Annotated in this window: 43 protein-coding genes, 2 pseudogenes and 1 riboswitch; of the genes and pseudogenes, 27 read left to right on the top strand and 18 right to left on the bottom strand. The window is 62.6% G+C overall.

Annotated features, from left to right (window positions below; genetic code table 11):
* The 6 genes and pseudogenes from MPC4_RS11930 to MPC4_RS11955 all read left to right on the top strand — a co-directional run.
* Positions 1 to 470 (top strand): annotated as a pseudogene (locus MPC4_RS11930) (NAD(P)/FAD-dependent oxidoreductase); the annotation flags it as partial.
* 147 nt (positions 471 to 617) lie between these two features.
* Entirely contained in the window at positions 618 to 809 is a 192-nt protein-coding gene (locus MPC4_RS11935; protein ID WP_174512707.1) for a YgaP family membrane protein, read from the top strand.
* A gap of 56 nt (positions 810 to 865) precedes the next feature.
* Complete coding sequence (locus MPC4_RS11940) at positions 866 to 1,252, top strand: DUF302 domain-containing protein (protein WP_134493153.1); 387 nt, start codon at positions 866 to 868, stop codon at positions 1,250 to 1,252.
* Positions 1,253 to 1,497: 245 nt separating this feature from the next.
* Positions 1,498 to 2,160 (top strand): DsbA family protein, encoded by a 663-nt coding sequence (locus MPC4_RS11945; RefSeq protein ID WP_244628980.1) that lies wholly within the window; start codon positions 1,498 to 1,500, stop codon positions 2,158 to 2,160.
* 104 nt (positions 2,161 to 2,264) lie between these two features.
* A complete protein-coding gene (gene tetH, locus MPC4_RS11950; RefSeq protein WP_174512708.1) occupies positions 2,265 to 3,059 on the top strand; it encodes a thiosulfate dehydrogenase in 795 nt (264 codons plus the stop codon).
* A 174-nt stretch (positions 3,060 to 3,233) separates the two neighbouring features.
* Positions 3,234 to 3,896, top strand: coding sequence for a class I SAM-dependent methyltransferase (locus MPC4_RS11955; RefSeq protein ID WP_174512709.1), 663 nt, complete (start codon positions 3,234 to 3,236; stop codon positions 3,894 to 3,896).
* A gap of 26 nt (positions 3,897 to 3,922) precedes the next feature.
* On the opposite strand, the gene modD is transcribed toward MPC4_RS11955, so the two are convergent.
* Positions 3,923 to 4,780, bottom strand: coding sequence for a ModD protein (gene modD, locus MPC4_RS11960; RefSeq protein ID WP_174512710.1), 858 nt, complete (start codon positions 4,778 to 4,780; stop codon positions 3,923 to 3,925).
* Positions 4,781 to 5,055: 275 nt separating this feature from the next.
* Positions 5,056 to 5,116: riboswitch (Fluoride riboswitch) on the top strand.
* A gap of 388 nt (positions 5,117 to 5,504) precedes the next feature.
* Here modD and crcB point away from each other — a divergent pair.
* From crcB to eno, 3 genes are all read left to right on the top strand, one after another.
* Positions 5,505 to 5,909 (top strand): fluoride efflux transporter CrcB, encoded by a 405-nt coding sequence (gene crcB / locus MPC4_RS11965; protein ID WP_134493145.1) that lies wholly within the window; start codon positions 5,505 to 5,507, stop codon positions 5,907 to 5,909.
* 26 nt (positions 5,910 to 5,935) lie between these two features.
* Entirely contained in the window at positions 5,936 to 6,775 is an 840-nt protein-coding gene (locus tag MPC4_RS11970) for a universal stress protein (RefSeq protein ID WP_174512711.1), read from the top strand.
* 118 nt (positions 6,776 to 6,893) lie between these two features.
* Positions 6,894 to 8,189: a phosphopyruvate hydratase gene (eno, locus tag MPC4_RS11975; protein WP_174512712.1), complete on the top strand. Its 1,296-nt coding sequence runs from the start codon at positions 6,894 to 6,896 to the stop codon at positions 8,187 to 8,189.
* A 41-nt stretch (positions 8,190 to 8,230) separates the two neighbouring features.
* Here the strand turns inward: eno and MPC4_RS11980 are convergent, their stop codons facing one another.
* The 4 genes from MPC4_RS11980 to MPC4_RS11995 form a co-directional block, all read right to left on the bottom strand.
* Positions 8,231 to 9,853, bottom strand: coding sequence for an ABC-F family ATP-binding cassette domain-containing protein (locus tag MPC4_RS11980; RefSeq protein ID WP_174512713.1), 1,623 nt, complete (start codon positions 9,851 to 9,853; stop codon positions 8,231 to 8,233).
* Positions 9,854 to 10,104: 251 nt separating this feature from the next.
* Complete coding sequence (locus MPC4_RS11985; RefSeq protein WP_174512714.1) at positions 10,105 to 10,626, bottom strand: (2Fe-2S)-binding protein; 522 nt, start codon at positions 10,624 to 10,626, stop codon at positions 10,105 to 10,107.
* On the bottom strand, positions 10,623 to 13,364 hold the full coding sequence (locus MPC4_RS11990; protein WP_244628981.1) for a xanthine dehydrogenase family protein molybdopterin-binding subunit: 2,742 nt from the start codon (positions 13,362 to 13,364) through the stop codon (positions 10,623 to 10,625). The genes MPC4_RS11985 and MPC4_RS11990 overlap by 4 nt, the downstream gene beginning before the upstream one ends.
* Before the next feature lie 101 nt (positions 13,365 to 13,465).
* Positions 13,466 to 16,636: a multicopper oxidase domain-containing protein gene (locus MPC4_RS11995; protein ID WP_174512715.1), complete on the bottom strand. Its 3,171-nt coding sequence runs from the start codon at positions 16,634 to 16,636 to the stop codon at positions 13,466 to 13,468.
* A 158-nt stretch (positions 16,637 to 16,794) separates the two neighbouring features.
* On the opposite strand from MPC4_RS11995, the pseudogene MPC4_RS12000 reads away from it, so the two are divergent.
* A pseudogene (locus MPC4_RS12000) lies at positions 16,795 to 17,213 on the top strand (hypothetical protein).
* 296 nt (positions 17,214 to 17,509) lie between these two features.
* On the opposite strand, the gene MPC4_RS12005 reads toward MPC4_RS12000, so the two are convergent.
* Positions 17,510 to 17,782 (bottom strand): hypothetical protein, encoded by a 273-nt coding sequence (locus tag MPC4_RS12005; protein ID WP_174512716.1) that lies wholly within the window; start codon positions 17,780 to 17,782, stop codon positions 17,510 to 17,512.
* Positions 17,783 to 18,665: 883 nt separating this feature from the next.
* Positions 18,666 to 19,265: a HupE/UreJ family protein gene (locus MPC4_RS12010; RefSeq protein ID WP_174512743.1), complete on the bottom strand. Its 600-nt coding sequence runs from the start codon at positions 19,263 to 19,265 to the stop codon at positions 18,666 to 18,668.
* Between the two features lie 504 nt (positions 19,266 to 19,769).
* Here MPC4_RS12010 and MPC4_RS12015 point away from each other — a divergent pair.
* A complete protein-coding gene (locus tag MPC4_RS12015) occupies positions 19,770 to 19,964 on the top strand; it encodes a hypothetical protein (protein WP_174512717.1) in 195 nt (64 codons plus the stop codon).
* A 97-nt stretch (positions 19,965 to 20,061) separates the two neighbouring features.
* Here MPC4_RS12015 and cysG read toward each other — a convergent pair whose 3' ends face one another.
* The 7 genes from cysG to MPC4_RS12050 form a co-directional block, all read right to left on the bottom strand.
* Positions 20,062 to 21,552 (bottom strand): siroheme synthase CysG, encoded by a 1,491-nt coding sequence (gene cysG, locus MPC4_RS12020; protein ID WP_174512718.1) that lies wholly within the window; start codon positions 21,550 to 21,552, stop codon positions 20,062 to 20,064.
* Positions 21,524 to 24,196, bottom strand: coding sequence for a nitrate reductase (locus MPC4_RS12025; protein ID WP_174512720.1), 2,673 nt, complete (start codon positions 24,194 to 24,196; stop codon positions 21,524 to 21,526). Before MPC4_RS12025 ends, cysG begins: the two co-directional genes overlap by 29 nt.
* A gap of 1 nt (position 24,197) precedes the next feature.
* On the bottom strand, positions 24,198 to 24,527 hold the full coding sequence (gene nirD, locus MPC4_RS12030; protein ID WP_174512721.1) for a nitrite reductase small subunit NirD: 330 nt from the start codon (positions 24,525 to 24,527) through the stop codon (positions 24,198 to 24,200).
* Between the two features lie 5 nt (positions 24,528 to 24,532).
* Positions 24,533 to 26,983, bottom strand: coding sequence for a nitrite reductase large subunit NirB (gene nirB, locus MPC4_RS12035; RefSeq protein WP_174512722.1), 2,451 nt, complete (start codon positions 26,981 to 26,983; stop codon positions 24,533 to 24,535).
* Positions 26,984 to 27,369: 386 nt separating this feature from the next.
* Entirely contained in the window at positions 27,370 to 28,602 is a 1,233-nt protein-coding gene (locus MPC4_RS12040) for a CmpA/NrtA family ABC transporter substrate-binding protein (RefSeq protein WP_174512723.1), read from the bottom strand.
* Positions 28,599 to 29,201 carry an ANTAR domain-containing response regulator gene (locus MPC4_RS12045; RefSeq protein ID WP_134493119.1) on the bottom strand — a complete coding sequence of 201 codons (603 nt, stop codon included), beginning with the start codon at positions 29,199 to 29,201 and terminating at the stop codon, positions 28,599 to 28,601. The genes MPC4_RS12040 and MPC4_RS12045 overlap by 4 nt, the downstream gene beginning before the upstream one ends.
* Positions 29,202 to 29,425: 224 nt before the next feature.
* The gene (locus MPC4_RS12050) at positions 29,426 to 29,764 is read right to left on the bottom strand and encodes a hypothetical protein (RefSeq protein ID WP_174512724.1); all 339 of its coding nucleotides are present in this window, start codon (positions 29,762 to 29,764) and stop codon (positions 29,426 to 29,428) included.
* A gap of 114 nt (positions 29,765 to 29,878) precedes the next feature.
* Here MPC4_RS12050 and MPC4_RS12055 point away from each other — a divergent pair, with 114 nt between their 5' ends.
* Positions 29,879 to 30,826, top strand: coding sequence for a LysR family transcriptional regulator (locus MPC4_RS12055; RefSeq protein ID WP_174512744.1), 948 nt, complete (start codon positions 29,879 to 29,881; stop codon positions 30,824 to 30,826).
* Between the two features lie 150 nt (positions 30,827 to 30,976).
* On the top strand, positions 30,977 to 31,153 hold the full coding sequence (locus MPC4_RS12060) for a hypothetical protein (protein WP_174512725.1): 177 nt from the start codon (positions 30,977 to 30,979) through the stop codon (positions 31,151 to 31,153).
* Positions 31,154 to 31,299: 146 nt separating this feature from the next.
* On the opposite strand, the gene MPC4_RS12065 is transcribed toward MPC4_RS12060, so the two are convergent.
* Positions 31,300 to 31,545, bottom strand: coding sequence for a zinc ribbon domain-containing protein YjdM (locus tag MPC4_RS12065; protein WP_174512745.1), 246 nt, complete (start codon positions 31,543 to 31,545; stop codon positions 31,300 to 31,302).
* A 355-nt stretch (positions 31,546 to 31,900) separates the two neighbouring features.
* Between MPC4_RS12065 and MPC4_RS12070 the strand changes: the two genes are divergently transcribed.
* The 6 genes from MPC4_RS12070 (at position 31,901) to MPC4_RS12095 (ending at position 39,254) form a co-directional block, all read left to right on the top strand.
* The gene (locus MPC4_RS12070; protein ID WP_174512726.1) at positions 31,901 to 32,848 is read left to right on the top strand and encodes a transporter; all 948 of its coding nucleotides are present in this window, start codon (positions 31,901 to 31,903) and stop codon (positions 32,846 to 32,848) included.
* A gap of 193 nt (positions 32,849 to 33,041) precedes the next feature.
* Positions 33,042 to 33,374, top strand: a complete 333-nt coding sequence (locus tag MPC4_RS12075; RefSeq protein ID WP_134493111.1) for a cupredoxin domain-containing protein — start codon at positions 33,042 to 33,044, stop codon at positions 33,372 to 33,374.
* A 10-nt stretch (positions 33,375 to 33,384) separates the two neighbouring features.
* Entirely contained in the window at positions 33,385 to 34,218 is an 834-nt protein-coding gene (locus MPC4_RS12080) for an FTR1 family iron permease (protein ID WP_174512727.1), read from the top strand.
* A gap of 455 nt (positions 34,219 to 34,673) precedes the next feature.
* A complete protein-coding gene (locus MPC4_RS12085) occupies positions 34,674 to 34,970 on the top strand; it encodes a cupin domain-containing protein (RefSeq protein ID WP_174512728.1) in 297 nt (98 codons plus the stop codon).
* Between the two features lie 431 nt (positions 34,971 to 35,401).
* Entirely contained in the window at positions 35,402 to 38,092 is a 2,691-nt protein-coding gene (locus MPC4_RS12090; RefSeq protein ID WP_174512729.1) for a lipase family protein, read from the top strand.
* Positions 38,093 to 38,192: 100 nt separating this feature from the next.
* On the top strand, positions 38,193 to 39,254 hold the full coding sequence (locus MPC4_RS12095) for a patatin-like phospholipase family protein (RefSeq protein WP_174512730.1): 1,062 nt from the start codon (positions 38,193 to 38,195) through the stop codon (positions 39,252 to 39,254).
* A gap of 11 nt (positions 39,255 to 39,265) precedes the next feature.
* On the opposite strand, the gene MPC4_RS12100 is transcribed toward MPC4_RS12095, so the two are convergent.
* Complete coding sequence (locus MPC4_RS12100; RefSeq protein ID WP_174512731.1) at positions 39,266 to 40,963, bottom strand: SulP family inorganic anion transporter; 1,698 nt, start codon at positions 40,961 to 40,963, stop codon at positions 39,266 to 39,268.
* 335 nt (positions 40,964 to 41,298) lie between these two features.
* Here MPC4_RS12100 and MPC4_RS12105 point away from each other — a divergent pair, with 335 nt between their 5' ends.
* From MPC4_RS12105 to MPC4_RS12140, 8 genes are all read left to right on the top strand, one after another.
* Entirely contained in the window at positions 41,299 to 42,471 is a 1,173-nt protein-coding gene (locus MPC4_RS12105; RefSeq protein ID WP_174512732.1) for an isovaleryl-CoA dehydrogenase, read from the top strand.
* A 53-nt stretch (positions 42,472 to 42,524) separates the two neighbouring features.
* Complete coding sequence (locus MPC4_RS12110; RefSeq protein WP_174512733.1) at positions 42,525 to 44,132, top strand: carboxyl transferase domain-containing protein; 1,608 nt, start codon at positions 42,525 to 42,527, stop codon at positions 44,130 to 44,132.
* A gap of 6 nt (positions 44,133 to 44,138) precedes the next feature.
* On the top strand, positions 44,139 to 44,945 hold the full coding sequence (locus MPC4_RS12115; RefSeq protein WP_174512734.1) for an enoyl-CoA hydratase-related protein: 807 nt from the start codon (positions 44,139 to 44,141) through the stop codon (positions 44,943 to 44,945).
* On the top strand, positions 44,935 to 46,947 hold the full coding sequence (locus MPC4_RS12120; protein ID WP_174512735.1) for an acetyl/propionyl/methylcrotonyl-CoA carboxylase subunit alpha: 2,013 nt from the start codon (positions 44,935 to 44,937) through the stop codon (positions 46,945 to 46,947). Before MPC4_RS12115 ends, MPC4_RS12120 begins: the two co-directional genes overlap by 11 nt.
* The gene (locus MPC4_RS12125) at positions 46,944 to 47,879 is read left to right on the top strand and encodes a hydroxymethylglutaryl-CoA lyase (protein WP_174512736.1); all 936 of its coding nucleotides are present in this window, start codon (positions 46,944 to 46,946) and stop codon (positions 47,877 to 47,879) included. Before MPC4_RS12120 ends, MPC4_RS12125 begins: the two co-directional genes overlap by 4 nt.
* Positions 47,880 to 47,952: 73 nt before the next feature.
* Positions 47,953 to 49,035 (top strand): pyruvate dehydrogenase (acetyl-transferring) E1 component subunit alpha, encoded by a 1,083-nt coding sequence (gene pdhA / locus MPC4_RS12130; RefSeq protein WP_174512737.1) that lies wholly within the window; start codon positions 47,953 to 47,955, stop codon positions 49,033 to 49,035.
* On the top strand, positions 49,028 to 50,008 hold the full coding sequence (locus tag MPC4_RS12135) for an alpha-ketoacid dehydrogenase subunit beta (protein WP_174512738.1): 981 nt from the start codon (positions 49,028 to 49,030) through the stop codon (positions 50,006 to 50,008). Before pdhA ends, MPC4_RS12135 begins: the two co-directional genes overlap by 8 nt.
* Positions 50,005 to 51,111, top strand: a complete 1,107-nt coding sequence (locus MPC4_RS12140; RefSeq protein WP_174512739.1) for a dihydrolipoamide acetyltransferase family protein — start codon at positions 50,005 to 50,007, stop codon at positions 51,109 to 51,111. The genes MPC4_RS12135 and MPC4_RS12140 overlap by 4 nt, the downstream gene beginning before the upstream one ends.
* A gap of 126 nt (positions 51,112 to 51,237) precedes the next feature.
* Here MPC4_RS12140 and MPC4_RS12145 read toward each other — a convergent pair whose 3' ends face one another.
* Together MPC4_RS12145 and repC are read right to left on the bottom strand one after the other, a co-directional pair.
* The gene (locus tag MPC4_RS12145) at positions 51,238 to 51,531 is read right to left on the bottom strand and encodes a GYD domain-containing protein (RefSeq protein ID WP_134493083.1); all 294 of its coding nucleotides are present in this window, start codon (positions 51,529 to 51,531) and stop codon (positions 51,238 to 51,240) included.
* Between the two features lie 275 nt (positions 51,532 to 51,806).
* Positions 51,807 to 51,927, bottom strand: a 121-nt coding sequence (gene repC / locus MPC4_RS12150; protein WP_174512740.1) for a replication initiation protein RepC, incomplete at its 5' end; no start/stop codon positions are given.

Genomic DNA, 51,927 nt, shown 5'->3' on the forward strand with positions numbered 1-51,927 from the left:
CCAACCCGCGCGGCTTTATCCTCATTGACAAACATCAACGCAACCCGAAATACCCTAACATTTTCGCCGCTGGCGTCTGCGCCGCCATCCCGCCAGTCGAGCAGACCCCGGTCGCGACAGGAACGCCGAAGACGGGCTACATGATCGAATCTATGGTGACCGCCACAGCGCGCAATATCGCGGATCTCATCGCCAACCGGGAGCCAACGCATGAAGCGACCTGGAATGCCGTCTGTCTCGCCGACTTCGGCGACAGCGGCGTCGCATTCGTGGCCCTGCCGCAGATCCCGCCACGAAACGTTAACTGGTCGAGCCAAGGCTACTGGGTGCATCTGGCGAAGGTCGGCTTCGAAAAGTACTTCCTGCGCAAGATCCGCACCGGCTCGAGCGAGCCGGGATACGAGCGCTTCGTCATGAAAACGCTGGGAATCGAGCGTTTGAAGCCGGTGGCGTGCCGCCGCGCCTCCTGATGGCGCATTAGGCGCTAATGAGAAGAATGCCGGCTGGCGGCCCAAGAAGGTCGCGCTACGCGTGATATGCGAATAAGATCCAAGACCATCGCAACGCCGATTGCGCAATATAGAAGCAGGCTTTGCTTCTCATTTTAGGAGATCCTGATGAATGCGAACGTTGGAACAATTGATCGCACGCTCCGTGTTCTTGTCGGCGCGGTCTTGATCGGTCTTGCCGCCACCGGCACGGTTGGCCTCTGGGGCTACGTCGGCGTCATACCGGTCCTGACCGGCCTGTTCAGCTTCTGCCCGGCCTATGCGCTGCTTGGGCTCAACACCTGCGGCCTGAAGAAATAGGACAGCGCGGCCTGCAACGCTTGCCGGACCGCCGGCTGAACGGAGCGAAGAATATCATGAAATACTACATCAGCCGCAATATCACGGGCACATTTGAGGACGCAATCGGCCGAGTGACCGAGGGACTGAAAGCCGAGGGCTTCGGCATTCTCAGCGATATTGACGTCAGCCAGACGATGAAGGCAAAAATAGGCGTCGACTTCAGACCTTACCGGATTCTTGGCGCGTGCAACCCATCGCTCGCCCATCGAGCGCTCTCGATGGAAGACAAGATCGGGGTCATGCTGCCGTGCAACGTCATCGTACAGCAACACGAAAACGGCGCCGTCGAAGTCGCGGCGATTGATCCTGCGGTATCGATGGAAAGCATAGGCAACCCCGCCCTGACCGAACTTGCAACGCTCGTGCGCGAAAAGCTCGAGCGCGTTGTTTCGGGGCTTTGAGACGTCGCTTGCGCGTTCGCGTCTTCGCTGCGCGTCGCACTGCCCGGCCCGCGCATTGGGCCAAGGCGCGGGCCAGCCGAATTCACTATGATGAGGCGCAACTGCAAAGGCGCATCGACGCCCTGAAGGTCAGTTCTCGACGAAACCCTCCACTGTCTCGTCGGCTTCACAAGAACTTCAATTGCTTTTTGCCCAGAACAGATCGTTTTGGCGGCAGCCGACTTTAACGCCTCGGGATCTGTGGCATGATGCAACAAGCTGGACGCCTGATCGTCGCCATGCTCCTGGCCGGATTCACGAACCTGCCGCTCTCTCTCGCCGGGCCGGCCTTCGCGCAAGCAAAGCCTGGCTTGCAGGACATGCTGTTCGATGACCCCGATGCGCCGGTCGCGGGCAATCCGCGCGGCGACATCACGATTGTGGCTTTTCTGGATTACAACTGCCCGTTTTGCCGGCGATCCACGGCCGACCTCGACAGATATGTCGCCAGCGATCCCAACATCCGCGTCGTCTACAAGGATTGGCCAATCCTTGCGCCTTCATCGGTTGTCGCCGCGCGGATCGCGCTTGCGGCGAAATGGCAGGAGAAATATGTCGAAGTTCATAACGCGCTCATGCGCATGAAGGGTCGCCCCGCGACCCAGAACGAAATCAATCAGGCCGTTCATGCGGCGGGCGCGGATATCGACCGGCTGAACAAGGACCTCGAGACGCATGCTGATGAGATCGCGGCTCTGCTGAAGCGCAATCTCGCAGAGGCCGACGCCCTGCAATTGGAGGGCACGCCCGTGTTTTTGATCGGACCTTTCAAAGAGCCACAGGCGCTTGACTTCGAAGGGTTCAAACAGGTCGTCTCTGACGCCCGCGATTATTTGAAATCAAAGCCCGCGGCAGGCGCCGGAAAATAGCCTGGCTTATCCAAGGCGCCGCCCCGCGGCGGGCCGGAGGATGTCGCCAATCATGCAATTTCATTGTCAAATTCATAACTCTCGCCCGCGAAGGAAACGGCGTCATGAATAACACGAGCAATCGCCGGGAGGCGCTCATACTAATGGGCGCCGCTTCCGGGCTCGGACTGGCGGCGATGGGCTCAGCTCCGGTCGAGGCTGAAGCCGCTGCCGGAAATACGCCGGCCGCGCCCGAAGGAACGATGCTGCGCGAATTTGGCGAGCGGCTCGCAAGGGCGCCGCGACGGCGTGATTTCAAGACCGTTCCGATGATCCTCACCGAAGAAGACCAATGGGATCATGACGCCTTGAAGGAGGTCATCAGCTACGGTGGAGCGCACCGGCAGGTTTGGGACAACACCGACCTGGGAGGACCGTGGCTCAACGTGATGCGCAATTCGCTCAACGCCCAGGTCTGGTCGTTCAAGCACGCAGATTTCCTTGTCGTCTCGGCGACGCACGGCAGCGCTCACCTCGCCCTGTTCGATCAGGAGATGTGGGACAAGTACAAGCTCGCCGATCTGACGAGCGGCAAGTTCAAGACCAACACACTTGTCAAGGACAGATCCGCGGCTTTGGCTGACGGCAACGCCTATGAGAATGCGAACGGTGTCTTCTCGGCGGCTAACAATTCTATACCGGCGCTGCAACGGCGCGGCGTCGTTTTCCTCGCCTGCCACAACTCCATCTGGGAGATCGCGGGAAGACTCGTCGAGGCGACGATCAATCCCGACGCGCTGTCTCAGGAAGTCCTCGCCGCGGAGCTCACGAACCACCTCATCTCCGGCGTGGTGGTGACGCCAGGGGCGGCGGCCACGCTTCCAGAGTTGCAAGCGGCTGGATTTCATTACGCCAAATAGGCAGGCCGTCAGGCAAATCATGTCCGCGGCCGGGTTCATAGATCCAGCCCCGGCACAGCCTGGCGCCTGCTCATTTGCCGATTTCCTTGGTGCTGGCTTCTTCCTCCGATGATACAACCGCGGCTAATGGTCGTGTTATCGAGCATCTGCCGCTCTTAACGAATGCGATTGGCCATGAATTTCTACGAACGCTGGGTTCTCCCGCCGCTTCTCGATCTGACGATGCGCCAGCGCCAGCTCGAGAAGTATCGCCGGGAGTTGGTCTCGCAAGCGCGCGGCCGCGTGCTTGAAATTGGCGTCGGCTCCGGACTGAATCTGCCGCTCTATGGTGGCGGGGCCGAATCGATCATAGGCCTTGATCGCTCGGAACCGCTGCTGGCGATGGCGCACCGCCGAACGGCCGAAGCTGGCGCGCCGGCGGATCTTGTTCTGGCGTCGGCGACAAGCATCCCGCTGCCGAACGCCAGCGTTGACACGCTTGTGATGACCTGGACGCTTTGCTCGATTCCGGATCCACTTGCCGCGCTGCGCGAGATGCATCGGGTGTTGAAACCGGGCGGCGCCTTGCTCTTTGTCGAGCATGGCCTGTCGCCTGAACCGGCGGTTGGACGCTGGCAGCGACGATTGACGCCGGTCTGGGGACACGTCTCCGGGGGCTGTCACCTCGACCGGAAAGTCGATGATCTCATTCGCGCGGCCGGCTTCGACATTTCGGAACTGCGAACAGAATACGCCGCCGGTCCGCGCCTGATGACATACATGTATGTGGGCCGGGCATCGCCCGTGGCGTCGGTTCCGTACCCTGGCTCACGAGGGGACGGCGCGAAGGCTGTGTGAGGGTCATCGAAATGCCGGGAGCGGAGTTAATCCGTCCCGCCGGGCGTCCGGGCTATCCGCACTTGCACATCGCGCGGGCGCGCCATGTAGGGCGATGACGTGACGAGGACGTCGGCTCCCGCCGCGGCATAGGCGGCGGCGTTCCCGACGTTAACCCCCCCGGCCGCCGCGATCACGGGCCGACGTTGCGCCGTCGCAGGTCTTGCAACGAGCGCCGCGATCTCCGCCGGCGCGAACTTTTCAGCCTGGATTACGTCAAAGCCCGCGTCCGCCGCGGCGATCGCAGCTGCGATCGTCGGCGCCTCGATCACCAGCTTCTTCTCCGGCGCCGCGCGTCGCAGCCGCGCGAGCGACGCGGCGAGCGGTTCCTCGAGGAAAGCGAGATGCTCCGGAAACACGAGCACTGTCTCCGAGAGACTGAGGCGATGCATCGCCGCGCCGCCGGCCCTGACCGCCGCGGCGGCGAAGCGCTTCGCGCCGGGCGTGTTCTTGCGCGTGCAGGCGATCGCTATATGCGGCGACGCCGTTTTTGCCGCATCAACCATCTCGCGCGCGGCCGTCGCGACCCCGGACCAGATCTCGATCAAAGTCTGGGCTACCTTCCAGCTTCGCAAAATCCCGGCGGCCGGACCGCGCGCCACGAGGATAGGCGCGCCAGCTTGCAGCGCGTCGCCCGAAGACGCGAAAAGCTCAGCCCTGCACCCGGTGAGTTCGATGATCGCCGCCGCGTCCTCGGCAAGCGCGAGCGTCATTGCGTCGCGAGCCGCAAACCTCATCTCGCCCAAAGCCGCCCCGATGCCCAACGCGTCGGTCGTAAGATCCCCGTGGGGCGCATCGTCGGCAAGCAGGCTTTCGAGTTCAGTTCGGGTCGCTGCGGTCAGCATCAGGGCGTTCCTGCTCTTGTGGTCAGAGGACGAGAAGGGAGAGACCGCGAGGGCTCCCGCGGTCCCTTCAGGCCATAGCGTTTGGCGCAAAATAGCGTTCGGTTGGGCCTCGAATGAGCGCCAAAAGCGCCGTTCTCAAGCTCCGCTTTGATGGAGGCGGCATCGCTCGCTTGTCAACCATTGGCCGATCTCCGCACCGTCTCTTTGAAAGGCGCCAGCAACTCACGAGCGAAATTTCCAGCCTTGCCAACGCTTGTTTCTTGAATACAATTGCCGAATTCGATGGGGATGGGGTTCCCCGAAATCGCCGAAGAGGCTGATGACTCCTGCCGCGCCGTAACAGCGGAGAGGAGTTCTTTGTGCATTTTTCCAGCATCACAGTCGGGGCGACCTGCTTTCGTGGCTGTTTGCGCCCGGAAGGGCGCCTATTCCAGTCGTGGGCGCCGCGGACGCGTTTTTGGAGCCTGAATGGTTCCGCAAGCGCCGGCATGAATCGTGATCGCCGTTTGGACGCTCGCAGCGCCATGGCTGGCTCTTGCATTGATCGCGAGCCTGTTCTCGATTCCGGTTCCTAATTCTCAACGGCACGCCGAGCAGAGGGCGCTCAACTGACTTCAGCAAGCGCAAGCCGCTGGCGACGCCAGGCGGCGCTGCGACCGGGAAAAGGGAAGGCAAGGCGGGAAGCCGCATCGGGTTCGATTCTGCTTTTGGAGACATCTATCACATGATCTTTTCGTATTTATGGGTCGCCCTTGGGAGCGCGCTCGGAGGAATGGCCCGCTTCTGGTTCGCCTCCTTCGTCGCAAGCCTCACGGGGCCGACGTTCCCCTGGGGCACTTTGCTGATCAACATTGGCGGGTCATTTTTCATTGGATTGTTCGCCAATCTCACCGGCGCGGATGGACGCTTTTCTGTATCGCCGGAGATCCGGACTTTCGTCATGGTCGGCATTTGCGGAGGGTTCACGACCTTTTCGTCCTTCAGTCTCCAGACCTTGGAGCTGGCTCAATCGGGTGAACTCATCCGCGCCAGCGCCTATGTCATTTTTTCTGTTTTTCTCTGTCTGCTCTTTGTCTGGCTCGGCTATCTTCTCGCGACGGGCGTCAATCTGCGGTCAACCCATTTTTGAGGTCGGATAGGGCCGGAAGGAGAAAAATGACGCATGGCATTCTCGCAATTCTGACGCATGAGCGCTCAGCCGCGGCCACTCTGGCGATGGCCGACATGGCGGCGAACATCGAGCAGGCGGACCGGATCGACGTGCTTCACGTCAGGGTCGACCCGCTGGCGACCATTATTGTTGGGGAAGAAATCCTCTCCGATGCGCGTCGCGAGGAAATTGAAAACGTCAACAAGCACGAAGCATCCGCGGTTAAAGCGATCTTCGATGCATGGTTGGCTGATCGCAAAGACTCCGATTACGCGGCTGCGACATGGCTCAACGTCCTTGGAGATCTGCGCGGCGAGGTCGCCGATCTCGGCAGGAACGCAAACCTGATCGTTCTCGGGAAGCCAGATCCAGCGCGGCGCCCTCATCATACCGCCGATGGCCGGGAGGCGCTGCACGCGGCGATCTTCGATACGGGTCGCCCTTTCCTGCTGACGCCGGAGAACGGCCTGGCGCCAAACAACCCGCGCATCGCCATCGCCTGGAAAGAGGGGCAGCCGGCAGCGCGGGCGGTGCTGGCGGCTTTGCCCTGGCTGGCGCGCGCAAAAGCAATCTCGATCGTCGTGGTCGCAGAGGATGACGGCTCCGGCGAGGCGCAGGGCGCCAAGGCGCTTCTGCTGGAGCATGGCCTCGACGCCGTCGTCCTAAGTGTGAAGCAGGATCATCAAAACATCGGCGATTGTATTTTATCCGCGGCAACCGAGCTCGGAGCCGATCTTCTCGTGATGGGCGCTTATCGTCGAAATAGATTGCTGGAGTGGGTTTTGGGCGGCGCCACTTCGCGAATATTGGAGGCGACCGCCATTCCGGTTTTGATGTGTCACTGACTGGAAACAGCAATGTCGGCCAACGGATCATTCTCTGGCCCAACGAATAAATGCACGATCGATTTCCGCCGTCCCGCGCGTTCGGCGCCGATGCCGACTGCCACCAAGGAGGTCCGCTATGAGTAGGATTTCTTCGATCACCGCCCATGAGATTCTCGACTCGCGGGGGAATCCGACCCTGCGCGTGCATGTGGGGCTCGATAACGACATCAGAGTGTCCGCTTCTGTGCCATCGGGGGCGTCAACCGGCGCGAATGAAGCGGTCGAATTACGCGACGCCGACAAATCCCGCTATGGCGGCAAAGGCGTCCTTAAGGCCGTGGCCAACGTCAACACACTGATCGCCCCGGAGCTTGTTGGCCGTGACCCGGTCCGGCAGGCTGACATCGACGCCCTTCTCCTTGCGCTCGACGGCACGCCCAACAAGGCGAGGCTCGGCGCCAACGCCATCTTAGGCGTTTCGATGGCCGTGGCGCGGGCCGCGGCCGAAACCTCGCGGCTGCCCCTTTATGCCTATCTCGGCGGTCCCGGCGCGACACGGCTGCCTGTGCCGATGATGAACATTCTCAACGGCGGCAAGCACGCCGATAACAGCGTGGATTTTCAGGAATTCATGGTGATGCCGGTTGGCGCCCCGAGCTTTGCCGAGGCGTTGCGCTATGGCGCTGAAACCTTCCACATGCTGGCCAAGATTCTGACCAAGAAGGGCTACGCCACGTCGGTCGGCGACGAGGGCGGCTTCGCGCCCAACCTCAAGAGCAACGAAGAAGCCTGCGAACTCATCGTCGAGGCTATCGAAGCCGCGGGCTTTGCGCCCGGCAAGGATATCGCCATCGCCCTCGACCCGGCGGCCAGCTCTTTTTATGCCGATGGCGCCTACCATCTCGCCAAATCAGGTCAGGGCCTGAAATCGAGCGACGACATGATCGCGCTGTACCAACGCTGGATCGACGCCTATCCCATCGTCTCTATCGAGGATGGGTTCGATGAGAATGATTGGGGAGGCTTCGCCAAACAAACGGCAACGCAAGGCGGCCGCATCCAGATCGTCGGCGACGACATCTTTGTGACCAATCCCGTCTTCATTCAAAGAGGCATTACTGAGAAGACAGCGAACGCGGTGCTGATCAAGCTGAACCAGATCGGCACGGTCAGCGAGACGATCCAGGCCATCGGCCTATGCCGCGAAGCCGGATGGCGCTACGTCATCTCGCACCGGTCCGGCGAGACCGAAGACGCCTTCATGGCGGATTTCGCCGTCGCCATGGGGGGCGGCCAAATCAAGACCGGCTCCGCTTGCCGCAGCGAGCGCATCGCCAAGTACAACCGGCTGCTGGAGATCGAAGGGGAGCTGGGAGCAGGCGCCGTCTTTAAGTCCCCCTTCGAGCTGCCGGATCGCCGTCAGCTCAGCTGACAGTCTCGCCCGGCGGGTGATCGTCCGGGTGGGCGCCCGCGTCAGCTTCGTAGTCCGGGAGCCTCCTGGCCTGTCCGCGCAACATACTCCGTGTAGCCGCCCCCATATTGGTGAATGCCCTCCGGCGTCAGTTCGAGCACCCGATTGGACAGCGCCGCCAGGAAGTGCCGGTCGTGTGAGACGAACAGCATGGTGCCTTCGTACTCCGACAGCGCCGTGATCAGCATCTCCTTTGTAACGATGTCCAGATGGTTGGTGGGCTCGTCCAGCACCAGGAAGTTCGGCGGATCGTAGAGCATTTTGGCCATGACCAGCCGGGCCTTTTCGCCGCCCGACAGAACCCGGCACTTCTTCTCCACGTCGTCGCCGGAAAATCCGAAGCAGCCGGCCAGCGCCCGCAGCGAGCCTTGCCCCGCCTGCGGGAACGAGTCCTCCAGCGACTGGAACACCGTGCGCTCGCCGTCGAGCAGATCCATGGCGTGCTGGGCGAAATAGCCCATCTTGACGCTTCCACCCAAGGCCACCGTGCCATTGTCCGGCTGTGCGGAGCCGGCCACCAGTTTCAGCAGCGTGGACTTGCCGGCGCCGTTGACGCCCATCACGCACCAGCGCTCCTTGCGGCTCACCACGAAGTCAAGACCCTCATAGATGCTCCGATTGCCGTAACGCTTGTGCACGTTTTTCAAGCTCACCACGTCATCGCCGGAGCGCGGCGCCGGCGGGAACTCGAAGGCGACCGACTGGCGGCGCTTGGGCGGCTCCACCCGTTCGATCTTGTCCAGCTTCTTCACCCGGCTTTGCACCTGCGCGGCGTGGGAAGCACGCGCCTTGAAGCGCTCGATGAACTTGATCTCCTTGGCGAGCATCGCCTGCTGGCGCTCGAACTGGGCCTGCTGCTGCTTCTCGTTCAGCGCGCGTTGCTGTTCATAGAATTCGTAGTCGCCCGAATAGGTCGTCAGCGCGCCGCCATCGATCTCCACCACCTTGGTGACGATGCGATTCATGAATTCGCGATCATGCGAGGTCATCAGCAGCGCGCCGTCATAACCCTTGAGAAAGTCCTCCAGCCAGATCAGGCTTTCGAGGTCCAGATGGTTGCTCGGCTCGTCCAGGAGCATCGCGTCCGGACGCATCAGAATGATGCGGGCCAGCGCCACGCGCATCTTCCACCCGCCGGAGAGCGCGCCCACGTCGCCGTCCATCATCTCCTCGCTGAAGCTGAGGCCCGCCAGGACTTCTCGCGCGCGCCCCTCGAGCGCGTAGCCTCCAAGGTCCTCGAAGCGCGCCTGCACCTCGCCGTAACGCTCAATGATGGCCTCCATGTCATCCGCGCGGTCCGGATCCGCCATGTCGGCTTCCAGTTCCTTCAACTCGGTCGCGACAGCGCTCACGGGGCCGGCGCCGTCCATCACCTCCAGGACGGCGCTGCGGCCGAACATCTCGCCGACGTCCTGGCTGAAATAGCCGATGGTGATCCCTCGATCGGCGACCACCTGACCCTCGTCAGGCTGCTCCTGCCCCGTGATCATCCGGAAGAGCGTCGTTTTGCCGGCGCCATTAGGGCCGACCAGCCCGACCTTCTCGCCTCGCTGGAGCGCCGCCGACGCCTCGACGAAGACGATCTGCCTGCCGTTCTGTTTACCGATGTTATCGAGACGTATCATGTGTGTCTGCCATCCAGAGAAGATCCCGCGCCATTACCCCATGGGGCGCGGACGCGAAAGAGTGGACTGGCCGCGGCCATCATAAGCGGCCGAGCGCTGGTTGATATTGGTGATGGCCGAGAAACGCGCCGGCGAGGCCAGCCTATTCGGACCGGCGCCCGACCCGGCTCACCCAGCCGCGCCAGCCGCCGCGACGTTGACCGGCGTCAATGCCAGGATCAGGACCGGGCGCGGCCATTCGGGGCTCATCTTCAGCCCCCCTTCAGAAAACGCCGGGGGTTGGCGAGAATCACGTCCCGCATGGCCTCGTGATATTTGACGTATCCTGTACACCGGCAAAGGTGGCCGTCGAGCGCTTCGGCAATGGTTGTTTCGAGATCGGCGCGGGCCACCGGCGTTCTCGCCAATCGCTCCAGCAGAACCTGACCCTCGTTGAGAAAACCCGGGGTGCAATAGCCGCACTGGAACGCGAAATGCTCGATGAAGGCTTTCTGCAGCACGGTCAGCTGGCCGTTCTCGGCGTGTCCCTCGATGGTGCGGATCTTCTTGCCGTCGAAGCTTGCCGCCGATGCGACACAGGTCGGGTTGGTCTCACTGGTCCCGTCCGGCAGATCGACGATGACGACGCAGCTCAGACACTGTGCGGCGCCACATCCGAACTTGGTGCCCGTCATCCCCAGGAATTCGCGCAGGAAATCGTTCATCGTCAGATCGTCGCGCACGTCCATGGGGCCGTGAGCGCGACCGTTGATCGTCAGGGCAAGTTTCGTCATGCGAGCGCTCGCTTCAGCATATCCTGAGTGACCGGCAGCGATTGGAAGCGATGCCCCGTCGCGTCGAAGATGGCGTTCAGCAGCGCCGGAACGACAGGAATCATCACCACCTCGGCCATGCCTTTCGGCGGTTCGTTTGATGCGAGCGGGGGCAGAATCTCGATCTCCAGGTCATGCAGCGGCAAATCGGATCCGCGCGCCACGAGATATTGGCCGAGATTCCATTGCCCGTTGCCGGGCCCGTCCTCGAACGGGGGCAGAGTCTCGAGCAGCGCGTAACCCACGCCCATCGCGAACCCGCCGTGAGATTGCCCAAGCACCACCTCGGGAACGAGCGCCTTGCCGCATTCCAGGACGCTGTAGGCCTTCGCGATGCGGAGCGCGCCGGTCGCCCGCTCGATCTCGATTCGAACCAGCGTGCCGCAAAGCGACGAAAAGGCTGTGCCGATCCGATTGTAGTCGGTGGGCGGAAAGGCCACCTGCTTGCGATCAAGGCGCGTGAACTTGCCGCCTCCGTAACGCACCGCCAGCGCGTCGATGTCGGCCGACCAATCCTCGCCGGCAATGTCGAATGTTCCCTGCGACCAGGCCCAGCGCGAAAAGGCGTGCGCCATGGCGCCTGTCACGCCCTTCTGGGCATGCGCCCTTGCGGCAATCGCCGACAAGGGCAGCGGGGAAAGGCCGGCCATGATCAAAGTCTCCCCCTGCCAGTAGGCCTCATCCGACTGCTTGGCTCTCGGATCGGTCCATTCGATGCCCCAAAGCGAGAGCGCAGCGGGCCACAGTCCGAAGCGGAATATGATCCGCGCCGCCTCCGCTACCGCCTGAGTTCCGACGTGGGCGCCGATCGAGGCGCTGGTAGCCGAACTGATCGCCGGCACCCAGCGCGGGTTCTTCGCCGCTTCGTCCTGGGCCGCCTGGGTGATCGTGTAGGCGTCGCCGGACGTCGTGAGTTCGAGCTCGTCAAACGCATCGACCTGCGCCACCGTCACCTCGTCGGCGATGCCGCCGATATGGAGCGCGGCTCGATGGGCGAGGGCGGTTCCGATGCCGTTACCCATCTCCACGGCGTCGCCGTGGATCGAAATGCGGCCTTCTGGATCCATCTGGATCGATCCGAGCGAACAATCCGCGCCCGTTCCGTAGTCCTTGGCGGAGCAAGCAACACCGGCGCCGACGAGGAACCCTGGTTTTGCACGCGCCTTCTCTTCAGCGCGCTTTTGCCAGATCGGATGATTGTCGAGCTTGTCGAGGATTTCCTGGGTGCGCACCGAGACCGAATAGGGATTGCCGGTCATTGTCCGGCCGCCGGGTCGCAATGCGTTGCGCCGGCGGAACTCGATCGGATCGATCGGCAGCGCGGTCGCCACCTCGTCGACCAGCACCTCAAGCGCGGTCATCGTCTGCAGCGTTCCATAGCCGCGCATGGATCCGGCGGTGACGCCACGCGAATGAACGGCGACCGTTGTCACGTCGACCTTGGGAATATCGTAGATGCCGATCGCGCCCGTAGCGCCGACCACGGCAACGCTGATCGAGTAGTTCATCAGGCCGCCGCCGTCGAGGACGTGGTCGGCCGCGAACGCCGTGATCATACCGCTCGCCCGATCGACGCCGATCTGCGACCGCATCTTGAATGCGTGGCGCTTGATGCCGCCCTGGAACTGTTGAAGGCGATCATGCGCCAGGCGAACCGCATGGCCCGGATAGAACATCGCGGCCAGCGCCACGTAGAGCGGAAACGGCGTGTGGTCGCGGCCGCCAAAGCCCCCGCCAACATAGGCGAATTGGGCATCGATGTTCTTCGGCTTGAAATCGGCCTTCGCTTCACCGAGGAGGAACGCGACCGCCTCAGTCGCTTCCAGGGGCGATTGCACGCCCAGCACGATTTCGAGGTTCTCGGCATGCGGGTCATACCACGCAAGCCCGCATTCGGGCTCGAGAAACATCGGATCCACCGACTGCGTCTCGAATTCACGGTCGAGCGTCAGGACGGCCGGGTTCTTGGCGGCAAGCTCCGCGCGTATCGCCTCGCCATGGGTCGCGCCCTTGACGTACTCGCCGCCCTTGGCGACCGGAAGCGGCTTCCAGATCGGCCGTCCGGAACTCTCAAGGATGCCGGGGCTTATCCAGCCTTCCTGAAGCGGCGAATAGATATCGGGAGCGTCAGGCGTCGCGCCGGCCACGCGAGTGAAACGGAACGCGCCGTAGTTCGGGACGGCGACCGGGCCGGTTTCAGCGCCGAATTTTAGGAAATCGCCGTCGCGCAAAACGAGCCGCGCTCTGTCGAAGGCGTCGAACGTCTCGAAAATCAGCAAAGCCACCGGCTGGCCGAGATAGGACGGAGTCTTGCCGGCCGGGCAGAAGAGATCGCCGGCGTAGAATTCCGGTACGCGCACCCCAATGCGCGCGAGATCCTCGGCCGTCACCACCACCGAAGGCTGAGCGGCCTTGCCCAGCCGCGTCAGGTCGAAGCCCGCATAAACATGGGTTGCGTCCGCTGCGCGCACCAGCAGAGCATAGGACGTATTGGCCGGCCAACCGGGAAGATCGGAGGCTCGGAAGTCGGACGCATAGAGCTTGGCGCCCGTCACCTTGGCGACGCCGTCGACGCGACCGACCGCCGGCTTCAGGACGCCTCTTCCGGGCAGCGTTTCGCGCGCCAGAAAAGTGGACGTCTCAGCCAGGGCAACGCGCGAAACGCCGAGCGTGATGCCGCTTACGGCGGCCAACTTCATGAATTCTCGTCGCGAAGCCTCTATGACCTTACCCTTTTCTTAAAATCCGGGGCGGCGTGGCGCCGCGCAGGTTGCGTAGAGTTCCTCAAAACCGGTTCCTCCTAGTCGCCCCCGACGACGACCGATCGCGCGCCTTCCAGGGATACGATCTCCCCCAGGAGCACCGGCTGCAGAACCGTAGCCTTTGGGTCCGCCCTGACGAAATCGAACTTGAGGACGCGCGCGCCTTGCGGGGATGTTCCGCTTACCAGCAGGTTCGCGCCCATGGTCGTGCTCGTCGTGGCGACCTGTGCGCCAGAGGCTCCGGCAAACGGCTCGAAGCTCGCGATCTCGCGGAACTTGGCGCCATGATCGTGGTGCGCGGGATTTTCCACATACATAGCGGGACCTCCATCCAGCGCCGAACCGCTCGAATACACCTTGACGGCGCCCTTGTCCGCGAGCTGGCTGACGATGATGCGCTTGGCGCCGCCGAGCGATCCGGCGAGCCAGCCCGTTCCGATGGAAACGCCGCCACGGTAGTCTGCGCCGAACGGCGCGAACGAGGTCGTGTTTACCGGCTTGTCGATCGCGGCCTCCAGCGCGTCGCCGTGCGCAACCGGCCTCGTCAGCGGAAAGACGAACACCTTGACCATTCCGACGCTTCCCGGACCGGAAGCAGTGACAAGGCTGTTCCGGCCGGTCGAAAAATCGATGAAACCGGCTGCGAGGCTGACGCCGGACGTGTCGTCGCCATTGGGCTTGAACGACGAAAAGAGCGGCGGCGCAACGCCCGGCGATGCCGGCAGACTTGTGCCGTACACCCGCACTTCGCTTGGCGAACCGGGGCCCGAACCGACCACTATGTTGTCGGAAGTCGCCCCGTCGATCTGGGTGGCGGTCACGGAGACGCCGCCGCGCATTTCGGAGGGGAAGGCCTGAAACCGCGCCAGTTCGGTCTCGAAAGGCCTCGCGGCCTTGTTCTTGCCGGAATAGACGACCACCTCCGGCGCATGATCCTTGCCTGCGCCGACGATGAGGTCGAGGACGCCGTCGCCATCGACGTCGCCCAGGGCGATGCTGACATTGCCTTCGTAGCCGGGGAAGGGAACCACCGTGGCGATGTGGCGGTCGTCCTTGCCGTCGAACAGGCGAACCTCCGTCGGCTTGCCGTCGCCGCCCGGCGCCGCCACCGCGTAGCTGGACACCGCCGGGATGACGTTGATGAGCGCCATCAATCCGTTGTCCTCGTGGTTGAGGCGATGGCAATGCATAACGAACAGGCCGATATAATCGTCGAACCGTGTGCGGATCGACAGGATCCCCGGCTGGATCACGCTCTCGTCGATCTGCATGGTCGGGGCCGGTGCGTTGCTGTTGTCGGCGCCAAAATGGTCCGGGCCCGTGTGCACGCCTGTCGTTGGATCGAAATAGTCAACCACCTGGAAGTCGTTGACGTGGACGTGGATGGGGTGTTCATCATTATTACGGTTGATGAATTTCCATTCCTCGACGGAGCCTAGGCGCGGCTGGATCAGCGGCATGTTGGGGAAGGCGGCGCTATCGAAGGCGTAGACGAACGCCTTCGGGTCGGCTGCGGTCGCCTTGTCGTTCAGGAACCCGCCGGAAATCAGAATTTGCCGCTTTACGTCGGGCTTGGCGTCGGCAAGCTCGACGAAGGACGTGTAGGCGCCCAGCTTTTGCCCCTCGACGAAGGCCGTCGTCACCCCCTTCCCCTGTGAGGGGACCGCCCGCGCCAGCACCTGGGTGGGAAAGGCGAAGAAACCGTCGACATAGCTCACGGCGGAAGGCAGGACGCTGAGGCTGCCGAGCACCGCGGGAGGATTTTCCGTTCCATTACTGGTGTAGAGCACGCCGGGCGCGGTAATCGTCTTGGCGCCTCCGCCACGGGGCGGCATCTCGAGGACCAGATCGCCTTCGGCCGGCATCGTCACGGCGATCGCGTACCGGCTGGCGGGCGAGATGACCAGACGAGTCCCGTTTTCCGTGACCGGGTAATGCACGGCGGGATAGGGATTGCCGTCCTGCCCCACGATTGCGATCGGCGGGTGCCGACCCGTCGCGGTTTCTGTCAGTTGGACGCTCATATAGGCAAAGTCGCTTACATTCGCGAGCACCCAGATCTCGGTCTGGCCCGGCTTGCTCCTGATGGTCGGTTCAAACTGGCCGTTGACCGTGAACTGTACGTCCCGCTTGCTGTCCGGCAGCGACGGATCGGCCGGAACGTCCTTGTCGGTCTGGCCGTTAGCCGCCGTGAAGGTTTGAAGATTGCTGGGAATCGTCTGAAAAAGCCCCCGGTCGTTGCTGATCGACAGCGGGCCCGCATACCAGACGGTGAAGTAGGTGGCGCCAACCTTGGATTGGGTGAAGTTGACGGGGGCAAGCAGCGGTCGATAGACGCCCTTCGCCAGTTCATCGCCTTTGGGCGGCGCCATCGTGCTGACATATTGCGGCCAGTCGGGGTTGTCGAGTTGCGCCAGGCCTCCAGCGCGATCGAAAACGAAATTGTACTGAAGCAGCATGTTACGGATCGGGATCTGCTTTTCCGTTACCACCGGAAGGTTGCCGTCCGTGCGCCCGATCGACAGAAGCCCTGCCAGACCGGTATAGGTCTGCGGCCCCGTCAAGGTGTGAAGGTGGCTGTGATACCAGTACGCCCCCTGCGGCATGTTCTTTGGAATGTTGTAGGTATAAGTGTTCGACATTCCCGCCGCGATGTGCAGCATGACGTTGTCGGAATTGCCTTTCGGGCTGACGTGAATGCCATGAATATGCAGATTCACCGGCGACGACTTCATTTGTATCGGGTAAAGCGGAACGACGCCGTTCACCGCTGTATATTGCGGACTGAAGTAGTCCGCGATGGTCAGGTCGGTCAGTGCGTTGTCCAGATGTACGATCAGGGTCTCGCCCGGAAAAACCTGCAAGGTCGGCGCTGGATAGAGGCCGCCGCCGGACATTTTTCCATCCGACGGCGCACCGCGGATGACTTCATAGTCGAAGAGCAGGAAGTTCTCGACGGGCTTGCTCACCGTATCCAGCGAGGCCGCCCCCTGACGCGCGGTCAGCCTAACCTCAAGGACGCCGTCCTTGCTCGCCAACGTTACCGGCTCGCGAAACTCGGAAGAAACGCCCTGCCCCGGACCATTGCCAGCAGCATTCGCTCGAACCGCCAAACCAGTCGCGAACAGCACCGACAATGCGGCGACTGAGCCGACGAGCGCGGCCCAAAACTGGCGACAAAATTCGCGATAGCGGGGACGATGACCCATAACTTCTCCGTGGAACTTACGCAGCGCGGCGACTTACAGCACGCTTTTCCTAAGTTTCGCGGAAAAAGCATTCCGCGAAGCTTAGAATCGTTCTCCAATAAGCGCCAGCCTATATTTGCCTTTGCGATACTGGCGCGACCAAAGGCAGGCGCCGTTGGATGGCTGGGGAGGTTGGCGCTATTTGGCCGCCGTCATCGACCCGTTCGCCCGCGGCGGCGTCGGCTGGGCTGTCGGCGCCCGCCAGCGCCAATCTTCTGGAAAGGCTTCGCGAAGCAGACGGCGGCCCGGGGGCAACGATCGGCGCCGTCAGCGACACGATCCAGGCCGTCGGCCTATGCCGCGAAGCCGGAGTGCGCTACGTCATCTCGCACCGGTCCGGCGAGACCGAAGACGCCTTCATGGCGGATTTCGCCGTCGCCCTGGGGGCCGCCAAATCAAGAGCGGCTCCGCTTGCCGCAGCGAGCGCATCGCCAAATACAACCGGCTGTTGCAGATCGAAGGGGAAATGGGAGCAGGAGGCGTGTTCAGATCGCCGCGCCGGTTGATCACTGGGCGCGCCCGAGAAAGCGCTCTTTAATCCGCTGCGTAAGCCCGCGCTGGCGCCCCTACTGTTCGCACTGTCGAACGACCAACAGGGCTAAATGGGCTTTCGCGCGCACACGACCACAGGTCGAGTGCGATCAGCATATGAATGCGTTAGAGCGCTTTCCGATCGAAAGAGTCATTCGATCGGAAATCGCTCCAGATACAAAAACGGAGCATATCCTTGTCGATCAGATCGAAGCGACCTGATCGACAAGAATATGCCCTCGGCCGACGGCTGCATCTCCCGGAACAGTGCTCCGGGAGACGCTGGCCTCTGCAGGTAGCTTATTAGCTGCAGACGTTGAATGTATGATAGCCAAGGAGGCGACCATGCCCGTCACTCACAGGCCGGCTCATCAACATGCACCGTCCGTGGCGATTCGGGTTGGGAATTCCCTCGTTTTCCTGCACCAGAGAGGTCGCCCAGTCGGAGTCGCTATTATCGGCGCTAACCGTCATTGCGTAGGTTGATTCTGGCGCGGCATAAGCCCGCGTCGCATTGATAACCGTCGCGGACGGCGCAAGCGCCAGTGCGGCGGCGGCAAGACTTAGCATCTTCATTTTTGTATCTCCTCGTAGAGCTCGAAGTTTCCAAATTCGATGAGAGATACATAGTCCGCACCGAGCCTTGCGATAATAGCTTATAATATATTTTAATATATTGCTGGCGATAACAATGCGGGCGCATGTGTCCGCAGATTGACTCTGTTAAGCACATCAGGACGGCGCACGCAAAACACGCTTTTTCAACTGTCTCATAGTGTGTATGTTCTTAGTCATATAACACAATGGTGTTCGCGACACATTGCCGCGCGAACCGTCGGCGGCAATATCGACGGTCGCAACTATGGCGTCTGTATTAGCGCGGCCGATATGCCCTGACCCTGATTGCGCGTCATCGTGAGCGTGACAAATCGGGAACGATGTCTCGCATTCTTCAACCGCCTACAGGACAGGCAGCGCCCACTCTTGCCTGTAGCCCCGAAGCGCCGGCTGGACCGGCTACGCGAAGATCTGTGCTCTGCTCTGATCGCGTGGGGAGGCAGACGACGCTCTTGCCGCCAGTTGTGGCGCACAGAGGATAGATCGCACCGGGAAGGCTGTGGCGCCCTTCGCGTGGAGGCGACGATCGAGGGCGCCCTATGGCGACTCAAGACGCCCCGCCGTCCCCGGATTTCGCCGCCCGCGGCGGCTCCTCGGAGACGGAATTTGCGACAGCTACAGGATATGCCGATGAGGCTGATCGGCCTGTCCGATCAGAACGCGCTCAACACTTCGATTTCGAGCAGTTCCGGTCGCGCCAACTTTTGTTCCCTCAGCAGATGATAGCCCATCGGTTGCTGAGCCGATCCTGCTGGCACGGGCGCGAGCGCGCGAGCGCCCCTTTCAAGCAACATCTGCGTAGACGGTCCGGGCGGCGTGACGCCCGGGCCTGAAAATCCGTTCAGAGGGCGCCGAGCGCCAGGGCGAAGCCGCTGATGCAGACCGCCGCCCCCGCGCCGCGCAACCATACCGGCCCCTTCGTGTCGCCGAGGCGCCCGGTGGCGAAGCCAAGCCCGACGCCGGCAAGATGCAAAAGAGCGGTTGCGAGCACGAAGCCCAGGCCATAAGCGAGCCCCGCGGCGTTCTCAGGCATTTCCGCGCCATGCGCATGGCCGTGGAAGATGGCGAAAAGCCCGACGAGGCCGACGGCCGCCGCGAGCGGCGCCTTGACGCCGAGCGCCACCATTGCGCCAAGCACGATGACGGAAAGCGCGATGCCAAACTCCACGAAGGGCAGACCAACTCCGGCCATTCCGATCGCTCCGCCGAGCGCCATGACGATGACAAAGCTGGCCGGGACCAGCCATAGCGCGCGGCCGCCGAGCTGCCAGGCAAAGACGCCAACCGTCGCCATCGCGAGCACGTGATCGATGCCTGTCACGGGATGCAGGAAGCCCTGCACGAAGCCGTGAGTATCGCCGACGCCCGTGTGGGCGAAAGCCAGAGAGGGCGCGAGCGCGAGCGCGGCGGCAACCCATGTGGTGCGGAACAGGGAACGTATCATCAAGAGACTCTCCTTATGGCTCAACTATTCATTCAGCAGATCCGGGGCGGTTGATCGCCGACGAGCATGTCGACGATGCGTTCCCCTCCGAAACAGGTTTCCATGGCGCGCCTGCGCGGCTTCGCATGGCTTCGATCGCATGTGACGCGGGAGAAGTTCTGGGTGCGCCCGGCATCTTCAATGGCCTCCCTCAGGCTCTCGCAAACCGCCATTTCATGCATCTTATGCGCCACTTCCGAATGTGAGGGTCGCCAGCGCGACGGGCGGTCCTCAAGAGCGTTTGCCGCCGCGGCGGCCCGGCTGCCGCGACCTCCGCCTCGCGCCGGCGGCGAATTTCCGTTCGCTTTAGGAAGGCCATTGCCGAAACCAGTTGTCGGGACAGACCGGGGGCGCCACATTTGCGGAGGTCCGCTCGCCTTCGAGGCTGGATCGGGCGCTTGGCTCTCCGCGTCGAAACCAGAATGACCGCGGGGACGCCATTTGAACATTAAGGAGAATAGAGTGGCAGAGATCGAACAGGTGGAATTAGATAGGCATCGCGCTCAACTCACCTCTGACGTGAAAGATCTGGTCGAGAAATATCGCGCGATATTCGACTGGGATGTGCCGGACGTAGATCAAAATGCCGCTGATAAACTGATCCTCGGCGCAATGCGGAAGGCGTTGGATGATGTCGAAAAGAATTTGCTAGGCTAAACGTCGCTTTTGGCCTGCCGGCGCCGCAGTTTCTCGAGGCCGCCGCAACACATAAACGAACTCAAATTTGCGACGGGCGCGGCGCGCCTTGCTGCATTCATGAGAGCAAGGCTGTTTTCAGAGCTGAGCCAAGCAAAAAGCCGTTCGCGTCCGCCGTATCTTTTCCTCCGCTTCCAAATGCCGCTCCGACGCCGATAATGACGGGATCAGCTTCTGCGACCGCTTCCATTGTCGAAGAAAGAGTTTCTAGCGTACAAATCCATATGCGCTGTCCGGGCCGGCTGACGGCCGACGCCACGGCAACCGGCGTCGTGGCGGCGAGGCCTCGCGCCATGAGTCTGTCGGCAATCGGTCCGGCGGTGCGGCCTCCCATGTAGAAGATCGTCGTCGTCGAACGGTCCGCCACCGCATTCCAGTCGAGGTCCTCTGGCAATCCCCCCTTGCGCGAATGGCCGGTGACGAAGCGGACGGATTTCGCGTAGTCGCGATGGGTCAGGGATACGCCAAGAGCGGCCGCCATGGCGAATGCTGAAGTGATGCCGGGCACTATGTCGACCGGAACGCCTTCCGCTTCGAGCCGCGCGATCTCCTCGCCGGCGCGGCCGAAAATCAACGGGTCGCCCGATTTCAGGCGCACCACCCGCTTGCCGGCTTTCGCCAGCTTCACCATCAGCTCGTTGATGTCATCCTGACGGCAACTTGGGCGTCCGCCTCGTTTTCCCACGAGGATGCGCTTCGCTTCGCGACGGGCAAGCTCCAGCACCTCGTCGGAAATGAGATCGTCGAAAAGGATCACATCAGCGGATTGTAGCGCGCGAACGGCTTTGAGCGTCAGGAGCTCCGCATCGCCCGGCCCGGCGCCGACCAGCGTGACTTGTCCCATCCGCCGGGCTTTGACGGCCGCGAATCGTTCAGATTGTCCCATGAGCGCGGTCTCATCCTCTTTCGTCGGCGCGGGCCCGAACGCTCTTTCGGCGAAGCCTTCCCAAAATGCCCTGCGCGCCATTCCCGGTTGCAGCCGCTCGTTGAGCGCAGCGCGCATCTTATGTGCGAGCGCCGCCCACGCGGACAGGGATTGCGGAAGAAGCGTCTCGATTCGCCGGCGTATCGCTTGCGCGAGGATCGGCGCCGCGCCATCGGTTGAAACGCCAACGACGACGGGAGAGCGGTTCACGATCGAGCCGAACTGAAAATCACATAAAGCCGGTTGGTCGATGACATTGACCGGCACGCCCGCTGTTTGAGCCGCCGCACGGAACGCCTGCGCATCCGTTTCGGCGCCTGCGACGGCGAGAGCCGCTCCGGCGAAACTATCAACGCCCCAGTTTCGGTCGCGATGGATGATCCGGTCCCCACTCCCTTCGCCTGCGAGGAGACGCGCGAACGCCTCTCCGAGCGTTTCGGTTGGGGCGTATAGATGGACGATAGCGCCAGCCGCGATCAACAGCTCCGCCTTCCAAGCGACGGCGTCCGAGCCGCCAGCGACAACAGCCCGCCTGCCCTGCAGCCTAAAAAAGACCGGCAGGACGGACAATGGCGCCATGCGCGCGGCTCTGCGGTCACTCGGCCGCCTGGAGACGATATGCATTGATGATCCCCTTGATTTCGGCCCTGCAGGACCCGCAATTCGTGCCTGCCTGCAGGGTCTGCCCTATCGCTTCAACCGTGACGCAGCCTGCCTTGGCGGCGACGGCGATCTGATTGGCGCCGACCCCGAAACAGGAGCAGACGGTGGCGCCCCGCTCGGCGAGGCCGCGCCCGGGACGGCCGGCGATAACGGCGACGCGCGCGCGCTGACTGGCAAATTCCGCGCTTAATTGCTCGACGGCCCAGTCGCGCGATACGGCAACCGGTTGAGGGGCGAGAAACAACGCTCCCGCGAGGCGCTGACCGTCGAAACATGCAAAGCGCTGCTGGCCTGCCGTCGCGTCATTGTAGGCGAGAAAATCCGCCCCGGCCGCACAACCGAATAGGCTCGCTGCAAATAACGGCCAGTCTCGGTCCGCCTTTGCGAAAGCAAATTCGACGCGCCAGCCAGCGCGGCATTTGGCCAGCGCCCAATAATCGGCTTCAATCATTGGCGGATGCTCATTAACAACCGCAAAGCCGTATAAAGCGGCCTCGAAGCGCGCAACCCGAACAGGAACGTGCTTGGACGCGGGCTGACCCGAATGGGGATCGGTGAGGCCCGGGACGAGTATGTCGACGCGCGCCCTGGCCGCGAACTGATCGGTCCAATGAATCGGAACAAAGACGGATCCACGCGCCTGCCTGGTGGACAACAGGGCGCGGACGAGGATTGCATGGCCCATGGTCGAAACGCGGACGATGTCGGCGTCCACAATGCCATAGCGAGCCGCATCTTCCGGGTGGATTTCAACGAAGGGTTCGGCGAGATGCTGCGAAAGACGGGCGCTCTTTCCCGTGCGCGTCATCGTATGCCAATGGTCGCGCACGCGGCCGGTGTTCAAGATCAGCGGGAAGTCCCTGCTCGTTCGCGTATCGGCGATTGCGCTGATCGCGACGAAACGCGCCTTGCGGTCAGGGGTGAAAAATTGGCCATCGCCGAAGAAGCGGGTTTCCGCGGGCGCATCCGCGTCCGGAAGCGGCCATTGAAACGGTCCCATCCCGTCGAAATGCGCCAAGTCAATTCCGGCAAGGGCGCCGATGTCGAAGGCGCGCGTCCCGCCATTCTCGAACGCGGACAAAGCGGCATGCTCACGGAAAATTTCGGCCGGCGACGCGTAGGAGAAGGCATTGGCGAAACCCATCCGCTGCGCCACATCGCAGATGATCCGCCAATCGGGCCGCGCCTCGCCGGGGAGCGGCAGGAAGGCGCGCTGGCGCGAAATGCGGCGCTCCGAGTTGGTGACGGTCCCATCTTTCTCGCCCCAGGCCGCGGCGGGCAGCCTGACATGAGCGTGGCGAATCGTATCGGTCTGCGTCAGCACATCGGAAACCACGACGAAGGGGCATGCTTTTAAAGCGGCCTCGATGGATGCGGCCTCAGGCAAAGAATCGACGGGATTGGTCGCCATGATCCAGAGCGCCTTGATGCGTCCGTCGGCGACGGCGCGGAATAAATCGACCGCCTTCAATCCCGGCCGATCGGCAATAAAGGGCGAGCGCCAGAAGCGCTGCACGCGGTCACGATGATCGGGATTCTCGATCTCCATGTGAGCGGCGAGCATGTTGGCGAGGCCGCCGACCTCGCGGCCGCCCATCGCGTTGGGCTGGCCCGTGACGGAAAACGGCCCCATTCCCGGCCTACCTATCCGCCCGGTCGCCAGATGACAGTTGATGATGGCGTTGACCTTGTCCGTTCCGGTCGACGACTGGTTGACGCCCTGGCTGTATACGGTGACGACCTTCGAGGCGCCGGCGAAGAGCGCATAGAAGCTGGTGAGCTCGTCCGCCTGAAGGCCGGTCTGTTCGGCAATCTCGTCGAGACATACTGACCGGGCCGCCGCCAGCGCCGCGCCGAAGCCTGTGGTATGCGCGGCGACATAGTCGCGATCCACCGCCTCGTGGTCCGCAAGCCAGCCGAGGAGGCCGGCGAACAACGCGCCGTCGCCGTCGGCGCGGATCGGCAGATGAAAATCGGCGAGGTCGGCGGTCATCGTGCGGCGCGGATCGACGAGCACGACGCGCATTTCGGGCCGCTTTTCCTTGGCGGCGGCGATCCGCTGGTAAAGCACAGGGTGGCACCAGGCGAGATTCGACCCCACCAGCACAATGAGATCTGCGAGTTCGAGATCCGCATATGTTCCAGGCACTATATCCGCGCCAAAGGCTCTACGGTGGCCTGCGACGGAAGAGGCCATGCAGAGACGCGAATTGGTGTCGATGTTGGCCGAGCCGATGAAGCCTTTCATCAGCTTGTTGGCGACATAATAGTCCTCCGTCAAAAGCTGGCCCGACACGTAGAACGCCACCGACTCCGGGCCATGCTCCGCGATGGTTCGGGAAAATGTCGAAGCCACGAGATCGAGCGCATCGTTCCAACTCGCGCGGCGCGCGCCTATGTGCGGATGCAGCAAGCGTCCTTCGAGATCGATCGTCTCGTTGAGAGCCGACCCCTTGGAGCATAGGCGCCCGAAGTTGGCTGGATGTTCGCCATCTCCGCGAACGCTGACGTTTCCATCCGGGGCGATCTCGGCCTTCACGCCGCATCCTACCCCGCAGTAGGGGCACGTGGTGTTGACCACGCGCGCATCTGTCACCTCCGCCATTTCACGCGGCCTCAATCGCGAGCGCGTCGAGCGCGAGAAAAAGACGGTCGCCTTCGAGTTTGAGCGGGATCGTCCGCACCGCGCCCTCATCGGCGCCGAGCGCCCGGCCCGTCTCCAGCGAAATGACCCAGCCGTGCAGCGGGCAGGTCACAGCCGCCCCATGCACGATTCCCTGGCTGAGCGGGCCCCCCTTGTGCGGGCAACGATCCTCCACGGCGAAGAATTGCTCCTCGGCCGTGCGAAACACGGCGACCCTGCCTTTAGGCGTCACCACGCAGCGGGCGCCGCGCAGAGGAATGTCGGCTGGCGATCCAATGGCGATCCAGTTCATCCTCTTCACTCCGCCGCTTGCGCCAGGGCGACGGTCGCCATCGGCCGGAACTCGTGCTTATCCTTGCCCGAGACGCGCTCAGACCACGGATCGACCTGCGCGAATTTCTGGGAGAAGACGAAACGATCGAAGTAGGTTTTGCGCCGCTCCAGATCGTCGAGGATCTGCAGCCTTATTTCCGCGACGCCGACCCGCTTGGCCCATTTGTAGATGCGCTCGAGATAGCGCCCCTGCTCACGATACATCTGGACGAGCGCGACAATCACTTCCAACGCTTCATCCTCGGTCCTCACCAGGCCCAGCACCTCCGTGCCCTTGATGTCCAGACCCGCCGCCCCAGCGAAATGAATCTCATAGCCCGAGTCGACGCAAATCACGCCTACATCCTTGCAGGTTGCTTCCGCGCAATTGCGCGGACAGCCGGACACCGCCATTTTGACTTTGGCGGGCGTCCATGAGCCCCACATGAATCTTTCGATGCGAATGCCAAAGCCAGTCGAATCCTGCGTGCCGAAGCGGCACCAGTCCGACCCGACGCATGTCTTCACGGTGCGGAGCCCCTTGGCGTAGGCGTGGCCCGACACGAACCCGGCCGTTCCGAGGTCCGCCCACACGGCGGGCAAATCTTCCTTTTTTATGCCCAGCATGTCGATGCGCTGCCCCCCGGTCACCTTCACCGTCGGAATCGCGAACTTGTCAACAACGTCGGCGATCGCGCGCAGCTCCTTGGCGCTCGTGACGCCGCCCCACATGCGCGGCACCACCGAATAGGTTCCGTCCTTCTGGATGTTGGCGTGGACGCGCTCGTTGATGAAACGGGATTGATAGTCATCAGCATATTCGTCCGGCCAGTCGCAGACGAGATAGTAATTCAGCGCGGGCCGGCATTTGGCGCAGCCGCAGGATGTCTTCCATTCGAGTTCCTGCATGACGGCTGGAATGGTCTTCAGCCTTTTGGCCTTTATGAGCCGGCGCACATCGTCATGGCCGAGCGTCGTGCAGCCGCACAGCGGCTGCGCGGCTGCGGGATTGTAGGCGTCGCCAAGCGTCAGCTTCATGAGCTGTTCGACGAGGCCCGTGCAGGAACCGCAGGAGGCGGACGCCTTTGTGTGGGCGCGGACGTCATCCAGCGACGTCAGCCCCTTCGTGATAATCGCGCCGGTGATTTTGCTTTTGGACACGCCGTTGCAGCCGCAGATTTCCGCATCATCCGGCAAGGCTGCAACGGCCGCCATAGGGTCCAGGGGGGAGCCCCCCTGATAGGCCTGGCCGAAAATCAACGTGTCGCGCATTTCGGAAATATCGACCTCTTTCTTCTTGAGGTCGTTGAACCAGGCGCCATCGGACGTCTCGCCGAACAACACAGCGCCGATGACGCAGTTGTCCTTGATCATCAGGCGCTTGTAGACGCCGGCGGCGGCGTCGCGCAGAACGATTTCCTCCCGGTCATCCCCATCGGCGAAATCGCCAAGGGAGAACAGTTCGATCCCGGTGACCTTAAGCTTTGTTGGCGTATCGTTGTGAACGAAGGCCGCCGTTTCATCTCCACAAAGACGCGCCGCCGCGACCCGCGCCATTTCATAGAGCGGCGCGACGAGGCCGTAGACATGGCCGCCAACTTCAGCGCACTCGCCGATGGCGAGGATATCCGGGTCTGAGGCGCGCATGCCGGCGTCGACCAATATCCCGCGATTGATCTCAAGGCCGGCGTCTCTCGCGAGACCCGAATTGGGCCGGATGCCCGCAGCCATAACGACGAGCGTCGCCGGAATGATGGAGCCATCGGCGAGTTCGACGGCCTCCACCCTTTCCTTGCCGAGAATGGCCTTTGTGTTGGCCCTGGTGATGACCTTGATACCGCGCTCCTCGACGGCGCGTTGCAACAGATAGCCCGCCGCGGGATCAAGCTGGCGCTCCATCAGGGTCGGCATCAGATGGAGAACCGTGACATCCATGCCGCGGGCCGCGAGACCGGCTGCGGCCTCGAGACCAAGAAGACCGCCGCCGATGACGACCGCCGTGTCGCGCGACTGCGCGGCAAGCAACATGGCGTTGACGTCGTCGAGATCGCGATAGGTAAGCACGCCCGGAAGGCCATGGCCTGGAACCGGCAGGATCATGGGCGTCGAGCCGGTGGCGATCACCAGCTTGTCGTAGGCTTCGATTGCGCCGTGGTCCGACACGACTGTCTTTGCCGCACGGTCGATGGCGACGATCTTGTGGCCCTTGTAGAGGGTGATGTTGTTCTTGATGTACCAGCCGTCGCCGTGGATGATGATCTGCTCATAGTCCTTCTCTCCGGAAAGCACCGGCGAGAGCATGATGCGGTCGTAATTGACGCGCGGCTCGGCGTTGAAAATGGTGATCTGGTAGCGGTCCGGCTCCCTTTCGAGGAGATGCTCCAGCATTCTGCCGGGCGCCATGCCGTTGCCGATGATGACGAGTTTCTCGGTCATGCGTTCGATGCCTTTGCAATTCAGTGTCTGATGCAGTCACAGCCGTGATCTGCGCCGGCGGCGGGCCTTGCGGCCCTGTGCCGAAAAATAAAAAAAAGCCGCCGGCCAAGCCTTCGCAATCCGTGAGTCCCGGATTGAGATTGCCCGATCAGCAGCTTTGCTTATGGTGCGCCCGCCATTGGACGCCGTATCTCGCGGCCTATTCAGCCTCGCCCACTATGCTGGCAAGAACCGGGCCAATATACAGGGACGGGCGAATCCACAATGAAATCAGAAGGCGCCATAGTGGCCCACGAATCGCGGTCGTAGGCTCCGGTCAAATAACTGGCATTCTGCACTTCGCGGGCGCACAAAATCTGGACAGCAGGACATTGCCGTCCCGACGATCAGCGGATAGCGGCGCGACTTTGAGCGGAAATGTAAGCGTCGATCTCGTCGGGATCGAACAGGCCGCCGTCAAAGAAGCCATCGGGGCCGAGCGTCAGGCTCGCGCCCGCCGAGCCGACCGGGGTGGCTGCTCCGAGCGCCCCCTCAACCTTTGCGTTCGCCCCGGGCAGCGCCACTCCGAGCGGCTTCAGCGCCGAGCGGTAAAGGTCGGGACGGTAGGTCTCCCGCGCGACCGCCTCTTTGGACTTGTCGTGGCTCACCTGTCCCCAGCGCACCATCTGCGTGTAGAACCAGAGCGCATGGCTTTTCCAGGGAAAGGTCGCGGCCTTTGCGAACGGAATGAAAAAATCATCCACGGCCAGGATGTCGCCGCCAGCGCGAATGCGGCCTGAGAGCGCGGGCGTCATCCAGTCCGCCGGCCTCGCAAGAAAGGCGGGACCGGCGATCAGCGAGGCCAGTTCTTCCCGGTTTGCCGCGTCGCCGCACCAGCGCGCCGCCTGATAGAGCGCTCGCAGCAAGGCGGCAAGCGCCTCGGGATTGGCCTCCGCCCAGCGCGCCTCAACGCCCAAAACCTTTTCGGGGCTGGACTTCCAGATGGCCGCCTTGACGGTGACGATGCGTCCGTAACCCAGAATGTCCGCCGCGGTGTTCCACGGCTCGCCGACGCAATAGCCGTCAATGCCGCCGGCGCCGATCGCATCCAGCATCAGCGGCGGCGGCACGACGACGATCTCGACATCGCGATCGGGCTCGACGCCACAGGCCGCAAGCCAGTAGCGCAACTCGTAATTGTGCCCCGAGTGCGGATGAACGACGGCGAAGCGTAACGGCGCGAGACCCTTCGCCGCTCGGCCCGCCAGCACCGCCTTCAGCGCGAGGCCGGATGACATTGGATCAAGATCGGCTCTTGCGCCATGCGCTTCCATAGCCCTCCAAAGCGTATTCGAAACCGTGACGGCGTTGCCTCCAAGGCCAAGCGCCATGGGCGCTATCGTGCGTGAGGCGAGCGGCGTTAATCCGAGATTGCTGGCGATCGGCATCGGCGCCAGCATGTGCGCCACCTGAAAATGGCCGACGGCCAGACGATCGCGGATGTTCGCCCATGACGTTTCGCGCATGAGGACCAAATCGACGCCTTCCGCCGCAGCAAAACCCTTCTCTTTTGCCGCGACAAGGAGCGCGCTGTCGAGCAAAGGCATGAAACCAGCCGTGATTTGATGAGCCTGGCTCATGGTTTCTCTCCGGGTCCGAGCAGCGCCGCGGCGGTCACAAGGCTTTGGGCGATCTCCACCATCTTGCGGTTCTGGTTCATCGCGGTCTTTCGCAAGAGCGCATAGGCCGCCTCCTCCGACAGTCCATTTGACTTGATGAGGATTCCCTTGGCGCGCTCGATCAGCTTGCGGTCTTCAAGCTCGCTGCGGGCTTCCTCGAGTTCGCGAGTGAGGCGGGAAAAAGCGTTGAACCGGCTGATCGCCATGTGAAGGATCGGCTTGACGCGTTCCTGCTTAAGACCGTCGACCACATAGGCGGACACGCCGGCGTCGACAGCCGCCTCTATCTCCGCGTGATCGGAGCGGTCCACGAACATGGCGATCGGCCGTTTCACGGCGCGCGAGAGCTGGAACATGTTCTCCAGCATGTCCCGATTGGGATTTTCGAGGTCGATGACGATGACGTCGGGATTGATCTCGGCGATCCGCCTCGCAATCCCGTCGATGTCATGAATGACCGTCACATTGTCATGGCCCGCTTCACGCAGGCCGGCCTCTATGATCGAGGCGCGAATGCGATTCGCGTCGATAACCAGAATGCGAAGAAATTTCGATGCCATCGCCAGATTTTGCGCAAGCTGATGATTTGCGCAATGCCGCAAGTTATAAATCGCACCCTTTGACCCTGGGACAGAATGGACCTGAAGCGGGTCTATTGCCGTCAACGGCCTGGCCGGAGGCCGATAACCGACGCTGGCGCCGCCACCGGCAGGCGTCACGGCAAAAGGGACGCCTTGTCCGGCGTCCCTATCGCTATCTTTGCACATGCCGACCGGTGCGGGGCCTAGTTTGAGAGCGCCGTCTTGTGCACGAGCACGTGGTCGTTCCACCGGCTGATCTCGACGGCTTCGGCCTGGGCGCCGGCGCCGCGAGGCGTCGAGAAAGTGACGCTCTGGCCGGGCGCGAGCACGCTCTCGACGCGCACCGGCGCTCCGTCCTCGCCATCCTGCGCAAGCGTGGCGACGACGTGGAAACCATCGCGCTCCACCGTGTAGTAGGCGACGCCGGACAAACCGCCGAGATCGATGGCCTGGCTCTGGATCGGTTTTAGTCCCTCGGCCTCGACTGCGCTGAGAGAGGCAAGCGCAAACGCGGCCGCTGCGAGTGTTCGATAAAAGTTCATGATCAAATCCTTCATCATCTGATTTTGCTTGGCGCCGGGCTCAAAACCCGGACATCCGCCGTTGACAGACAGATGCTATCCGCCACATCATTAGTCAAATGGATCGGATCAATGATGGCCATCGATTATAGTAATTTAGCGCGCCTCGATCTTAATCTGCTTGTCGCCCTCGACGCGCTGCTTTCGGAGCGCAGCGTCACCCGCGCCGCCGCGCGCATCGGCATTGGACAATCGGCGATGAGCCACAATCTCGCGCGTCTTCGCGCGCTGTTTGGCGACGAACTCCTGACGCGCGCGCCGGACGGCATGCGCCCGACGCCCCGCGCTCTCGGACTCATCGATCCTGTGCGGGTCGCGCTCTCCCAAATCGAGGCGCTGGTGTCGCGGGAGCAGTCCTTTGATCCACGCACCGCCGATCGCGTGTTTCGCATCGGGCTGCCGGATAGCGTCGAAGTGCTCATCGGCCCCGCGCTCCTCGCCTATCTTTGCAAAACGGCGCCGGGCGTCAGGCTGCGGCTGCATAGCATCGACTCGTCGCAGATCCTCGACAATCTCGACGCCGACCGCCTCGACATCGCGTTCGGGATCGGTTCATTCGCGGAAGGGCAGACGCACCATAAGCAACGGCCGCTCTTCACCGAAACATATTTATGCATGTTCAACGCCGCGCTGGTGGGACTGTCGCCGCCGATCTCGCTCGACGATTACGTCCGGCTGCCGCATGTGCTGACGAGCCTGCGGCCCGGCGAGCATGGGGTCGTGGACGACGCGCTTTCAAAGCTCGGGCTCAAGCGCACAATCGTCCTGACGACGCCGCGCTTCATCGCGGTGCCGTTCCTTGTGCGCGGCGCGCCGGTGGTCACAACCATGCATGCGCGTCTGGCGCGTTTCTTCGCCGAAACCCTCGGCCTGACGCTCAGCCCACCGCCGGTAGAACTGCCGGAAATATCCATCTCCCTGCTTTGGCACGCCTCGTATGATCACGATCCAGCGCATATGTGGCTGCGCCAGACCGTCGGGCGTCTCGCGGTCGAGTCGGCGAAAGATCAAGGCGCGGCCTGACGCTTTTGAGGCGGCGATGGCCCCAGCCAGGCGCATGGCGCCGCGGCGCCGCCTGTAGCCGCATTCGCGGAAAACATCTTGGAGGGCATATCCGACCGTGCTTTGATCAGGGCCGCCAGGAATGGCCGGTCACGATGCGAGGAAAACGAGATGAACGGCAGCCGCTATTACGGGGTCCGGGTCGAGGGAGCCAAATATGGAATTGGCTTCGGCTCGGCGCTGGCCATCACGATTTCATATTCGGCGAACCACTCGATCCTGTGGGCGATCATCGACGGAATTCTGGGCTGGCTCTACGTGGTCTATTTTGCGCTTTTCCGTGGGTGATCGACGAATGAAGGTCAGACCAGCCACGTCTTGCACATTTTGACCGATGAATCGCGCGGAGGCGCGAGATGGCCATTGGCGAACGACAAAAGGACGAGGATCAATTCCTCGCCTCACGCGCGGAGGCCGTCCATGGCTCCGCGCGGCTATGCCTTTTTGAGGAATTCGGTTTTGAGCACGAGTCCTTTCACCTGCTTCGTGCTGCACTCGATTTCGCCGGGGGCGTCCGTCAGCCGAATGTTCCTGACCAAAGTCCCGCGCTTCAGCGTCTCGGACGTGCCTTTGACCTTCAAATCCTTAATAAGCGTCACGTCGTCGCCGTCGGCGAGCCTCGCTCCATTGCTATCCTTCACGATGATCTCGTCTGTCACGTCGTTCCTCTCCTGGCGCATGTGCGGCGCGCACGCCCGCTCCTTATAAATCATAAGGACGGACATTCCATCTTCTCCTGTGCAGGCTGCCGGTCGCCTCGAGGCTCCGGCGTCGGGATCGAGGCGTCCGTCGCCGGCGGCGACGCGACTTTCCGCATAATGCGTCGTCTCCCGCCTGTGCGGCTGCCAGACGCGCACCGAAAGTTTAGATTACTTATAATAAGCAAGATAATACCTTATAATTAAAGTGCATCTTTGTACACGTCCCTATTATAATGATTCTAAAGTTTCGAATGTTTATTGCGGGGGCGTTTTATTTACGCTTATCACACTGCAGCGGTGCGACATTGACTGCTCGGACCGGCGGGACTCTTCCATGCGTAACCTTCATTTGTACCTGCGCGCCGGCACGGCCCGGATAAATCCCTTCCTCCTGGCGGCCTTGACCTGTTCGCATGCCCTGCCCGCGCGCGCCGCTGATGCGCCCGCCCTGACGCAGGGGGGCGCCCCGACTGCGATCGACGCCTTTCATGAGCTTGAGACCAAGTATATTTTCGGGTTCACCGAGGGCAGCGACATTGGCGAAGAAGGCGAAAGAGCTATCGAATTCGAGACGACGGGCTCCTTCGCGATGCGCGGCGGATCGTTTTCCGCCATCGAGCAGGAGATCGAGTTCGAAAGCGTGCCGACGCAGTTTTTCGGTTATGAGTTGAGCGCTCATGGCCTGTTGCAGTCGGTCAACAATGTGAACGGCCTCGACAATTTTCATAACTTCAACTTCAGCGGCCTTTCGGCGGAATTTAGATTTCTTCTCGTCGATCGCGGCCCCGCCTCGCCGTTCGGCTTGACCGTAACCGTCGCGCCCGAATGGGCTCGCGTTAACGACGTCAGCGGCGCGGTCATGACAGATTTCAGCGCAGCCTTCAGACTGATCGCCGACACCGAACTCATTCCCAATCGACTCTACGCCGCCGCCAATCTGATCTATGAGCCCGACGTCGCCAGGGCCTACGGCGAAACCTTCTGGCAGCGAAGTTCCGATCTCGGCATGACGGCGGCGATGTCATATCGCGTCACTCCGAAAGTGACGCTTGGCGGCGAACTGCAATATTATCGCGCCTTCGACGGCCTCGGCATGCAATCCTTCCTCGGCAACGCTCTCTACATAGGTCCGACATTGCATATCCAGTTCACTAGCAAGATCATGCTGGCGGCGGCGTTTTCGACGGAGGTCTCAGGCCATGCGATTGGCGAGGGCCGCTCTTTGGACCTCACAAACTTCCAGCGCAGGCTCGCCAACCTCAAGCTCGAAATCGAGTTCTAAAGCGCGATGCCGAAAGCGGCCAACTTTCTGGACAAACATCATGTGTTATAACAAAGGCTTACCGAGCAGCGATGCGATTTCGCTTAAACGCATTCTGCTCCAGGACGGCGTTGCCGCAGTCATATTCCAGCGGCGACGCCGCCGCAATTGCAGGAGTTGAGAGATGAAGCCGTCTGCTTCGAGAAGATCGACAATGAGCGCAGGCGCGCTGGCGATTTGCTTCCTCGCCGCCGGTTGGACCGCCGCGGTCCGCGCCGAAGACGCCGCGACGGTGCGCCTGTCGCTCAAGGATCACCGGTTCCAGCCCGCGGAGGCGCATGCGCCCGCTGGCAAGCCGATAACAATCGAAATCAAAAACCTCGACGCGACGCCCGCCGAATTCGAAAGCAAAACACTGCGCGTCGAGAAAGTCGTCGCGGGCGGTGGTGTGATCACCCTCCAGATTCGCCCGCTCGCGCCGGGACGGTACAGATTTTTTGACGACTACCATGAAGACACGACCGAAGGCTTCCTGGTCGTTCAGTGAGAAGGCTCCGATGCTTGGCGCGTTGATTATCGTTTTCCGGGAAGTCATCGAGGCCGGGATTATCGTCGGCATCCTGCTTGCCGTGACAAGGGGCGTGCCTCGCCGGGGCCGATGGATCGCCGCAGGCATCGCGGCCGGCGTCACTGGGGCGGGTCTCCTTGCGGTCTTCGCCGACCAGATCTCGAATGCTTTGGCCGGCGTCGGTCAGGAACTGTTCAACGCCAGCGTTCTCGCCGTCGCCGTCATCATGCTGGCTTGGCACAACATCTGGATGGCCCGGCATGGGCGCGAACTTGCGGCGCAAATGAAAGAAATCGGCGCCGCCGCTGCGAAAGGTTCGCGCTCCCTCGCCGCGGTGGCGATCGTCGTCGCGGTCGCGGTGCTGCGGGAGGGCTCGGAGATCGTGCTGTTTCTTTATGGCATAGTGATCGCAGGCGGCGCGTCGATGTCCGGCCTCGTGGCTGGCGGGCTCGCCGGCCTTCTGCTTGGTTGCGGGGTCAGCGCTTTGACTTTTCTCGGCTTGATCAAGATTCCCGGCCGATACCTGTTCGGCGTGACAACCGTTCTCATCACTTTCCTCGCCGCCGGACTTGCCGCTCAGAGCGTCGTCTTCCTTCAGCAGGCCGGCGTCGCAACCGCTCTCGAAGGAACGGTCTGGAATACGTCCGCGATTCTGTCCGATAGCAGTTTGCTCGGGCGCGTTCTGCATACGCTCGTCGGCTACACCGATCAGCCTTCGGGAATGCAGCTTCTTGTTTACGCGATCACCCTCATCTTGATCTTCGGCCTTACGAAGGCGTTCCAACCGCACCCGCCAGCAAAGCGGCTGGGCGTCGCCGGATAAGGTCGATTCCGAACGCAAATGGCTGAAGCAGCGCATATTTGCTTCAAACGCGCCTTTTGAGGACGCGGACCCAATGCTCGGCAATGACGAGCTTTTCACGGCCAGACCGGCCTCAGCGCGCCCTCAACGAAGCCATGACAGGCTTGGGGCGCCGTCGCTCCAGGGATCATGTAAAGGAGCCTCTTGCGGTAAGTTTCCGCGAAACGGAAACCATCCTCGCGTCCTCCGCCCATCTGAAGGCGCAGTCCAGGCAAAGGAAAGCGGAACAAAGAAAAGGGCGCCGCCGTTGTCAACTCGCGGGTATCGGCCATCCTGACCGATCCCATAAGGGCGTGGGACAACTCTGGGAGATCGCTATGACAACCTTGCGGCGCGCGGCGGCTTTAGTCGCTCTCCTGTTGCTCGGCTCTATACCCGCGGCGAGATCGGATGACGCGAAGTTCAAAGGCGCTGTATTGGACCAACAAGCCCTTGGAAGCCTGTCCGGCGAATACGCCATGAAGATGACGCTGCTCGAAATGGAGCCAGGCGCGGCAATTCCGGAGCATACTCACAAAGGGCCCGGCATGCGCTACGTGCTCGAGGGCGCAATCGCCATAGCCTGGAAAAACGGCAAGACGGAAATTTTCAAAGCGGGGTCCACCTATTTCGAGGCGCCCGGCTCCAGCCACCCGATGGGTCAGATGTCCGCTCGAAATGTGGCGGATGGCAAAACGCGTGTTCTCATCTTCGAAATCCTGCCGAAGCAATAGGGATGTGAAACAAGAGGTCTACGGCTGTTGTCCGCCGACAGCGTCCCCCCGGAACATTGCGCCGCCCAGAAGCGGGCTTACGGGCGCGATCGTGCTCTAACTTCTTGACGAAGACAGATTCAGACTTTCGCGTTTTGATATTGCCTGGGAGCCCAAATAGGAGGAGGATGGGGCTAACATTTCAATGTTTCAGACGCTAAGCAAAGAACATACAAGGCCTGATCTCTTTGATTTTCAAGGCGCCCGTTATATTCACCTCGCAATAAAACGCGCCTTGCTTATACACTATCAATATTACTATTGTAATGATATAGTCTCGTCAACGGTTGCGGCTCTTCTCCTTCGACGAAAAAGTAACTGAACTGAGCCTCTCTAAACCCGAACTAAATCCAGCATTCTCAAAGAAATGTTACTGGAACGGAGTAGAGAAGATGCAATCAGCGCGTCAAATCCTGCCGGGCAGCGCCCGCAGCGTTGTAGCCGGAGCTAGACTTGTCGGGAAAACCAATCCGGCCGCTAAAGTTGACGTCACCGTCGTCCTAACGCGCAAGACCGCGATTCCTCAAGGCGATCTGGCGGAGCACGCTTTGGCGACGCCTCACGAACGGCCGCTTGCCGATCCCGCGGCCTTCGCGGAGCGATACGGGGCGAGCGAGGAAGCAATCGCCGCCGTGAGATCCTTCGCCGCCAGACACGGGCTGATCGTAAAGAACGTGGACCAGGGCCGACGCGTCGTCGAGCTTTCCGGCTCCGCATCCGACATGGAGCAGGCGTTCGGGACCGCGTTGCACGATTACGAAACAGGAAAATGCACATATCGCGGACGGCAAGGGCCGCTGCTTTTACCGGCCGACATCGCGCCCTACGTCGAAGCCGTGTTGGGACTCGACAACCGGCCCGCGGCGAAGCCTCGGTTCAGGTCACGCGCCGCTCAGCAATCCTATTATCCAAATCAACTTTCAGCTCTCTACAACTTCCCGCCAGGCGACGGCGCCGGACAAACGATTGCGCTGATCGAGCTTGGCGGAAACTATGGATCGCAGGATCTGCAGACATATTTCGCCGCCGCCGGCCTGACGAAGACGCCCACGGTCCGCACGGTCAGCGTCGTTCCGGGCGCGCCGGTTCCCTACGGACAAGACCCCGGCAGCGACGGCGAGGTCATGCTGGACATCGAGGTCGTCGGCGCAATGGCGCCGGGCGCGACGATCGTCGTCTATTTCTCGGATAACACTGATCAAGGGTTTTTTCAGGCGGCGTCGCAAGCTGTCCACGATCCCGCGACGACGGCGGTTTCGATCAGTTGGGGATCACCTGAGAAGGTATGGTCGCAGCAATCGATGAACGTCTGGGATTCGCTCGGACAAAGCGCGACGCTTTTGAATGTGCCGATCTTCGTGGCCGCGGGCGATCATGGTTGCGCCGATGAACAGCCAACCGACGAAGGCTTTGATGGTCAGCGACACGCTGACTTCCCCGGGACATGCCCCAATGGAGTGGCGTCTTGCGGCGGCACAAGTTTGCTCGGCGGCGGCCGCGCCAAAGCGAAGGAAACCGTCTGGAACGACGGGGACGGGTGGGCGACCGGCGGCGGCGTCAGCATTCACTTTCAAGTTCCTCCTTGGCAGAATGGCGTCAGCGCCGAGAAGGGCGCCGCCCTTTTGATGCGCGGCGTCCCCGACGTCGCGGCGGACGCCGATCCGGACACAGGCGTCAACGTGCGTTCAAACGGAGTCGATCAGGTGAGCGGCGGAACCAGCGCCGCCGCTCCCCAATGGGCCGCGCTCGCCGCCATCCTCAGTCAACAATTGGGGCGGAAGGCCGGCTTCTTCATCCCGCTGCTTTACGCACATATGAAAGCCGGCGCGACGAATGACGTCGTGACAGGAAACAATACCGTCTTTGGCGTTGGCGGCTTCTCGGCAAAACCCGGCTGGGACGCTTGTACGGGATTAGGGTCTCCGAACGGCGCGCGGCTGTTATCGCTGCTGGGATCGTCGCCCCTCGCGACCAGCCCCGTAGCCACCTCCGAACCGGTGAGCGCGACGACAACGAGCGCGCCAGTGTGCGATGAGGAAATGGCGGCGGTGGCAGGCGCAGGAGCCCGCATGGGCGCTCCATTCGATCCGGCCGCCGCGGTGCTTTACGGCAGGTTCATCGCGGCGGCCTACGCCATGTATGACGCCGACCCGAGTAATCTGACGCCGCAGCAGTCCTCGAATTTTCCGAGAGGTTATCAGCTCGCCGCATGGGTCGAGATGCGGGACTTTATCATCGAGAGCGGAGATCCGGTTTTTTACGGGTTCATCGCGCAAAAGATGGACGAACCGCACCAGTTCATCCTCGCCATTCGCGGAACGTCGAATGGCGTCGAGTGGTGGGACGATTTGAACGCCTCCATATTGACGCCATTCAAGGCGCCGCGCTGCGGCTTGGTGGGCGCTGGCTTCGCCCGCATCTACGACACGCTTGAGATCGTGGAGGCGCCAGCCAGCGCGGCCGCAGTTCCGCGGTCGCTTCGATCGGTCGGCGGATTTTCGCAGCAGGTCGCCGCATTGGTCCATCGTCGCGCCGCGGCGGCCGCGCGAACAGAGATCGCATTCTCGCCTCCCGCGATCGCCGTCGCGGGACACAGTCTTGGCGCAGCGCTCGCAACCCTCTACGTCGCGGACAACGCGCGGACGGCCCAGATCGCGAACCCTTCGCTCTGCACATTCGCCTCGCCGCGCGTCGGCGATTCTACATTCGCGGCGACGTTCAACGGATCGGACCTGACGTCGTGGCGGATCGTCAACGTGCCGGATGTCGTTCCTAATCTTCCGCCTCAATTCTTGGGTTTCTCCCATATCGGCGTTTTGCAGCCCTACAATTCCCTCGGAAAGGCGAAATCGTCACTGTCTTGCTGGCACGCATTGGCGACGTATCTCAGTCTGGTCGACCCGTCGCTGCAGCCGGAGCCCGCCTGCCAATTGGAGGCGCTCGGGATGGCGGAACGCGCGATCGCGTCATTGCGGACCGCCGCGACGACAATCGCTCCTGCCGCTTCGGTGACGGTGAACGTCTCCATCAATGTCGGCGACAATCACAAACATTCCCTGATATCCAGGGCGTCGCTATCCTGACCGCCGTAAGCGATTCGGCGCCGCCGGCGGCGCCAAGGACGGTCCCGGCTGCGTGCGATTTTCCGGCTTTGAGCCCTTGTCTCGTGGGGATCGCATGAACATGCGGCAAAGCTCTCCTTGCTCCGATGCTGACGCGTCCGGCCGCAAGCCCGTAAAGCTTGCGTTGCAGGGCGGCGGCGCCCACGGCGCGTTCGTCTGGGGCATGCTCGACCGCCTGCTTGAAGACGGGCGTCTGCGGGTCGAGGCCATAAGCGCGACGAGCTCCGGCGCGATGAACGCGGTCGCCCTTGCCTACGGCCTTGCAATCGGCGGCCCCGAGGCCGCCCGCGAGAAGCTGGCCGAATTCTGGCGGGGCGTATCGCGCACCGGCCAGCTATTCAGCCCTGTCGGCGCGACGCCTCTTGATGCATGGCTGCGGATGTGCGGGGCGCCGGTCGAGCTGACGCCAAGCTTCATCGCGTTCCAGACGATGACGCAAACCCTGACGCCGCAGCAGTGCAATCCGCTCGACCTCAATCCGCTGAAGACGATCTTGCTCAACACCGTTGATTTTGATCGGCTGAAGGCGTCGCCTGCTGCGCCGCCCCTTTTCATCAGCGCAACCAACGTGCGTACGGGGAAGATTAAAGTTTTCGAGAAATCGTCGCTGTCGCTCGAGGCCGTGCTTGCTTCGGCCTGCCTGCCGCAACTGTTCCGCGCCGTCGAGATCGACGGCGAACACTATTGGGACGGCGGCTACATGGGCAATCCGGCGATCTTCCCGTTGATCTATGCCGGCGGCTGCAAGGATGTGCTGATCGTTCACGTCAACCCGATCGAACGCCCCGACCTGCCGGTCACGGCGACGGCGATCGCCAACAGAGTGAACGAGATCAGCTTCAATTCATCGCTCATGCGGGAGATGCGCGCCATCGCTTTCGTCACGCAATTGCTCGACGAGAACCAGCTTGATTCCACAAAGTACAGCCGCATGTTCATCCATTGGCTCGGCAATGACGCGGCGATGGCGGCGCTCGGCGCGGCTACCAAAATCGAGACTGACTGGAATTTTCTGCGTGGCTTGTTTGAAGAGGGCCGGCGAACAGCGACGAAGTGGCTCGATGCGAACGTTGACGCGATCGGAAGCCGCTCGACGGTGGACCTCGCCACGACCTTCATGTGACGTGCGCCGGCTCAGCGCGCCGGCCGCGCCGGGCCATTCGCGGACGCTTCGACGGCGCCGCCTCGCACAGCGTCAATGGCTTCGTGAAGCGTCTCGAAAACCCGCGCCTCTCCGACCGCGGCCGTGACGCCGTGCCGGTCGAGATCCGATCGCAAATATGACCTGACGCGTCCGAACACCACGCCGACGCCTTGACGGCGCAGATCGTCGAGCAGATCGCGAACGGACTGCGCGGCGGAATAGTCGATATCGGTGATCGCGCCGGCGTCGATGACGAGCCAGCGAACCGGGCTCGGCGCGTGCTCCACGAGGGCGCGAATTTCATCGGCGAAGCGGTTGTCATTTGCGTAAAATAGATCGGAGCCGAATCGATAGACAATCAGCCCGGGTTCAGTCTCGGCGCCTGCCGTCGCGGCGGTCTGCTCCCAGCGCCCGGCCGCGTCCGCAACGAGCACCATTGTGTGCGGCCGATAGCTGTGACGCACATGCCTCAGCAGCGACAAGATAATCGCCAGCAAAATCCCTTGCTCGACGCCGATTGCGATCACCGCCGCGGCTGTGGTGATCGCGAGATAGAACTCGCCTGGGCTCTCGCGCCGGATAGCGCGCAATTGTTTGAAGTCGACCATTCTGACCGCGATCGTGAATACGATGGCGGCCAGCACGCACCGGGGCAGATATTGGAGGGGGCCTGTCAGATATAACAACACCAGCAACACAAGGCCCGCGAAAGCCAATTGGGCGACCTGGCTGCGCGCGCCCGCGCTATCCGCCATAGCGGTCTGCGTCGGGCTGCCATTGACGACGAAGGCTCCGCTCAAACCGGCCGCCGCGTTCGCGGCGGCGAGCCCAAGAATGTCGGCGTCCTCATCGACGCGCTCGTGATGGCGCACGGCGAAAGCACGCGATGTCGCGGCGCTTTGCGCGATGATCATTACGAAGCAGGAGGCCGCGACCGGCAAAACCGCCAGCAACTCGCTCCAGCTCACCTCAGGAAGCCTGATTGGCGGCAGGCCGCCCGGAACCGACCCGATGACTGCGATGCCGCGCTCGGCAAAATGGAGCCTCGCGCTCGCGACGATCGCCGCCAGCACGGCGAACAGCGATACCGGGACCTTGGGCAGATAGCGATGGCCGAGCAGAATCGCGGCGATCACCAGCGCCGCCAGAGAGAGCGTTGGGAGATTGGTCCCCGGCAGGCTTTGAAGAACCTGCCAAAGCTGAATGAGCGTGTGATGCGAGGGCGCCGCCACCCCGAATATCTCACCGAGCATCGCGATTCCAACCTGAAATCCAACGCCGCCCAGAAATCCGACCAGCACCGTTCGCGACAGAAAATCGGCGAGGAAGCCTAGCTTGAAGAGCCGCGCCAGCAACAAAAAGCCTGCGGTGACCAGCGCCACCATGCCGACCAGCGCCATGTATTTTTCGCTGGCGGGCGCCGCCATGGGGGACAGCGAACTGGAGAAGATCGCCGCGGTCGCGGAGTCCGCCGCGACGACCAGATGGCGCGACGAGCCGAAGACGGCGAAGGCGATCAGCGGAAGAAGGACCGTGTAGAGGCCGGTCACGACCGGCGTCCCTGCGATTCGGGTATAGCCGAGCACTTGCGGAATGTTCATCGACGCCAGCGTCACCCCCGCAAGAGCGTCGCGCGCCGCGGCGGCGGCTCGAAAGGGCCTAAGGCCTGCAAAGAGACTGAGCCTCATCGCCGCGCGTCCTCCGTTTTCATCCTGGCGGCATCATGGCGCAAACGCGGCCGCAGACCAACGGCGCTCCGCTTCGGCCCGCCTCCAGCTGCGCAGTTGTCCATACCTCCGGCCCCCCGGGCGCCGCCGCCTGGTCAAAAAACCCCTCTCATCGGCAATTTTCAACGTCGAGCGGAGCCTTGCCCGCGTCCCGGAGGCTTGAACTCGGCTCATGGCGTCCGCCCCGCCGGCTGCGGCAAAACTCGCCCCCAACTCGCTTGAAATCACTGCATATGTCGAAAGATAGGCCAAATAGGCCTTGTTGGCCGCAGTCCCAAAGGTCAGAATTCGACTCCATGAGCCATAAGCCGCCGGTTCTGGATTTCGGTCTCGGTGAAACTGCCGATCTGATTCGCGATCAGGTCGAGGAGTTCGCCTCGCGCGAGATCGCGCCGCGGGCCGCGACGATCGACGCCGAGAACGCGTTTCCCGCCGAACTGTGGAAAAAAATGGGAAAGCTTGGGGTTCTCGGCGTGACGGTCGCCGAGGAATATGGGGGCGCGGGCCTCGGGTATCTTGAACATGTCCTGGCCATGCAAGAGATCAGCCGGGCGTCCGCATCGGTTGGCCTATCCTATGGCGCGCACTCCAATCTCTGCGTAAACCAGCTTCATCGCAACGGAAGTGGCGAGCAGAAGCGGCGCTATCTGCCGGGGCTCCTGTCCGGCGAGCATGTCGGCGCCCTCGCCATGTCGGAGCCGGGCGCCGGATCGGATGTCGTCAACATGCGTATGCGCGCGCGAAGGCGCGGCGACCGCTATGTCCTGAACGGCGTGAAGATGTGGGTCACAAACGGCCCCGACGCGGACGTCATGATCGTCTACGCCAAAACCGACCCGGACGCCGGAGCGCGCGGCATCACCGCCTTTATCATCGAGAAGAGTTTTAAAGGCATTTCGACCGCGCCGAAATTCGACAAGCTCGGCATGCGCGGATCCAACACATGCGAGATCCTGTTCGAGGATTGCGAAGTTCCAGACAGCAATGTGCTGGGACTGCCTGAACGTGGCGTGAGCCTGCTGATGAGCGGGTTGGATTACGAGCGCGTTGTGCTTGCGGGCGGGCCGATCGGCATCATGCAGGCGTGCATGGATGTTGTGGTTCCCTACCTGCATGAGCGAAAGCAGTTCGGCCAGCCGATAGGCGAATTCCAGATCATGCAGGCAAAGCTCGCCGATATGTACACCGCGATGAGCGCCGCGAAAGCTTATGTCTACGCGGTGGCGAAGGCGTGCGACCGGGGCGAGACGACGCGGAAGGACGCCGCCGGCGCCATACTTTTCGCCGCCGAAAGGGCGACCTCGATGGCGCTCGAAGCGATCCAGTGTCTTGGCGGCAACGGTTACATCAATGACTACCCGACTGGCCGGCTCCTGCGCGACGCCAAGCTGTATGAGATCGGCGCCGGCACCAGCGAAATCCGCCGTATGCTGATCGGCCGGGAACTCTTCAATGAGAGCGTCCGATGACAAAATCCCGAAAGCGCGCCCCCTGAAGCGCCTCCATTGCGGAAAATGATCGCATGCCCCTCATCGAAACAGCCGTCGATACGCGCTCAACCGAATATCGCTTGAATCGCGAAGCCATGACGGAACTGGTTTCCGACCTCCGCCACACCGCAAGCCGCATCCGCGAGGGCGGTGGAGCGGCGGCGCGGGCGCGCCACCTGGCGCGTGGAAAAATGCTGCCGCGCGAGCGGATCGACGCGCTGATTGATCCCCTCTCGCCTTTCCTCGAGATTGGACAGTTCGCCGCGCATGGAATGTACGACGGCGAGGTCCCCTGCGCCGGAGTCATCGCCGGGATCGGACGCATTTCCCGCAGGGAATGCATGATCGTGGCGAATGACGCGACGGTGAAGGGCGGCGCTTATTTTCCGATCACCGTGAAGAAGCATTTGCGCGCGCAGGAAATAGCCGCGCAAAATCGCCTGCCATGCGTCTATCTGGTCGATTCAGGCGGCGCCCATCTGCCGAGTCAGGACGAAGTCTTTCCCGATCGTGAGCATTTCGGACGCATCTTCTACAATCAGGCCAGTATGTCGGCGGCCGAAATCGCCCAGATCGCCGTCGTCATGGGAGCCTGCACCGCGGGCGGCGCCTATGTGCCGGCGATGTCGGACGAAACGATCATCGTCCGCAACCAGGGAATGATCTTTCTCGCGGGACCGCCGCTCGTCCGGGCCGCGACCGGCGAAGTCGTGACGGCCGAAGAATTGGGCGGCGCAGAGGTGCATTGCCGTCAATCCGGCGTCGCCGATCATTACGCCGAGACTGACGCCCACGCCCTCGGCGTCGCTCGCGCGATCATCGCCAATCTCAATCATACGAAGCGTCCTTCCGTCGCGCTGCGAAGGCCGGCGCAGCCGCGATATGATCCGTGCGAGATCTATGGCGTCACGCCCGCGGATGGGCGCAGGCAGTATGATGTCCGCGAAATCATCGCGCGCATTGTCGACGACAGCGAATTCGACGAATTCAAGCGCCTTTACGGACCGACATTGGTCACGGGCTTCGCCCATATCTGGGGATACCCGGTTGGCGTCATCGCCAGCAACGGGATCCTGTTCTCGGAAAGCGCGCAAAAAGCTGCGCATTTCATTCAGATCTGCGCCCGGCGCCGGATTCCGTTAATCTTCCTTCAGAACATCGCCGGCTTCATGGTCGGACGCAAATATGAAGCCGGAGGCATCGCCAAGGAAGGCGCGAAGATGGTCGCCGCCGTCGCCACGGCCGCCGTGCCGAAATTCACCGTGGTCATCGGCGGCAGCTTCGGCGCCGGAAACTATGCGATGTGCGGACGCGCCTATTCGCCGCGGTTTTTGTGGATGTGGCCGAACGCGAGGATCGGCGTGATGGGCGGAGAGCAGGCGGCGAGCGTTTTGAGCCGCGTGCGCCGCGACAGCCTCAAAGCGCGCGGCCTCGTCTCCTCGAGGGAAGACGAAGAGGCTTTCGAAGCCTCGATCCGCGATCAATATGGGCGGCAGAGCCATCCCTATTACGCCAGCGCCCGGCTCTGGGACGACGGCGTCATCGATCCCGCCGACACGCGCCGCGTGCTGGGTCTGGCGCTTTCCGCGAGTTTCAACGCGCCTATTGACGAAAGCCGGTTTGGCCTTTTCCGCATGTGAGGCGAGATGAGCGACCTTCTGGAATCGATCGACGCCCGTGGGGTCGCGACGCTCACATTGAACAAGCCAGAGCGGCATAATGCGTTCGACGATGGGCTGATCGCGGCGATGACCGCGTCGTTGAAGCGCCTCGACGGCCAATCCGCCGTACGCGTCGTCGTCCTCGAAGGCGCCGGCGAAAGCTTCTGCGCCGGAGCGGATATCGCCTGGATGAAACGAGCCGCGCAGGACAATTTCGAAGCCAATGTCGCCGACGCTGGCGTGCTCGCCGAACTCATGCAAAGGCTCGACCTTCTGTCAAAGCCCACCGTCGCCGTGATCGGCGGCCCGGCCTATGGCGGCGGCGTCGGCCTTGTCGCCTGTTGCGACGTAGCGGTCGCGTCCGAACGGGCGCGTTTCTGCCTGAGCGAAGCAAGGCTCGGGCTCATCCCGGCCGTGGTCGGGCCCTTTGTCATCCGGGCCATCGGCGCGCGGCAGGCCCGGCGCTATTTTCTGACGGCGGAATCGATTTCGGCCCCGCGCGCCAAGGAGATCGGGCTCGTTCACGAGGTCGTGGCGGAAGCGGCCCTCGAAACCGCGCGAGACATGATTATCGAGGCGCTTCTGGCTGGCGCTCCGGGCGCCCAGACGGAGGCGAAGGCGCTGGCGTCGTGGTGCGAGGGGCGTCCCATCGACGCTAAACTCGCGCGGGAGACAGCGCGAAGGATTGCGACGCGGCGCGCTTCCCCGGAGGGAAAGGAAGGCTTGAGCGCCTTTCTCGGCAAACGGCTCCCCGCCTGGCGCACGGATCGGAACAATCCAGATGTTTCGTAAGATCCTGATCGCCAATCGCGGCGAGATCGCCTGTCGCGTGATAGCCACCGCAAGGCGGCTCGGCGTCGCGACGGTTGCGGTCTATTCGGATGCGGATGCGCATGCGCTCCATGTCGATCTTGCCGACGAGGCCTGGCCGATCGGCGCCGCCCGCGCGCAGGAGAGTTACCTTGCGATCGACAAGATCGTGGCGGCCGCCCGGCAATCGGGAGCTGAGGCGATCCATCCCGGCTATGGCTTCCTTTCGGAGAACCCGGCCTTCGCCACAGCCTGCGCGAAAGCGGGAATTCGCTTCATCGGCCCGCCGCCGGAAGCGATGCGCGTGATGGGCTCCAAGGCGGCGGCCAAGACAATGATGGAGCGCGCGGGCGTTCCCATCCTGCCGGGCTATCATGGCGACGCTCAGGACTTGACGCTCCTCGCCGGCGTCGCCGCGGACATCGGATTTCCCGTCCTGATCAAGGCCTCATCCGCCGGCGGCGGCAAGGGCATGCGGATCGTCGAACGCTGCGAGGACATGCCGGAGGCCCTCGAGGGCGCGAGGCGCGAGGCGATGGCCTCTTTTGGCGACGATCGGCTATTGATCGAGAAATACGTGCCGGGGGCCCGCCATATCGAGGTCCAGATCTTCGCCGACCAATACGGCGAAATCGTCTCCTTTTTCGAACGTGATTGCTCGATCCAGCGGCGTCATCAGAAAATTGTCGAGGAGACGCCGGCGCCGGGCATGGACCCGCTGCGCCGGCGCGCCATGGCCGAAGCCGCGATCACGGCCGCCCGCGCCGTTGGTTATGTCGGCGCGGGAACCGTCGAGTTTCTCGTGAAAGGCGATCGCTTCTATTTTCTGGAAATGAATGCGCGTCTGCAAGTCGAGCATCCGGTCACGGAAATGATCTCGCGGCAGGATCTGGTCGAGTGGCAGCTGCGCGTCGCCTCAGGCGAGAAACTTCCGTTGACGCAGCAGCGGTTGAGCATGCTCGGACATTCGATCGAGGCTCGCATCTATGCGGAAGATCCGGGCCGTGGCTTTCTTCCGTCTACGGGCCGGATCAGGCATCTGCGTCAACCGCGAGAAGCAGAAGCCGTCCGGGTCGATACGGGCCTGCGCCAGGGCGACCCGATCACGCAAGACTACGATCCTCTGATCGCTAAACTGATCGTCTGGGGAGTTGATCGCGCAGCCGCCCTGCAAAGGCTCGAGAGCGCGCTAGCTGAATATGAAATCGTCGGCGTCGCGACCAATCTCGATATGCTGCGCGCCATTGCGGCGCATCCCGCCTTTATGAGCGGCGAAAGCGATACCGGCTTCATCGAGCGCCATATCGACCAATTGCTCGCTCCAGTCTCGCCGGCCGGGAGCGAGGACACGACGATCCTCGCCGCGGGCGCGGCGGCGCGGCTCGGCGATTTGCGAGCGAAGGCGGCGGCGGAGGCAGCGAACTCCGGCGATCCCTGGTCGCCCTGGGATGTGAGCGACGCCTGGCGGATCGACGGCCAAGGCTGTCAGACTGTCATTTTCGACCGCGAGGGAGAAAGCATAACGCTTCGCGTTCACGCTTTGCCGGATGGGTCAATCCGTGTGGAAACGCCGGCCACAGCCATGCTCGTCAGCGCCGAGGAAACCGGCGACGGGATGCGTTTGCGCATAGACGGAGTGCTGCGCCAGCTTCGGGTGGTCAGGGAGGATTTTGGACTCGTCGTCGTTCTCGCCGGGCGAAATCATTTTCTGCGTTACGTCGATCCGCTGGCGCCGCCGCGCGTCGAGGCCTCGGGAGCGCTCCAGTTGACCGCTCCCCTACCCGCGCGCGTCACGCGCGTTCTCGTCGGGACCGGCGATTTCGTAAAAAAAGGCGCTCCCGTCATCGTTCTCGAAGCCATGAAAATGGAGATCACTCTCACGGCCCCGGACGACGGCGTCATCGCCGACATCCGTTACGCCGAAGGCGATGTGGCGCCGGAAGGCGCCGAGCTGGTCGTCCTCGCCGCTGGAGAGGCGCCATGACCCTTCCCGCCCGCGTTCGCATCGTCGAAGTCAGTCCGCGCGACGGGCTGCAGAATGAATCCACAATTCTACCCGTCGAGACCAAGGTCGCCCTGATCGAACTATTGGCGAAAGCGGGAGTGAGGGACATCGAGGCGGGAAGCTTCGTATCGGCGAAGCGGGCGCCTCAGATGGCGGCGACGGCCGAGGTTCTCGCAAAGCTCGACCAGAAGCTGCTTTCGCGGTCCAGCGTCCGATTGTCCGTCCTCATCCCCAATCTGCAAGGCCTCGACTGCGCGCTCGCCAGCGGCGTGAAGGATGTGGCGGTGTTCGCCGCCGCCTCCGAGACATTTTCGCAAAAGAACATCAATTGTTCGATCGCCGAAAGCCTCGCGCGGTTCGCGCCGGCGGTCGAGAAAGCCCTTTCAGCCGGGATAAGGGTGCGCGGCTATATCTCATGCGTCCTCGGCTGCCCTTACGAAGGCGAGATCGCGCCGGGCGAAGTCGCGTCCCTCGCGCGCGATCTGACCGCCATGGGCTGTCATGAGATTTCGCTGGGCGACACCATCGGCGCGGGAACGCCGCTGCGGGCGAAGCGATTGATCGAGGCGGTGGCGCGGGACGGGCCCATCGATCGCCTCGCTGTTCATTTCCATGACACTTACGGCCAGGCGCTGGCCAACATCTTCGCCTGTCTCGAACTCGGCATATCCGTCGTCGATGCTTCGGTCGCAGGTCTCGGCGGTTGCCCCTACGCTCCCGGCGCCACCGGCAACGTCGCGACCGAGGATGTCGTCTACATGCTGGACGGCATGGGCGTCGAAACCGGAATCGATCTCGCCGCCCTGGCCGAGGCCGGAGAATTCATCTCGGGGCGGCTGGGGCGGCGGTCCGGCAGCCGGGCGTCGCGCGCAATCGCCGCGCAGAGGCGAACGGGGTCTCAAAAAATGTGATCCGGCGGCGAAATCCGGAGCCGGCATATTGGACTATATTTAAGTTCTGGCGCTGAACATCGGCGGGGAAAGTATGGACGACGATTTTCATGTTGGCCCTGCCCGGTTTCTGTCCTCGGAAGGCGAATTGGACCAATCCGCCGGATCGCTCTCGCCGGACCCCGGCTTTCTGCTCCAGCTCTACAGGGCGATGACGCGAACGCGGGTGTTCGACGGCAAAGCGATCGCCTTGCAGCGCACCGGCAAGCTCGGGACTTTCCCGTCCGCTCTCGGTCAAGAGGCGATCGGGGTCGGAGTGGCGCACGCCATGCTGGCGAAGGATGTGCTGTTCCCTTACTACCGCGATCATGCGGCGCTGTTTTTGCGCGGCGTCACGATGGCGGAGATGCTGCTCTATTGGGGCGGCGACGAACGTGGCGGCGATTTCCGCGTTCCGAGGGAAGATTTTCCGATTTGCGTGCCGGTCGGCTCCCAGGTCGCCCACGCGGCCGGCGCCGCCTATGCTTTCAAGCTTCGCCGCGAGAAGCGGGTGGCGGTCTGCACGATCGGAGACGGCGGCACCGCCAAGGGCGATTTCTACGAAGCGCTAAACCTCGCGGGCGTATGGAACGCGCCTCTTGTCGTCGTCATCAACAACAACCGCTGGGCGATCTCGACGCCGCGCGAACTCGAAAGCGCGGCGGCGACGCTGGCGCAAAAGGCCGTCGCCGCAGGCATTGAAGGACGGCAGGTCGATGGCAATGACGTCATCGCGGTTCATGAAATCGCTTCTCAAGCGATCGGGAAGGCGCGATCAGGCGGCGGCCCGACCTTGATCGAAGCGCTGAGTTACCGGTTGGGCGACCATACGACGGCCGATGACGCCACACGCTATCGCGATCCCGCAATTGTTCAACGCGAGTGGGCGTTCGAGCCGATCGGCCGCCTGCGCGCCTATCTGACGAGCACCGGCGTATGGAACAGGGAACTCGAAACCGAGCTTTTGAAGCAATGCTCCGAGGAAGTTGAGAAGGCCGTCGAAACCTATCTGACGACGCCGCCGCGAGACAGCGACGCCATGTTCGAACATCTTTTCGCATCGCTTCCGCGCGCCATGCACAGTCAGCGCGATGAGGCGCGCCGCTTCGACCCGCTGCCGGGCGCGCGCCATGAGTGAGCTCACGCTCGTCGAAGCCGTCAATCTTGCGCTGGCCGGCGAAATGGCGCGCGACCCCGAGGTTCTTTTGCTTGGCGAGGATATCGGCGTCAATGGCGGCGTATTTCGCGCAACCATTGGACTGGAGGCGCGCTTCGGGCCGGAGCGCGTCATCGATACGCCGCTCGCGGAAGCGGCGATCGTCGGCGCCGCTGTCGGCATGGCGGCGATGGGATTGAAGCCCGTCGCCGAGATTCAATTCACCGGATTCATCTATCCGGCCATCGACCAAATGATCAATCACGCGGCGCGCCTGCGTCATCGCACCTGCGGCAGGCTGTCCTGTCCGATGGTTTTGCGGGCGCCCTGCGGCGGCGGCATTCATGCGCCCGAGCATCATTCGGAGAGCCCCGAGGCCTTCTTCGCTCATATGCCGGGGTTGCGGGTCGTAATCCCGTCCTCGCCTGCGCGCGCCTACGGCCTTCTGCTCGCCGCCATCCGCGATCCCGACCCGGTCGTGTTTCTGGAGCCGACCTTTCTCTATCGGCTCTTTCGCGAGGAGGTCGCGGAAGACGGCGAAGCTCTGCCGCTCGACGTTTGCTTCGTCTCGCGTGAAGGCGCCGACGCAACGCTGGTCGCGTGGGGCGCGATGGTTCACGCGGCGCTGGCGGCGGCGGACCGGCTGGAACAGGACGGGATCGACGTCGAAGTGATCGACGTCGCGACTTTGAAACCGCTGGACGCCGATACGATCCTGCGCTCCGTAGAGAAAACGGGCCGTTGCGTGATCGTTCATGAAGCGCCCCGCACAGCAGGTTTCGGCGCCGAAATCGCCGCGGAGATCGCCGAGCATGGGCTTTACTCGCTGCTCGCCCCGGTGAAGCGCGTCACCGGATATGATGTCATCATTCCGCTTTCCAAAATGGAAGCCCAGTATCTTCCAGACGTCGAACGCATTATCGACGCCGTCCGCATAGTCATGGAGGCGCGATGAAGATCTTCAGACTTCCCGATCTCGGCGAAGGGCTCCAGGAGGCCGAAATCGTCGAATGGCATCGGAAGGCCGGCGAGACCGTGACGATTGATCAGCCGCTGGTGTCGGTGGAAACGGCAAAAGCCGTGATCGAGATTCCTTCTCCCCAATCAGGCACAATCAAGCGTTTGTTCGGCGCCGCCGGCGACATCATCCGCATCGGCGCTCCACTGGCCGGCTTTGAGGGGGAGTCTGACGTCTCTGAAGATTCCGGCGCGGTCGTCGGCGTTGTCGAGACTGGCGCGCGCGTTCTGAAAGAGGCTCCAGCGGCCATCGCACGCGGCGGCGCTTCGATCCGCGCGACGCCCGCGGTCCGCGCCCTCGCGAGCCGGCTCGAGGTCGATCTCGCCATTGTGACGCCATCTGGTCCCGACGGCGTGATTACCGCCGGCGACGTGCAACGCGTCGTCCGCATTCTCGCCCAGGCCGGACCCGCCGAACCCTTGCGCGGGTTCAGGCGCGTGATGTCGCAGAATATGGCTCTCGCCCAAGCCGAGATCGCGGCGGCGACCGTCGTGGATGACGCCGACATCGAGGCGTGGCCGACGGCGGCGGACACGACGATCCGTCTCATTCGCGCCCTGGTCGCCGCCTGTCAGGCGGAGCCCGCGCTGAATGCGTGGTTCGAGAGCCGCTCGCTGGCGCGCAGAGTCTTGCGGACGATCGACCTCGGCGTCGCGGTCGATCTGCCCGAAGGGCTGTTCGTGCCCGTCTTGCGCGATGTCGCCAATCGCGACGCCGCGGATTTGCGCCGGGGCCTTGATCGGATGCGGGCGGATCTCGCCGCGCACAGGATGCCGCCCGATGAGCTGCGCGGCAATACGATCACTCTGTCGAACTTCGGAGCCATCGCCGGCAGATATGCGGCGCCCATCGTGCTGCCGCCGACGGTCGCCATTCTCGGCGCCGGCCGGATCCGCAAGGAAGTCGTCGCCTGCAATGGCGCGCCCGCCATTCACCGCATGCTTCCGCTGAGCCTGACCTTCGATCACAGGGTGGTGACGGGCGGCGAGGCCGGACGTTTTCTCGCCGCCGCGATCGCCGATCTGGCGCGGGCGGATTGATCAAAGAATTGCGCGATCTCAATGCGGGCCGAAGACGCGATCATGGCACCGGAGGCGAATGAGGATCTGCTGCAAAGCCATCTTCCTCTACAACCATGCCGGCGTTAGGCTCGAAGGCCAACGCCTCTACTTGAGCGTATTGATGATCTCACGATAGGCGGCCTCGGGGAAAGCCTTGAGCGTTTGCGTCCGCACATTGCCCATCATGCCAAGCTGCATGGTGAAACGCGCCGCCACGGCATCGTCCGGGGCCTCGTAAACAGCGATAAGATCATAGGCGCCCATGGTCAGGAAGACGTGCTTGAACTCTCCTCCCTCGTCCTTCAGCGCCTTTTTTGCGGCATCGAGGCGCCCCGGCGAATCCTTCACATGGCGGACGCCCTGGTCCGTCCAGTTCATCAGCAGGATATATGCGGACATCATGGCTCTCCCGACGGTTTGGCGCGGCGAACGTGCGCGCGTCCTCGGCTTTGCGCGGGAACAACGGCCGGCCCCTGTCGCTTCGGCAGGCATGAGCTGAGGTTTGGTGATGCGCCATCCACAGTTCCAGGCGAACACGGCGATCAGGGCGCGCAGCATGACATGGACGCGCAATAGCATCATACGCCTGCCAAACGGATGCAGAAACATTTTCTGCTCACCCTGGCGCGCCTACTCCGCGGCTAATGTTCGACGCATTTTCATGATCCTTGGCGCTATGCCCGCTTTTTCTCCCGCTTTCGAGATCCTATGAGCGCCATCAACATCGGTCCGAGCGAGAACTCCCCGGTTTCAGCCTTTCGCGTCAGCTCGCGCAAATAGCCGCCGGCGCTGGCG

This window comes from Methylocella tundrae, from assembly GCF_901905185.1.
GTDB classification, from domain to species: Bacteria; Pseudomonadota; Alphaproteobacteria; order Rhizobiales; family Beijerinckiaceae; genus Methylocapsa; species Methylocapsa tundrae.

Bases quoted from the DNA above. Each gene is read 5' to 3' on its own strand.
- MPC4_RS11935 (WP_174512707.1), top strand. From the start codon at position 618: ATGAATGCGAACGTTGGAACAATTGATCGCACGCTCCGTGTTCTTGTC.
- MPC4_RS11940 (WP_134493153.1), top strand. From the start codon at position 866: ATGAAATACTACATCAGCCGCAATATCACGGGCACATTTGAGGACGCA.
- MPC4_RS11945 (WP_244628980.1), top strand. From the start codon at position 1,498: ATGATGCAACAAGCTGGACGCCTGATCGTCGCCATGCTCCTGGCCGGA.
- tetH (WP_174512708.1), top strand. From the start codon at position 2,265: ATGAATAACACGAGCAATCGCCGGGAGGCGCTCATACTAATGGGCGCC.
- MPC4_RS11955 (WP_174512709.1), top strand. From the start codon at position 3,234: ATGAATTTCTACGAACGCTGGGTTCTCCCGCCGCTTCTCGATCTGACG.
- modD (WP_174512710.1), bottom strand. From the start codon at position 4,780: ATGCTGACCGCAGCGACCCGAACTGAACTCGAAAGCCTGCTTGCCGAC.
- crcB (WP_134493145.1), top strand. From the start codon at position 5,505: ATGATCTTTTCGTATTTATGGGTCGCCCTTGGGAGCGCGCTCGGAGGA.
- MPC4_RS11970 (WP_174512711.1), top strand. From the start codon at position 5,936: ATGACGCATGGCATTCTCGCAATTCTGACGCATGAGCGCTCAGCCGCG.
- eno (WP_174512712.1), top strand. From the start codon at position 6,894: ATGAGTAGGATTTCTTCGATCACCGCCCATGAGATTCTCGACTCGCGG.
- MPC4_RS11980 (WP_174512713.1), bottom strand. From the start codon at position 9,853: ATGATACGTCTCGATAACATCGGTAAACAGAACGGCAGGCAGATCGTC.
- MPC4_RS11985 (WP_174512714.1), bottom strand. From the start codon at position 10,626: ATGACGAAACTTGCCCTGACGATCAACGGTCGCGCTCACGGCCCCATG.
- MPC4_RS11990 (WP_244628981.1), bottom strand. From the start codon at position 13,364: ATGAAGTTGGCCGCCGTAAGCGGCATCACGCTCGGCGTTTCGCGCGTT.
- MPC4_RS11995 (WP_174512715.1), bottom strand. From the start codon at position 16,636: ATGGGTCATCGTCCCCGCTATCGCGAATTTTGTCGCCAGTTTTGGGCC.
- MPC4_RS12005 (WP_174512716.1), bottom strand. From the start codon at position 17,782: ATGAAGATGCTAAGTCTTGCCGCCGCCGCACTGGCGCTTGCGCCGTCC.
- cysG (WP_174512718.1), bottom strand. From the start codon at position 21,552: ATGCATATCGTCTCCAGGCGGCCGAGTGACCGCAGAGCCGCGCGCATG.
- MPC4_RS12025 (WP_174512720.1), bottom strand. From the start codon at position 24,196: ATGGCGGAGGTGACAGATGCGCGCGTGGTCAACACCACGTGCCCCTAC.
- nirD (WP_174512721.1), bottom strand. From the start codon at position 24,527: ATGAACTGGATCGCCATTGGATCGCCAGCCGACATTCCTCTGCGCGGC.
- nirB (WP_174512722.1), bottom strand. From the start codon at position 26,983: ATGACCGAGAAACTCGTCATCATCGGCAACGGCATGGCGCCCGGCAGA.
- MPC4_RS12040 (WP_174512723.1), bottom strand. From the start codon at position 28,602: ATGAGCCAGGCTCATCAAATCACGGCTGGTTTCATGCCTTTGCTCGAC.
- MPC4_RS12045 (WP_134493119.1), bottom strand. From the start codon at position 29,201: ATGGCATCGAAATTTCTTCGCATTCTGGTTATCGACGCGAATCGCATT.
- MPC4_RS12050 (WP_174512724.1), bottom strand. From the start codon at position 29,764: ATGAACTTTTATCGAACACTCGCAGCGGCCGCGTTTGCGCTTGCCTCT.
- MPC4_RS12055 (WP_174512744.1), top strand. From the start codon at position 29,879: ATGGCCATCGATTATAGTAATTTAGCGCGCCTCGATCTTAATCTGCTT.
- MPC4_RS12060 (WP_174512725.1), top strand. From the start codon at position 30,977: ATGAACGGCAGCCGCTATTACGGGGTCCGGGTCGAGGGAGCCAAATAT.
- MPC4_RS12065 (WP_174512745.1), bottom strand. From the start codon at position 31,545: ATGCGCCAGGAGAGGAACGACGTGACAGACGAGATCATCGTGAAGGAT.
- MPC4_RS12070 (WP_174512726.1), top strand. From the start codon at position 31,901: ATGCGTAACCTTCATTTGTACCTGCGCGCCGGCACGGCCCGGATAAAT.
- MPC4_RS12075 (WP_134493111.1), top strand. From the start codon at position 33,042: ATGAGCGCAGGCGCGCTGGCGATTTGCTTCCTCGCCGCCGGTTGGACC.
- MPC4_RS12080 (WP_174512727.1), top strand. From the start codon at position 33,385: ATGCTTGGCGCGTTGATTATCGTTTTCCGGGAAGTCATCGAGGCCGGG.
- MPC4_RS12090 (WP_174512729.1), top strand. From the start codon at position 35,402: ATGCAATCAGCGCGTCAAATCCTGCCGGGCAGCGCCCGCAGCGTTGTA.
- MPC4_RS12095 (WP_174512730.1), top strand. From the start codon at position 38,193: ATGCGGCAAAGCTCTCCTTGCTCCGATGCTGACGCGTCCGGCCGCAAG.
- MPC4_RS12100 (WP_174512731.1), bottom strand. From the start codon at position 40,963: ATGAGGCTCAGTCTCTTTGCAGGCCTTAGGCCCTTTCGAGCCGCCGCC.
- MPC4_RS12105 (WP_174512732.1), top strand. From the start codon at position 41,299: ATGAGCCATAAGCCGCCGGTTCTGGATTTCGGTCTCGGTGAAACTGCC.
- MPC4_RS12110 (WP_174512733.1), top strand. From the start codon at position 42,525: ATGCCCCTCATCGAAACAGCCGTCGATACGCGCTCAACCGAATATCGC.
- MPC4_RS12115 (WP_174512734.1), top strand. From the start codon at position 44,139: ATGAGCGACCTTCTGGAATCGATCGACGCCCGTGGGGTCGCGACGCTC.
- MPC4_RS12120 (WP_174512735.1), top strand. From the start codon at position 44,935: ATGTTTCGTAAGATCCTGATCGCCAATCGCGGCGAGATCGCCTGTCGC.
- MPC4_RS12125 (WP_174512736.1), top strand. From the start codon at position 46,944: ATGACCCTTCCCGCCCGCGTTCGCATCGTCGAAGTCAGTCCGCGCGAC.
- pdhA (WP_174512737.1), top strand. From the start codon at position 47,953: ATGGACGACGATTTTCATGTTGGCCCTGCCCGGTTTCTGTCCTCGGAA.
- MPC4_RS12135 (WP_174512738.1), top strand. From the start codon at position 49,028: ATGAGTGAGCTCACGCTCGTCGAAGCCGTCAATCTTGCGCTGGCCGGC.
- MPC4_RS12140 (WP_174512739.1), top strand. From the start codon at position 50,005: ATGAAGATCTTCAGACTTCCCGATCTCGGCGAAGGGCTCCAGGAGGCC.
- MPC4_RS12145 (WP_134493083.1), bottom strand. From the start codon at position 51,531: ATGTCCGCATATATCCTGCTGATGAACTGGACGGACCAGGGCGTCCGC.